Origin of the sequence: Bacillus mycoides, from assembly GCF_018742245.1 — a bacterium.
Taxonomy (GTDB): Bacteria; Bacillota; Bacilli; order Bacillales; family Bacillaceae_G; genus Bacillus_A; species Bacillus_A cereus_U.
On the sequence record NZ_CP036132.1, the window covers coordinates 1,112,400 to 1,170,070 of the forward strand.

Consider the following 57,671-nt stretch of genomic DNA (forward strand, 5'->3'; position numbering starts at 1 on the left):
CTTGTTTTTTATATTCAGAATAAATGAGAGGGTTTTAATATATATGAAAGATATTGTATGTAAAGAGTTAATAAGTTTTAAGTCTATTGTTGAAGCCTATCAATTTAAACAAATGAGTTTGGATTATAAACAAAATGTAATGTTACTCGTACAAGACAAGCAGAATCGACCTTGTATGATTTATTTGGATAAAAATAGTGAAAATATAAGTACATTCAATTTAAACGTAAATATTAATGTTGAATCTGTGCGATGTATACAACGAATCGGAGAGAAATGGTTACTTATATTTAATTACGAAGATGATAATGCAGTCATTTATAATCCGGACGGAAGTGAACATTGTAAGTTTTATGCTGGAGAAGGGATTCAAGATTGTCAGGTTGATGTGAATGAAGAGATATGGGTTAGCTATTGTGATGAAGGAGTTTTTGGAGAGTCCTCGATTGGAGCAAACGGGATAGTTGCTTTTGACTCTACAGGTCACTTGATTTTTAATAATTATGATCAATATGTAGAAAGGTTTAATGTACCTCCTATAGATGATTGTTATGCAATGAACGTTATAGATGGAGACGTTTGGCTCTATTATTATTCAGAATTTCCTTTAGTTCAAATGAAAGATAAAAATTTTCATATGTTGTGGAATGAAATAAATGTAACAATGGAAATATGGTCAGAAAGCTTTGCGGTTGTTCAAGGTAAAGTAGTATTCATTACTCGAGATAAAAAGTTGGTTGTTTATGATTTAAATAATAATCATGTGTATGATATGAATCTTCGTAATGAACTAGGAGAACCGATTCAATTTGTTACTTATTATAGCCGCGGATCTGTTATGTATTTTCAGACGGATGATACGCTGTATTATGTTGAGTTACTTAATACATGAGGGGATAAATGTGAGCGAACGTTTAAAGAGAATTGCAATGTTAAGAGAAAGGGTTCTCTTTATACGCAGGGTTTTATCTTTGGTATTCTACAGGTAAACATAATTATAAACAGCAAAATAGGCCAGGCTATAACAAGGAATATGTGAATAAAGCTGCTAGAAAAGCAGGTTAAAATTAGGCCTCAAAGCATTTGTGGGCGTTAGATTAATAGAAAATGCTTATGGCAGTATACAAAGGACATAAACAAACATATAAAAACTAGCGTTAAAATAATAAAAAATCCAGAAAGTGATCTTGGTGAATTTGATGATGAATTTTAATAGTGTAGATAATTTATTTTCGATACTTTTAAAGTATCCAGTACGTATAATTTTAATATGTATTGGAATCGGCTGGATTTTTAAATGTATCAAACAAGGTTTCTTATTTTCAGCCGCACTTATGTTAACGATACTTACACTACTTTTTATTGTTACATTTACAGACATATTAGCGTCTGTTTTAAATGGTATTCCCCTTGCTATACAATATAGTGGTTTAGTATTTTTGGTAATACTATCATGTATTATATTTGACTATGAATCTTCTTGTCAGTAAACTACTCACCACTTACCGTTCTTGCAGACTGTTTTTCTATGTAGGTGTGTTGGTATAGCTAGTGGGATTTTATAAAAGAAAAGTAGCTCTTATAATTAAGTGAAAATATAGCGACATCAGCGGTCAAAGGAGCGCTATTCACTGGTAGTAAAGCTGTTGGAGGGATAGGACTGATTCCGGACGTGGCGGTTTTTGTAGATGGATATTATAAGGTGTATAAAAAAGGATATACGGATTATAGACCGAAAAAAACTTATTCTAAGAAAAGGTGGTTTTAATATATCAGTTACAAAAAAATGTTCGATTTAATGCAAGAGGATCACAAATAGCAGGTTACTATAAAGAAAACCTGTAAAAATAACTTTGTGCTGTAACAGATAAAGCAGCTTATTACGGTCCGTTTGGAATGCTTACTATTTACGTTCTAGGCACAGAACAAGTTATAATAGAAGAAATCAATAAGGAGGCTAGCAGTGAAAAATTTTCGTTATCTCAATATATTCACTATTTTAATTGTATACACACTACTCATGTTTTACATCGGCTGGAACGGATGGGTTTGGCTCAGTACGGTGTTCGGCTGGGAATCTTGGGGATATTACGCTTTCGTAGTTGGTTTCATTTCATATGCGTATATTCTCGTACAAGTGTTTAAATTCCTTCCTTTCCTGCGAACGGTCGGTTCAATTTGGTTTGCGGTTATACAATATGCGCTCATGTTATTGCCATTAGCCGATATTGCAGTCTTCTTTTTACAGTTTTCTATAGAGAAAGACACGGCAATTATTTGGACAGGGGCAGTCACTTTACTCGTATTTTTCTTTATCTTCGCATACGGGGTATTTAATGCGTATAGCCCGGTTGTAAGAAAGTATGATGTACATATACCGAAAAAGGTAGAAGGACGTAAAAGTTTACGTATTGCGATGGCTTCTGATATGCATTTCGGTAAACTGTCTGGAGTTGCTCATTTAAAGAGACTAGTCCACCATGTAAATGAAATGAAACCAGATATTATTTTACTGCCTGGTGATATTATTGATGATCATCCAGGTGTGTTCATTCAGAAAAATATGGGACCAATCATGAAACAGATGAAAGCTCCATTAGGTGTATATGGTGTGTTAGGAAACCATGAATATTACGGCCGAGCTGTTCCTGAGTTTTTACAAGAGATGGATAAGATTGATATTCGTATTCTTTTAGATGAAGTCATTACAATTGAAGATGATTTTTATCTCGTTGGAAGAAGAGATAAAACAGAGCGTGATCGTCAAAGTTTTGAAAATCTAATGAGTACGGTAGATAAATCGCTTCCTGTTATCGCAATGGATCACCAACCATTTGAATTAAAACAAGCAGCGGATACCGGCGTCGATTTACTATTATCCGGTCACACGCACCGCGGACAAATGGCGCCGAATCATATTGTGACGAGAAGAATGTACGAACTAGACTGGGGATACGCACAAAAAGGTGCATTCCACGCGATTGTTTCTTCTGGATTCGGATTTTGGGGACCACCGCTTAGACTTGGAAGTAGATCTGAGATTGTGCAGGTGGAAGTTACGTTTGAATAGGTATGTGAAATAGAGAGCTGAGTGCTCTCTATTTTTTAATTTAAAGGTACAAAATATTCGAGTGAAGTTCTTTATTTACTCTCTGAAAAAAGAGATACTATAAGAAGACTCTGCTTGAAAAGGGGGATTATAAGTGATCATATCAGATGTAATATACGGTGAGTTTAAAGTAGATAAAGTGCTAGAAGAATTAATTTTAAGTAAACCTGTGCAAAGGCTGAAAGGGGTTCATCAGGCCGGAGCAAGTTACTTAATGAATGAGAAATGGAATGTAACACGTTTTGATCATTCAGTTGGTGCTATGTTGTTAATTAAAAAACTTGGTGGTTCAGTAGAAGAACAGATTGCTGGTTTACTGCATGATGTATCGCACACTGCTTTTTCTCATGTGATTGATTACGTTTTTGATAACGAAAATGAAAGTTATCATGAAGAAATATTTAGCTCTGTTGTGAAAAACTCGGAAATCCCGGCGATTCTTTCAAAACATGGTTATAACTATGAAGATATTTTATTAGATGATTCGAAGTGGACATTACTTGAAAGATCCGCACCGGAATTATGCGCAGACCGAGTGGATTACACATTGAGAGATATGTATACATATGGATATATTTCTTTAGAAGAAGTTCACAGTTTTTTAGAGGATGTAATCGAAGTAGATGGGAAAATGGTCCTTCAAAGTATCGAAATTGCTGAATGGTTTACAGAAACGTATTACAAAGAAGTAATCGATTTCTTTATGAAACCAATTAATATTTACGGAAATGATATGTTAGCTAAAACGTTAAAGTTAGCTCTTCATAAAAAGGTTATTCATGCAGATGATTTTCTTCTTGAAGATCATGAGCTGATATCGAAATTGCAACTATGTAAAGATCAAGAAGTAGATGCTTTATTAAGAAAAGTTCATCCAAGTATAGAAGTAAAAGAAGATAGAAATGAGTATGATCTACATCAGAAAAATAAAGTGCGTCTCATTGACCCGCCATTACTTCGTGAAGGAAAAATCGTTCAGTCGTCTGTCGTATCAGAAAAAATAGGGCAGATGAGTGATGTCGCTTATGAAAAGGCGGTAAGAGGGATGTATGTGAAAGTGATTTCCAATTAGTTTATTTGTAATAGGAAAAGGTGTCATCAATTATGATGACACCTTTTCGCTTTAAAGGGTTGTTCGTATGGAAATGTGTTACATTTTTACGAGACTATTTTATTTTACTAGAAAAATACCTTTTATGGTAAGGAAATAACTGCTAAAAAGTTTTTCGTTGAAAATAATTTGTGAAAAAAGTACTAATTTTTAATGTGACAAAAATAATATATTTTAAAATAATCGCTTTAGGATCTTTCGTTCTTTATATATGGATTCTCATATTTTTCAAGGGAATTCAAAGGGTTTTGTCGTTTTTTTTTGTAATCTTCATATTATGATAAACCTAATGTTCGGAATCAACCGTTATAACGGAAAAAAATTAAAAAAACAGAATTGAATCGCATTGCTTATTTTAATATAATTTATTTGTTAATTAATAACATATTTGGGGTATGATTCTTTATTGCGGCGAGAATTCTTTTTAACATAGGGGGATTTACAGAATGTTTAAAACGGCGGAACCTGAAATGATGAATTATTTAAAAGAAACAGTTTACAAATTCTTTCCAAAAAATATTGCGAAAGAAGAAGAATTGTACGAGGAATCTAAAGAGCATAAACGATTTATAGAGCTAAAAGAAACATTTATAGAAAACGAAAGCTTTCAAAAGGAAGTTTTGTCCTTAATCGAGTCAACATTTTGCGATTATCATGTGTCAGACTATACAGATTTAAACCTATACAATTGTCTAGAGTATAACGTGTTATTAAATGGAAAAGAACTGATGTTAAATGATGATATTGATTGGATACGAACATCACGAGGTGAGCTCCTTGATCTAGGGGTTTTTGTTAGCTTACTTAATAAATATTATTATTACTACGTATTAAAAACAACATATGATGAAGATGTAAGAGAGTGGACTTTTGAAACAACCGATGTAGAAATGGATAACATTTGTAAGTTTGAAAAACTAATGAATACAAAAGGATTTGTAAGAGTAGAACGAGAAGTTGCGAGAACTGCAATTCCTGATATAGAAACGGAATGTTTACGTATGGGGGAAGTTAACGTATTTCATGCTTTATTCACGGATTCGGTTAGTGAAATATAAAATTGCTATATTTTTTTAGGTTATTATTAAAAAGGTTGCGTAGGAAATAGTAGCTATTTTCTTCTAATCTTTTATCATCATTAAGATTTTGAAAGTTAACGTTTTCAGTTAGTAGCAAATAAAAAAAGAAGTAGCACATTAAAAAAGGATGTGCTACTTCTTTTTCAGTATCAATCAAACCAATTCCAAACCTCAATATCTCCAAGAGTCGCATAACGTACGTGAGGCGAGTTTTGTAATTTTAATAACTCTTTTGACGGGCCAGTAATGACAATGCCGTATACTTTTACGCCGTTATCTTTTACATATTTATAACGTTTATCTAAGTTTAGTTCGTTTTCTGGAAGTGAAGCAACTGTACTTACAGTTTTTTTATGTGTAGAAAGGATGCGCATCATTTCGATTACTTTGTCTTCTTGCGTTTTCTGCTTGTCAGTTTCATTATCAAGGAATCTTATATGCTCTGGAAATCCGATAGATTCCCCGCTGTGTAGGATGAAATTTTCTACATCTTTTTTCTCTTCTCCTGTTTCTAAAGCGTACCATGTAGGAGTTGGAGGGAGTTCTTGTGCTTCAAATATGCTATATAAAAGTGGTTCTAATTCTTTCAAGGTGTAAGATTTATCAAAAGAAATCGCTATTTCTGCAACGGTTCCATCATGTACTTTTACAAGTGTATCCCATACTTTTTTGGAGGATTCCTTTAAATAATCACCCTGCTCTGTTTTTGGATGAACAAAGAAAAGTTTTGGCTGATAGAATGGATTCATCCAAGTTTGGTTTGTGACATCTACAGATGATAAGAAGCTTTTTGTTTCTACTGTACCGAGTGGCATTTCTTTTTTACCAACCGTTTTCACTAAATCAAAGTGGCTATTTGTACGAAAGAAAGCTTCTACACTTGTTCCGCCCCCCATAACGCGGCTATTTGGGATAGTTGCTTCAAGTGCGAGGGAGGGAACCTCTCTTATTTCTTCTAGCCTTTTATCATTATTAGCTTGAAAATAAAAGGCAGATAATACTCCGCCGATCATATATATAATGATGCAAATTGATAGTATAAAACCAAACATCTGCAAACGATGTTTCCATTTAATCCTCCAAAAAGGAACTTTAAGATCTTTTGGCGGTAACTTTTTCTTAACGGGTTCTGTTTTTGTTAATAATTCATCCAAATGCACTTCACACTCTTTGCATGTCTCAATATGACTTTCTAATTTTTCTTGTTCGTCATGTGTGAGTGTTCCGTCTTCATATTTCTCCCACAGTTTTTTAAACTCTGCACAGCCCATCTGCATCACTCCTTTATGATTTTTGCTTCTTTTCGTCCTCGGTGTAATTCAATTTTTACTTTCGCTAACGAGAGGTTAGTCATTTCTGCTATTTCCTTATAGGAGAATCCGTAGTAATCTCGTAGTAGCAACACATTTCGTCTTTCTAGCGGAAGAGAGGATATACTTTGTAACCAACTAGTAATCTCATGTTTTATGAAATAAGAGTGCTCTGTACTTGGCACGTTTGGTAAATGGAATTCTTCAATTTGCGTTGTTTTATACTTCTTTTCTTTTCGGTACCAATCGATAAAGGCGTTGTAGGCAATTGTAAATAACCAAGGCCTAATTTCTGCTCCTTTATAATAGTCAATATGGACGAGCATTCGGTAAAAAGTTTCTTGCATGAGATCTTCAGCACAGTGGGGATCTCCGGTTAGGGAGAGAAGATAGCGAAATAAATCATGCATGTGCTCTGAGTAAATGTCTTCTAATGATTGACTTTGTTTCACTACATTTCCCTCCCTTCATACATAACAACGAAATACATATAAAAAAGTTACATTTTTTTATGGAATTATAGTAAAAAACGTCAAGAATTGGTTTGCGTTCTCTTTTATCATAATACATATAAGGCGGGTGAACAGAGATGGAAAGCTATGAAACACAAGTTCAAAGGTCAATTGATTATATTGAGGAAGATGTAATGGAAAAACAAACGCTGCGTAATTTAGCGCGGATTGCAGGTTTTTCTGAGTCGCATTTTCATCGTGTATTCCAGGCGTTAGTAGGTGATACGGTAATGGAGTATGTTCGAAAGAGGAGGTTAGCCCGGGCAGCTTATCAACTTTCTCATACGGATGAAAAAGTTATTGATATCGCATTTGAGCATGGCTTTCAATCTCACGAAACGTTCACGAGAGCCTTTAAAAAATTATTTCAAATGACACCGAGTGAATATCGAAAACAAGAAATTGAAACACCGATGTATTATAGAGTGAATGTAAAACAAAGAAAATTAAATCCGTATTTAGGGGGCATACAAATGGAATATCGTATTGTAAATAAACCAGAATTTTTAATGGCGGGTTATGAACTGAAGACGACGAGTAAAGAAGGAAAAAATCATCAAGACATTCCAGCATTTTGGCAAGAATATTTACAAAAAGATCTTGGAACGACAATTCCGAATCGTAAAGATACGAGCCAATGGGTAGAACTTGGATTATGTACTGATTTTAATTTAGAAACAGGGGACTTCACTTATATTATTGGAATGGAAGTTACAGACTTTGAAAATGTACCGAGTGCAATTGCAAAGCGTACATTCCCATCCGCAACGTATGCAGTATTTACAACACCAAAAGTTCCTCATGAAGAAATGGTAGCGTCTATTCATCAAACGTGGAATGCAGTATTCTCAGAATGGTTCCCGCATTCAGGATACGAACATTGCGGAGTTACAGAGTTTGAACAATACGATGAGCGTTGCCATGCAGATAAGAGTGAGTTCGCTCAAGTTGAGCTTTGGATACCGGTGAAGAAGAAATAATAGATTAAGAGCGAGTCATTGAGAGATGGTTCGCTTTTTTATAAGGGGGAAATGGAAAGATGTTCAAAAAACTAGAATGTGTATCTATACATACGAAGGATATAGAAAAGTCGGTTTCTTTTTATGAAGAAATGGGAATGAAGCAAAACTGGATTATAGAAAGAGAACTAGAAGAAAGGGGTATTTGGACGTTAATAGGATTAAAGTTTCCAGATGAAAAAAGTTCCGAGCTAGTAATAAGTAATCATCCGGATATTAATTTTATGGAAGTCGAAGTATTAGTAGAAGATGTACAACAAACGTATGAAAGTTTAAAAGATAATAAAGATGTAAAATGGATTCGCGAACCATTTCCAACAGAATCAGGACATGTTGCGGTAATGGAAGCACCTGATGAGAATGTGTTTGTGTTAGTGGGAAAATAGGAGAGAGGACATAGTGAGAATTAACGTAGAACTTCGTCAAAAGCTTGAATATTTAAAAGAAGAATTAGAAATACCATACCCGTCAGAAGATATAGAAAGAATTGAAGAGGAATATAAGACAGAGTCTTTTGCGGATGATTTTTACAGCTATACGTCATTAATAGATGGAAGTTTGAGTTATGTTTTTGCCTTGAAAAAAGTTCCAAAGTCTCAAAGAGAGATGTTGTATAAAAGTTTTTTACAAGCGTATCCGGAATATGTATTTTTAGGTAATCTGGGACAATATGTGGAACTGAATCAACAACTAAGCATATATGAACAAATCCGGAAGTTATTAATGGTAGTCATAGAAGAGTATTAAAGAAAAGGTGCTTTTGTAAAGCACCTTTTCCTACGAACTAAACGGAAACACAAGTATAATCGTCGTTCCTTTTCCAAGTTCACTATCAATGGAAATCGTTCCGTTATGAGCAAGAACGAGCTGTTTTGTAATGGCGAGGCCAAGGCCAGTTCCAATGTTGCTTTCTTCTGTATTCGTTCCTCTGTAATATCGCTCGAATAGAAGCCCCTTCGTTTTATCGTCCATACCTTTTCCATCATCTGAAATAGATAGTGTAAATGAATTTGTATTTTGCGAAAGTTTTACGATTACGTTTGTTGTTTCATTATTATGTTTTACAGCGTTTGCTAATAAGTTTTCGATAATACGTTGGAACCACTTTTCTTCAATAAAATATTGGATTTTGCTTGAACTTGGCACGAATTCAATGTTTTGATTTTTTAGTGTCGGGTTATTAATAAATTGTAATAATACTTTTTGGACGAACTGATTAATTTCAACATTTACGTGTTGTGCAGGAAGAGTATCATTTTTTAATTGATATGTTAAGCTTAAGTCGTCAATTAATGTAGTCATATATTGAGATTTTTCTTTCATTACATGGCCAAATTGTTGAATGTCTTGATCAGTCCAATTATATTGCTTCGATTCTAGTAATAATGCATAGCCGTATATAGAGCTAAGCGGTGTTTTTAAATCGTGTGTGAGACCAGTAATCCATTCTTCACGTGTTTGCTGCAGTACTTGCCTCATCGCATCATTTTTTTTGAGTGTTATAGAAAGGTGCTCTAGTGAACTAGTAACATCTCTAAATAAGCGAAATGACCATTTTTCTTTACCGGATCGCCTGAATCGAACTGGTTTTCCTTTTTTACTAACAGGTTCTTCATATTTTCCACCAGCGATATTTTTAAGCCAACGCATCGCGTGTAGTAACGGTTTCCCAAACTTATTTCCGTACCAAATAGATAGAATGACTAAATAAACAAAGACGATAAGAAGGATTAATCCGCATCCGATTAGAAACTTCTTAGTAAATACATCCTCAATTTCGTCATCTGGGTAGTAGCGTTCATTTTTTGCTGTAATGACGAGAAGCTGACCACTATTTGCATCGTAAAAGCTAGACGTGTTTTCTTTATGATTCCACGGTTCTTTTTCGTTAAGAGCAGTCTGTATTGTTGAAAGTGTTTTTTTCTTTCCAGTTGGATAGGAAAAAACCTCTTCGCCATTATGATTAAATATTTGCAGTGTTGCTTTTTCTTTAGAGAGTAACTGTTTTTCTTGTTCCGTTAATGTGAATGAATCTGTAGATACAGAAGGGTGTTCTTTCTGAATTGTTTTTAATAATGCATTACTTTTTAACATACCGCCGTAAATAACAAGTACGTTCTTTTCTTCTACTTCAATTTCCCAATATGTAAATGTATAAGGGCTTTCTATATGATTCTGTATATGTGCGAGTAAAGATGTTTTTGTATAAGAAGTTGGGACATCACTTGGTGTATTAAATTGATAGAGGACTTTTCCGTTTTCTTCTACAATCTGAATCCAATCATTTTTCTCTTTAATTAAATCTTTTACTTCCGTTTTTAACGTAATATCGCCATCCTCTGAAGAGATATATCTTGAAATTGTAAAACTATCAGAATCCGGAATATTAGGTTCGTATGAAATGCTAGTGACAAGAAAAATTAAATAAGTGAAAGCAGCGACTACAGCAATAAGTAATGTAACTAAAACAAAAACGTGTTGCAGTATAAATTGGATGATAAGCCGTTTATTAAGATTCATATCGTCACCCTACTTTGTAACGAACTTATAGCCAAGTCCACGAACCGTTTTGATGTACAATGGATTACTTGGATTTTGTTCAATTTTTTCACGTAGTTTTCGAATGTGAACCATAACAGTATTGTCATCGCTATTATAGGCTGGTGCTCCCCAAACTTTTTCGTATATTTCTTCTTTCGAAAATACGTAGTTCGGATTCTCGCAAAAGAAGAGTAGTAGTTGAAAGAGTTGAGCGGAACATTCGACAACGTTCCCATCTACTGTTAGTTCCGCAGAATGTTGATCAATTTCAAATCTCCCAAATGAAATGGAGTGTGCGTTTTGTTCGTGTGGTACTGTTTGTTTCATATGTCTTCGAAGTTGTGCTTTCATACGAGCTACGACTTCTAATGGATTAAATGGCTTCGTAATATAATCATCTGCACCGTATGAAAATCCAGATATTTTATCTAAATCAGATGCCTTCGCTGATAGGAAGAAAATCGGACAATCTGTTTGTTGGCGAATAATCGGACAAATATCAAAACCAGATTGTCCAGGAAGCATGACATCTAAAATAATTAAATCGTAATTGTTTTTTTCGGTGAGAGATAAAGCTAATTCAGCTGATGTTGCAGTTGTAATATGAGAAAAACCTTCTTTTTCAAGAATGGTAGTTAGTAGTTGTAAAATTGCTGTTTCATCATCGATGAGTAATATATTTGCTTGATACATAAGAATCCCCCTTAATTTCCTCGAATATCATATCATCTTTTTGTAACATATGGAATTTTTAAGGAAAATTTAAGGTTTTCTTTCACAAAAAATTAAGAATCAAATGATATGATAAAAGTAACATAGGGGAGGAGATGAGTGTGAATCCGTTTCAAATGATGCGAGCTAGATATTTTTTAATTGTATTTGCACTATTAATTTTAGTAGCGAGAAGTAGTGGGGAATTGTTAGAAAGTACATTTCATATACAAAATTCTTCTTTTATAAATATACTTATATTTTATATCCTTCCGATTGCATGGATTTTTTATGAGTATAGAAAGCACCGTGTTTCATTTTCATTATTTGTTAATAAAAATGAAACATTTAACTTGGTGCAAGTTTTGTACATCGCGATTATGCTTTGTATGTTTAGTTACGGCTATCTTATTTTGTACATGTACAGCTTTGCATGGATTACACCAGATTTTATTATGAATGCCTTGCATGAACCGATTATAGATAGTACCGGGGGATATGTATATCAATTTATTATGGTTGTATTTATCGCGCCTATTATTGGGGAATTTGTTTTTCGTGGATTTTTACTTCAGCGCTTTGCTGCAAAATGGGGTACTAGTATAGCAATGGTCGTTGTAGCACTTTTATTTGCGTGCTTACATGTTGATTTCCTTGGCGCATTCGTGTTTAGCATCGTACTATCCATTGTATATATTCGTACGAAAAGCTTACTCATGCCAATTGCTATTCATATGTTAAACAATGCGTTTGTACTTACTTCTTCTTTTCTAGTAAGCAGAGAAAAGATAATGAGTTTTGCCGATTTTTCGAACTATACGACATTCTTTCCAGGATTAATTATTTTTATGGCAGGGTTAAACTTAGTACTCATCTTTTTATTTGTTAACCGCAAATACTGGAGTAAAGAAGTGCCTGTTATATATGCAGAGCAGGTAAAGAGTTTTGCAGATGTAGTGGGAGATAAATGAGATGAAGAAGACGTTTTAGAAAATATTGAAAGATATTATAGATGCTACGTCTATTACTGATATGTGTGATAAAAGCTTTTGTAATTGGATTCAACCTGTAGTAGATACGATTGTGTTTCCAGAGTATTACTTATTTTCTAGTACTCATTTAAAAGAAAATATTATTTCTCTTCTTATTGTATTAGGGGTTTTACTAATATTTGGTCTAATTGTAGAAGAAATGATGAAGCGCATCTTCAGAAAAAATGAAGAGAAGTATATGTGGGTTCATAAAATATTCGTGAAAGTAATAGTGGCTTTCCTTTTGTTTTATAGTATGAAAACAATCATTTACTTTATAGCTTTGAAACATCATTAATTCGAAATTTGAAAGGGATGTATAAAATTATATGAATGAAACGATATCATCAAATAAGTTTTTTTATTTGATTTTACTTAGCATAGTGCTAATAACGACAGTAAATGTTATTCTCCGCTGGGAGGAAGCCTACTTTTTCATGTATTTAGCGCTCCATTTATTAGGGGTTTTATGTATAAGTGGTGGCATGGTTACTGAAAAAAAGAGTGACGAAAGTGTTAACTATATGTGTGTGATCGGTCTTGTTTTACTTTTAGCTGTACAAGGTATTATGAAATATAGTTCTTTTTCTGTACAAGATTTCAGTTTGTTAATAGATGTACTGCCTTAAGGGGGGAGTATCTATGTTATCGAAGAAACAAATAGGATATATACTTGTTTTAGTAGGTTTTTTTACGATTATTATAACGACGCTATTTTTTCAAGACTATGAATATATAAAATATGTAAAAGGCGCCGGTTTAATGTGTTGGTTTGTAAGTGCTTTTCTTATTCCGGATTATGAACCGAGGAAAGTGTCTAAAAATAGGTGAAACTCTTCTTGTAATAGAAGAGTTTTTTTATGTAAATTGAACGGGCTAGAACAATTCTCACGATTAGCTTGTTCTAATTTTGAAAGTATGAACTTACAATAATAATAGACAGGCAGCATAGAGGAGGGAATAACGTGAGGAAAGTTATTGGGTGGTCGCTTTTTTTGTACGTTGGGTTTGCGTTATTTATATATTGGTATTTATTTGGATGGAATCATGAACTCATTCCGGAGATGTATAAAGGAACGAGTGCAGATCCAGAAACTTTTATGAATGCGAAAGAGCTTACGCTAAGCCAAGATTATTCGCGCGTGAAAAATTTACTGTATTTTTTAGCGACGCCTCTTGAATGGATTATTTTATTATTTGTACTCGTGCTCGGTATTTCAAAAAAGTTTGAGAAATGGTCAAAGGAAACGACTAAAATAAGTGTCTTACAAGTTGCGATTTATTTCTTTTATTTATCACTACTGACAACAATTCTTGCATTACCGATGCAATGGATCGGGCGTAAAGTGTCCGTTGATTACGGCATTTCCACGCAAAGTACACAAAGCTGGATAAAAGATCACGTTATCGATTTTTGGGTGAATTATGCGACTATGTTACTCATTGTTACAGTTCTTTTATGGCTTATCCGTAAATTCCCGAAGAGATGGTGGTTAGCAGGATGGGCGCTCTCTGTACCATTTACAATCTTTTTAACGTTCGTGCAACCTGTTATTATTGATCCACTTTATAACGATTTCTCGACGCTGAAAAATAAAGAGTTAGAAACGAAAATTTTAGCGATGGCAGACAAAGCTGACATTCCTGCTAAACATGTATATGAAGTAAATATGTCGAAAAAAACGAATTCGTTAAATGCATATGTAACAGGAATTGGTCTTAACTCGCGTATTGTAATGTGGGATACAACGCTTAAGCAATTAAAAGATAAAGAGATTTTATTTATAATGGCCCATGAAATGGGACATTATGTTATGAAACATATATATTGGGGCGTTGCTAGTTATGTCTTGTTATCGTTTGTAGGTATGTATTTAATTAGTCGTATTTTAAATATGTGTATTCGAAAATGGGGAGATACGCTGCAAATTTCAAAAGTGGCATGTTTCTCAATTTTACCTTTGTTTTTCTTAATTTCCTCGTTATTATCTTTTGCATCACAGCCAGCAACAAACTATGTTTCACGTATAGAAGAACGCGCGGCAGATCAATATGCTTTAGATATGACGAAAGATGGGAAATCAGGTGTGAAAACATTTCAATACTTATCAAAAACAAGTTTAAGCCAAGTAAATCCGCCTGCGTTAGTGAAATTTTTCTTATACACACATCCACCAATTTTCGAAAGAATTCATACGTTTGAACAATATGAAAAACAGAAGAAGCAGTAGGATACTGCTTCTTTTTATTGTGGAGTATTCGAATTTTGGGAAATTATAGTGTATAATATATGGAATATTCAGTTAAATATTTAGGAGGTTAATAGTTTGTTTCATTCAAAATCAATGCCAGCTATAAAAATGATTCTTTCGATGTCTATTTTCGGATCGATTGGATTTTTTTCTGTACAAACTGGTTTACCGTCTTTTGAATTAGTATTTGTTCGTTGTATTTGTGCGACTTTATTTTTAGCATTATGTTGGTTCGTAACAGGGCAATACAAAAGTGAGAAATGGAACAAAAAAGAAACCATACAAATATTAGCTTGTGGTGTATTTCTCGTTTTTAACTGGGTCTTTTTATTTAAAGCATTTGAAGTAATGTCGATTACAATTGCGATTTCTGTCTATCATCTTGCTCCAATCATCGTATTAATGATTGGCAGTATCGTATTTAAAGAGAGGCTAACAGTATTTGCGGTTATATCGATCGTTATTTGTTTTATCGGTACAGTTTTAGTAGCTGGTGTAGATGGAAGTGTGTCGTTAGAAAAGCTAATGTCATCTGGCATGGTGTGGGCACTTCTTGCAGCTTTATTTTATGCTTTTACAACGTTGCTAGGAAAAGGAATTAAGCATACGAGTGCATATGCGATGACATTTGTACAAACATTTTTAGGTATATTTTTATTATTACCATTTATAGATTTCGGGAAATTTCAAGGATTAACAGAGATGAACTGGATGATGATCACAGCGACAGGTCTTATACATACTGGGTTTGTATATTATTTATTTTTTGACAGTCTAAGAGATTTATCGACGAGATTAATTTCGGTATTAGTGTTTTTAGATCCTGCGGTTGCAATACTATTAGATACAGTCTTTACCGGATTTAGACCGACTAGTATGCAAGTAGTGGGGATTATCCTTATATTTGTAGGAATGGCACTTACTTTCTGGAAGCCGAGGGATGAAAGAGTGAAAGTGTACTCAGAAGCATAATATTTACCGGGATTAAAAGTAGCTACGTCATTAACGTTAATAGGTGGAATGTTTTTTAGTGCAAATGGACAATATTTGCACTTTTTTTGTCTGAAAAATGAAGTTTTTATAAGCAAAGGATTTAATGAAAATCTTATAGAATATTGTTAGTGTACAACATTGTAAATCCTTTGAAACTGAAGAAGGATTTACAGAGTGTACGTCATAATAATTTGTCTATGATTCGGTATACCAATTGAAATGAGAACGAATTTGCTTTCCTTTAGTAGTAATCTTCAAAATAATAGATGTTAAAAATGAATGTATTACATGAGATTTGCAAATACAGCATATGTAATATGGAAAAAGAATGTAGTCTATTATTTTCCATTTTAATGAAATGGAAATGAAGGAGAGAGGGCAATGAAGAAAAGAATGTTGCGTATAATGACGGCAGCGACTATTATGGGTGGTTTATTATTAAATGCAAATGTTCCTAATATAAAAGCAGAAGAGTATCCAGAAATGATTGTATTTGATGATGTTCCAGTAGACTATTGGGCATATGAATATATTATAGACGTTGCATATAATAAAGTTATGCTAGGTTATGGAAATGGGAAATTTGGTGTTGGCGATAATGTAACGCGAGAACAAGTGGCGGCAGTACTGTATCGCGCACTTAATATAAAACATGAAGGACCGTTACATAATCCGTATAAAGATATTTCTGAAAGATCAACAATGTTTCCAAAGGAAATTTTAGCATTAACAGAACATGGTATTTTTAAAGGCGATGAGAAGGGGAATTTCAGACCGAGGGAAACGATAACACGTGCAGAAGTAGCACAAGTCCTTACACGAGCATTTTCATTTGAAGTGAAGAAGAAACATACATTTATAGATGTACCAAATAATTATTGGGCAAAAAATGCAATTAGTGCATTGCAATCTAATAATGTCATAATAGGAACAGGGAATGGAAAATTTGAACCAAATAAATTTGTAACACGTGAGCAATATGCAGCATTTTTATATAAGGCTATTATTAATTTTCATTTGAAAGATGAGAAGTATTAAGCGGAAATTCAAAAGTTGTTAATAGTAAGGTGAAAATATTTTAATTATAGTAATATGTTATTTTGAAAAAAGCGCAAAAGTTTTGCGCTTTTTTTTATGTGATTTATGTATGTTTATTCATCTTAATACGAAATAGGAATTTACTGAAAATGGAAAAATTAGGTGTGTTAAAGTGACAATTCATAAGAAAAAGACATTATTTAGTAACTTTATTATTAACGAAGTGTAAAGGGAAGTATGTGAAAAATTGTTCGCAAATTAGACAAAACTTATATAAATAAGTATATTGATACTTTTTTATTAATTCTTTATATTAGAAAAAAAGTATGTTTTTAGGGGGAAATGCGGTGAAGAAAAAGTTTTTAAAAATAGCAACGGCTTTAACAATTATGGGTGGAGTTGTATTGAGTGCAGAAGGTACTAAAGTAAATGCTGAAGTAGTTGTGAAGCAACAACAACAAGCAAATTCTGTTGTATTTAAAGATGTACCGAAAGGTCATTGGTCTTCTGAAGCTATTCATACTCTAGCAGGCTGGGGAATCATTAATGGTTATGGAAATGGGAATTTTGGTTTTGGTGATAATGTAACACGTGAGCAAGTAGCGGCTTTAATTTATCGTACGTTTGATTTTAGCGAAGTGTTTGAGGAAGGCGACGTACTTGAGAATCCATACAAAGATATTAATGAAAACTCAACAATGTTCATAGAAGAAATTTTAGTATTAACAGAAGTAGGTATCTTAAAAGGTGATGGAACTGGGAACTTTAGACCGAAGGATACGCTAACACGTGCGGAAATGGCACAGGTTCTTACGAATGCTTTTGAATTAGAAGCAAAGGGACCTCATACTTTTAATGATGTTCCAGTAGATTCATGGGCAAAAAATGCAATTAGCGCAATACAAACAAATAATATTACAAATGGAATAGGAGAAAATAAATTTGGTCCGTCTATGAGTGTAACGCGTGAACAATATGCAACATTCTTATATAGAGCAATTTTAAATGATGAGCAACAATAATTTATAAAAAGAGCTGGTGTTATACAACACCAGCTCTTTTTTTGCTTGAAATAAATATATCTTTGGAAAAAATCTGTTAAATTTTCAAAAAAAACTTCCTTTTCTGAAGATTTGTTATATAATATAAAACATAAAATCAAATCTGTTATAAAACAGTTTAAGAAGGGGATGCTAATATGTCGACGCAAACTTCACGGGTTACACTCGTTGGAGAAGTGTTACCAGCGTACAACGAAATATTGACACCTGAGGCGCTTAGTTTTTTAAAAGAACTACATGAAAATTTCAATGAACGCCGCACGGAACTTTTACAACAGCGTGTGGAGAAACAAAAAAGAATTGATGCAGGGGAGTTACCTAAGTTTTTAGAAGAAACAAAGCATATACGTGAAGGTGATTGGACAATTGCCCAGCTTCCGAAAGATTTAGAGGACCGCCGCGTGGAGATTACTGGACCGGTGGATAGAAAGATGGTCATTAACGCTTTAAATTCAGGAGCACATCTTTTTATGGCGGACTTTGAAGATTCGAATGCACCAACTTGGAGAAATGCTGTCGAAGGTCAAATTAACTTACGAGATGCGAATAAGGGAACGATCTCACATAAAAATGAAAACGGAAAAGGATATCGTTTAAATAGTAAAACAGCTGTATTAATTGTGCGTCCGAGAGGGTGGCATTTAGAAGAAAAACATATGCAAGTTGACGGCAAGAACATGTCTGGCAGTTTAGTAGATTTTGGCTTGTACTTTTTCCATAATGCGAAGGTGCTTTTAGCAAAAGGAAGTGGCCCGTATTTTTACTTACCGAAAATGGAAAGTTACTTAGAGGCAAGATTATGGAATGATGTTTTCGTATTTGCTCAAAAATATATCGGCATTCCGAACGGAACGATTAAAGCGACTGTGTTAATAGAAACGATTCACGCTTCATTTGAAATGGATGAAATTCTGTATGAACTAAGAGATCATTCTGCTGGTTTAAACTGCGGGCGATGGGATTATATATTTAGTTTCTTAAAGAGCTTTCGTAATCATAATGGATTTTTACTTCCGGATAGAGCGCAAGTCACGATGACAACGCCGTTTATGCGCGCGTATTCTTTGAAAGTTATTCAAACGTGTCATCGTCGTAATGCGCCGGCAATCGGAGGAATGGCAGCGCAAATCCCGATTAAAAATGATCCAGAAGCAAATGAGGCGGCTTTCGAGAAAGTGCGTGCTGATAAGGAGCGCGAAGCTTTAGACGGTCATGACGGGACTTGGGTTGCCCACCCGGGACTTGTACCGGTTGCAATGGAAGTATTTAATCACATAATGAAAACGCCAAATCAAATTTTTAGAAAGCGTGAAGAAATACGTGTAACAGAAAAGGATTTATTAGAAGTACCGATGGGAACGATTACAGAAGGTGGTCTTCGCACAAATATTAATGTAGGTATTCAATATATTGCATCTTGGTTAAGCGGGAGAGGAGCAGCTCCAATTTATAACTTAATGGAAGATGCGGCAACAGCGGAAATATCAAGAGCACAAGTATGGCAGTGGATTCGTCATGAGGGCGGGAAGCTAAGTGATGGCCGTAATATCACTTTTAAATTGATGGAAGAATTGAAAGAAGAAGAACTAGCAAAAATAGAAAGTGAGATTGGTAAGGAAGCGTTTAAGAAAGGGAGATTTGAAGAAGCTACAAAACTGTTTACAAACCTTGTTCGTAATAACGAGTTCATGCCGTTTTTAACATTACCTGGTTATGAAATTTTATAAGAAACAAGAAAAGGGGATGGAACATATGAAAAACGAAAGAATTGATAAATTGCAGGAAAGCTGGGAATTAGATACGCGCTGGAAAGGAATCACACGTCCATATACAGCTGAAGATGTAATTCGTCTGCGTGGATCGATTGATATTGAACATACGTTAGCGCGCTGCGGTGCAGAGAAGCTTTGGAAATCACTTCATACAGAAGATTATATTAATGCACTTGGGGCATTAACAGGAAACCAAGCGATGCAACAAGTGAAGGCTGGATTAAAAGCAATTTATTTAAGCGGTTGGCAAGTAGCGGCAGATGCGAATCTTTCTGGACATATGTATCCTGATCAAAGCTTATACCCAGCGAACAGTGTGCCGGCTGTTGTAAAACGAATTAACCAAACACTTCAACGTGCTGATCAAATTCAGCATATGGAAGGAAGCGGTGATACAGATTATTTCGTACCGATTGTGGCTGATGCTGAAGCTGGGTTCGGTGGACAATTAAATGTATTTGAACTAATGAAAGGAATGATTGAAGCAGGTGCATCTGGCGTGCACTTTGAAGACCAATTATCTTCAGAGAAAAAATGCGGGCATTTAGGCGGAAAAGTATTATTACCGACGCAAACAGCGGTGCGTAATTTAATTTCGGCACGTCTTGCTGCGGATGTAATGGGTGTACCAACAATTATCGTCGCAAGAACAGATGCAGATGCGGCAGATTTAATTACGAGTGATATCGATCCAGTTGATCAAGAGTTTATTACAGGTGAAAGAACGCCAGAAGGGTTTTATCGTACGAAAGCAGGTCTTGATCAAGCAATTGCACGTGGTTTAGCGTATGCGCCGTATGCAGATCTCGTTTGGTGTGAAACGTCGGAGCCAAATTTAGAAGATGCAAAACGCTTTGCGGACGCAATTCATAAGAAATATCCAGGTAAGCTACTCGCTTACAACTGTTCTCCTTCATTTAACTGGAAACAAAAACTAGATGAAAAAACGATTGCAAGCTTCCAACAAGAAATTGCATCGTACGGTTATAAATTCCAGTTCGTAACGCTTGCTGGATTCCATTCATTAAATTACGGCATGTTTGAATTAGCGCGTGGTTATAAAGAACGCGGCATGGCAGCGTACTCTGAATTACAACAAGCAGAGTTCGCAGCAGAAAAAGATGGTTACTCTGCAACGCGCCATCAACGCGAAGTAGGAACAGGATACTTTGATGAAGTAGCACAAGTAATTACGGGCGGTACTTCATCAACGACTGCTTTAAAAGGATCTACGGAAGAAGAACAGTTTACGAAATAATGATAGAAGTAGGTGCCTGTTATAGGCATCTACTTCTATTTAAAATATCCAATCTAATATAGTGAATATACCAACGATAGCAGTAAAAAGAAGGAATGCGAATAATGCTAGACAGCCCCATGTAAATAGTTTGTCTTTCCATGTTTCTTCATAATCATCAATTAGTTCTTCTACCACTTTTTTCTGCAATGGCTGTAAAGGATGTTCGGTGTATAGTCCTGTAATAATGTTATGATCTCCTTTGAATTTTAAAGCACGTACAATATGATAAGAGTCGTTTCCCATCGAGTGTTCAAATTGTAGACATGCCGCGTGCATAACATCTGTTTTCTCTTTTTCAAGATACCAATACCGTCCAGCCATTTCTGGGTATTGTAATGTAAAGTAAATATCACCGAGCTTTTTTCTAAGTGCTAATTCATTCGGATAAGTAGCGATTAATCCGTGTAATCTATCTCTTGCTTTTCCAAGATTGTTATTTTCAATATCTTTTTCAATTCTCTTTAATGTTTTTTTAGGGATTATTTCTGTCATATACGCCTCCTTATTAGAATGGGTGTGGTTATATTGTATAAGAAATACTAAAATTTAGAAATTTTATTTTCAAAAAGGATTGTACATTCTATTTTAAGTATGCTATGATAATACCAGTTGAATAATTAAATTAAGCAATCCATATATTATCAAGTGCCGAAAACAAACGGGAAAAAGTATGTGAGAACTAGTTTATGTTTCGAATTTGATAATGTGTGGATTCTTTTTTTATACATGAAGACTAAATAAAATGTATTTTCGTAGGAGGAAATAATTATGACAGTTACAGGACAAGTAAAATGGTTTAACAACGAAAAAGGCTTCGGTTTCATCGAAGTTCCAGGCGAAAACGATGTATTCGTACATTTCTCTGCAATCGAAACTGAAGGTTTCAAATCTTTAGAAGAAGGTCAAAAAGTTAGCTTCGAAATCGAAGAAGGCAACCGTGGACCTCAAGCTAAAAACGTAATCAAACTATAATTTTATAGTTTATTATAGAAAAAAGGATGGCTTATGCCATCCTTTTTTTTGTTGAATATGAAGAATAATGAACTGGATAATCAGTATGTAAAAAGGCTTTCCGTAAAGGAAGGCCTTTTAGTGTTCTTTCACAGCTTTTTTCTTTTCACGTTTCTTACATTCAGGACATTTAGATTTACGAAAAGGCTTCGCGAAGAACAGTAAAATAAAAAATAAACCGAATATAATACTCGCTGAATTTTTTACGATAACAATGCTACTATTTTTCATTTGAATTGTTGGATGATCTTGCTTTTCTTCCATGAGAGACCTCCGTATATTTGATTTATATTTTAATTATAGCAAAATTAATTGCTGTAATTATATGAAAAGCAGAATGTGTTAAACATAGTACAAATGATATAAATTCTTTTTTCGTATATAGAATCCTCTTTTTATACAGGTTATTTATTTGTTATTCATATATAATTATTAATAGATTTATATTATATTTGATTTATTATAAGTATTTGTAAAGAATCGTAGAATGTAAACCATTTCCTTTTCGTAGGTGCTACTATAAAAGGGAAATTAAACAGTAATCGAAAATTTAAAAAAGAGAGGTGAAAAATCTGTTACTAACAAAAGTGCGAATATAGATAAAAATATTCTTAGCGTGCAAAACTACATACTCTAAGGATATACATTTGTCTATATTTTTAGTAGCAGACAGTAGACTATGGAAAGTAAAGTAGAACGTTATGTCGAAAACTATGTTGTAAGCAAAAACACAATGGCCTTACTTCCGGTTGTTCTAGGGGAAAAGAAAGTTGTTACGCGAATTATTGAAATGGAAGATTCTTTTTTCGTATTTCAAAAGCCTCTCGATATTATAGAGAGAAGTTGCCGGAAACATGGTTCTAGTTTCTTTGGAAGAAAAGAAGGAACGAAGGAGTTAACTCGTATTACACATAAAGCTCCTATCGCAATTAGCCCGACAGATCAACTTTATTTTTTCCCTACGTATTCTTATTCTCGAAAAGAGTGTGCGTGGTTGTCTCATTTTCATATTGAAGGTAATAAAGAATTAAAAGATGGAAATCTTATTATTAGATTTATAAATGGTTTCGCTGTGAAACTAGAAATGTCAAAAAGTAGCTTTGAAAATCAGCAAAATCGTACAGCGAAATTGCGGACAGAATATGAAGACCGTAAGAAAAAACAAGGGAATCCTTGCTTTAAAGAGATTGATAAACATGAAGAATCTAAATTAACACCAGCATATGAGAAAGTGTATTTTGTGAAGGAAGGCGAAGTGTGAGAGGATGGGGAGACCCCCATCCTTTTTATTTGTCCGTTTTTGTCGGAAAGTCGATAAATTCGAAAAATCGCTGATAAAAATTGAGTTGTGGTCGATGTATTCAGAAAATCATCGATATAATTTCATTTACCGAAAAAATCATCAAAAAATATTGTTCCTCAAACAACCAAACGTATAACAAAACCTGTCGAATATTGAAAGATTATAATAGCATAATAATGAAGGAATTCTAACGAAAGGTATGGAAACTTTAATAAATGCATCTCCATATGTCGTATCTACCATTTCCTCTTTCATTTAAGCAATGATACAGTAGAGGTAGTAATTAGAGTAAAGGGGTAAAGTGTAGAATGGATTTTCAAACGATCAAAGAGTATTTTTCACCAGAAAATATGGATCATATTGTTGAAAGTTATAAGGCGTTTGGACCGCTTCTCGGTATTGGTTTACCGATGATAGAGGCGCTCATTCCAGCATTACCACTCATTGTGTTTGTGTTGGCAAATGCTGTTGCATTTGGCTTTTGGTATGGATTTCTTTATTCGTGGCTTGGGTCAGTAATTGGTGCAATGCTTGTATTTTTCATTATTCGCAGCTTTGGACGAAGTCGTTTCTTTTCTTTTGTAAATAAGCATGAGAGAGTGCGAAAAGCGATGGGATGGATTGAAAGAAAAGGGTTCGCGCCAATCTTTGTTATATTTTGTTTTCCGTTTACACCATCTGCGCTTATAAACGTTGTAGCTGGTTTGTCTCGCATTAGCGTAAAACAGTTTGGACTAGCATTAGCATTCGGAAAACTTGTTATGATTTTTATTTTAACGTATATCGGTCATGATTTAGTGTCATTTATTCATAATCCGGTGAAATCGGTTATTGTGGGTATTGTTATTTTTATTTTATGGTATGTCGGTAAAAAAATTGAAGTAAAGTTAGAACTACATTAGGAAAAGTCTTCTTTGTAAAGGAAGCTTCATTATTAAAGGGCGAGGGGAGAAGCGAATGAAGAAAACTTTGAAAAAAGAAGGGCTAGAGTGGATAAGAACAATTTTAATTGGTGTACTATTAGCTGTATTTTTTCGAACGTTTTTCTTTTCAACGTACGTTGTAGAGGGGAAGTCAATGATGCCGACATTGCAAGATGGAAATATGCTCGTTGTGAATAAGGTGAGTTATCAAGTAGGGGACTTGAATCGATTTGATGTCGTCGTTTTTCATGCGAATAAAAAAGAGGACTATGTAAAGCGAATTATCGGCTTACCTGGGGATCATATCGAATATAAGCATGATAAACTATATATAAACGGACAATTCGTGGAGGAACCTTATTTAGAGGCGTATAAGAAAGAGATAAATGGACGGCAATTAACAGGTGATTTTAAATTAGAAGAATTAACGAAAGAAAAGTTTGTACCACCTGGTTCTATTTTTGTAGTTGGTGACAACCGCCTTGGTAGCTGGGATAGTAGGCACTTCGGTTTTGTAAAAGCTGATACAGTTGTCGGTAAAGTTGATTTACGATATTGGCCGATTCGAGAGGTACAAACGAATTTTTCAAAAGGCTGATATAATAAAATGAAGTATAAGGAAAAGACAAACGAGTATGTTTGTCTTTTTTATTGTCCTATAATACAATTATGATAGCAAACTAACGTTCGTTATGTAAGTGAAAGGTGGGGTTACATGTCACTTCGATTTGTGATTGGTAGAGCTGGAAGTGGAAAAAGTACACTTTGTTTACACGAAGTGCAAGAAGAGTTGAAACAACGCCCAAGAGGGAAAACAATATTATATCTTGTGCCAGAACAGATGACATTCCAAACACAGCAGGCGTTAATTGGGAGCGAAGATGTAAGAGGTTCTATTCGGGCGCAAGTTTTTAGTTTTTCGCGATTAGCGTGGAAGGTGCTGCAAGAAGTTGGGGGAGCGAGTCGTCTTCATATTGATGAAGCTGGTGTCCATATGTTGCTTCGTAAAATTGTAGAATCTCGTAAAGATGGACTATCTGTGTTTCAAAAAGCAGCGGAGCAAAATGGCTTCTTTGAACATCTTGGTAGTATGATTGCAGAATTTAAACGTTACAATGTGACGCCGTCTAACGTATATGAAATGTGGCAACAATTAGATACGCATAGCAGTAGTGCAGAGCAAAAGCTACTAGCGAATAAAGTGTATGATTTACAGTTATTATATGATGATTTTGAACGTGCTTTAATCGGAAAATATTTAGATTCAGAAGACTACTTACAATTATTAATTGAGAAGCTTTCAGACTCTGAGTATGTAAAAGGCGCGGAAATTTATATAGATGGGTTCCATTCATTTTCTCCTCAAGAGCTAGAAATTGTTAGAGGGCTAATGAGATTAGGAACTAGAGTAACAATAACATTAACGATAGATGAAAAAACGTTAGCGCAGCCAGTGAATGAACTAGATTTGTTTTATGAAACGACGTTAACGTATGAAAGAATAAAACAAGTAGCGCGTGAAGAGAAAATAGAAGTTGAAAAAACAATTCCACTTATGGAACAGCCGCGTTTTCATTCGCAAGCATTAGCGCATTTAGAAATGCATTACGAAGCGCGTCCAAATGAAAAGTTTCACGGTGAAGCGAGTGTGACAATTAGTACAGCAGCTAATTTACGAGCTGAAGTAGAAGGTGTTGCTCGTGAAATTCGAAGACTTGTGGCGGCTGAAGACTATCGTTACCGAGATATAGCAGTACTTCTTCGTAACGGAGAAAGTTATTACGACGTAATGCGAACGTTATTTACGGATTATAATATCCCGCATTTCATCGATGAAAAACGCCCAATGTCACATCATCCGCTAGTAGAATGTATTCGTTCGGCTTTAGAGATTATTAGCGGAAATTGGCGTTATGATGCAGTGTTCCGCTGTGTGAAAACAGAACTTTTATATCCACTAGACGTAAGAAAAGAAGCGATGCGCGAAGAGATGGATGAGTTCGAAAACTACTGTTTAGCGTACGGTGTACAAGGGAAGAGATGGACTTCTGAAGATCCGTGGATGTATCGTCGATATCGTTCTCTTGATGATGCGAGCGAAATGATAACAGACAGTGAGCGTGAAATGGAAGAGAAAATAAATCGACTTCGCGACGTTGTAAGAACGCCAGTTATTCGTATGCAAAAAAGACTGAAGCGTGCTGGAACAGTTATGCAAATGTGCGAAGCGGTATATTTATTTTTAGAGGAGCTTGACGTTCCGAAAAAACTAGAGGCATTACGTATTCGTGCAGAAGAAAGCGGAGATTTCTTATTTGCGACAGACCATGAGCAAGTATGGGAAGAAGTGATGAGTCTTCTTGATACGTTCGTTGAGATGCTTGGCGAAGAGAAGATGTCCCTGTCTATGTTTACTGATGTAATGACGACAGGTCTTGAGGCACTTCAATTTGCGAACATTCCGCCGTCACTAGATCAAGTGTTAGTTGCTAATATTGATCATTCTAGATTATCAGATATTAAAGCGACGTTCATTATTGGCGTAAATGAAGGCGTGATTCCAGCAGCACCTATGGATGAAGGTATGCTTTCTGATGAGGAAAGAAATGTTCTCACCGCTGCAGGTATCGAATTAGCACCAACGACGAGACAAACTTTATTAGAAGAACAGTTCGTTATGTATCAAATGGTGACGAGGGCATCTGAGAAGTTATACATTTCCTGTCCGCTTGCAGATGAAGAAGGAAAGACGTTACTTGCTTCTAGTTTTATTAAGAAAATAAAAAGAATGTTCCCTGATGTGAAAGAAACGTTTATTACGAATGATGTAAATGACTTATCGCGTTCGGAACAAATCTCATATGTAACAACGCCAGAAGTAACTTTGTCTTACGTCATGCAGCAACTGCAAACGTGGAAGCGTTACGGATTTGAAGGCAATTTAGACTTTTGGTGGGACGTATATAACTTCTACGTTACTTCAGATGAATGGAAGCAAAAAAGTAGCCGCGTGTTATCGAGTTTATTCTACCGAAATCGTGCACAGAAACTAAGTACAGATGTAAGTAGGGATTTATATGGAGATACAATTAAGGGAAGCGTTTCTCGTATGGAACTATTTAATCGCTGTGCGTACGCTCATTTCGCTCAGCACGGTTTATCGCTAAGAGAGCGCGATATTTTCAAACTTGATGCGCCAGATATCGGTGAACTATTCCATGCAGCGCTGAAGAGAATTGCAGACAAGCTATTACGTGAAAATCGTACTTGGGCAGATTTATCAATAAAAGAGTGTGAGCACCTTTCTGCTTTAGTAATAGAAGAAATTGCACCATTATTACAAAGACAAATTTTATTAAGTTCAAACCGTCATTTCTATTTAAAGCAAAAACTACAACAAATCATTTTCCGTACATCACTTATTCTTCGTGAACATGCGAAGTCGAGTGGCTTTGTACCAGTTGATTTAGAAGTACCGTTCGGTATGGGCGGGACTGGATCGCTTCCGCCAATGGAATTTGCGTTGCCAAATGGTGTGAAGATGGAAGTAGTTGGCCGTATTGACCGTGTTGATAAGGCGGAGGATGAGAGTGGTACGTTCCTTCGTATTATTGACTATAAATCAAGTTCGAAAGCGTTAGATTTAACAGAAGTGTATTACGGACTCGCACTTCAAATGTTAACGTATTTAGATGTTGTTACTTCAAATGCACATACGTGGATGAAAAAGGGTAGTACTGCATCACCGGCGGGTGTATTGTATTTCCATATTCATAACCCGATTGTTGAGATGAAAGGCGACGCATCTGAAGAAGAAATTGAGAAAGAAATTTTAAAGAAATTTAAAATGAAAGGGCTCGTACTAGGAGATGCTGACGTTGTACGTTTAATGGATAATAAACTTTCAACAGGAAGCTCTGATATTATTTCTGCTGGTCTGAAAAAAGATGGTAGTTTTAGTGCGCGTTCTAGCATTGCAAGTGAACAAGAGTTTAACGTACTTCAAAAATATGTACACCACTCGTTTGAAAATATCGGAAAAGACATTACAGAAGGTGTTATCGATATTGCTCCTTACAAAAAGGGGAATAAAGCGGCATGTACGTTCTGTAACTTCAAATCTGTTTGTCAATTTGATGAATCACTTGAAGATAACCAATTCCGTATGTTAAAAGATATGAAAGATAGCGAAGCAATGGAGAAAATTAGAGAGGAGGTTGGCGGAGAATGATAGAAAATTGGCCTGAGAAACCAGAAGGTAGTCAATGGACAGATGATCAGTGGAAAGCGGTTGTAGCGAACGGACGTGATATTTTAGTCGCAGCAGCAGCTGGATCAGGGAAAACAGCAGTATTAGTTGAACGTATTATTAAAAAGATTATAAGTGAGGAAAATCCAGTCGATGTCGACCGCCTGCTCGTTGTAACATTTACGAATGCAGCGGCGCAAGAAATGAAAAATCGAATTGGAGAAGCGTTAGAAAAAGTATTAATTGATGGGCCAGGTTCACAGCATATAAGAAAACAGCTTAGCTTATTAAATAAAGCTTCCATTTCTACCATTCATTCATTTTGTTTACAAGTTATTAGAGGATATTATTACATGCTTGATGTCGATCCTCGTTTTCGTATTGCGAACCAAACAGAAAATGAGTTATTAAAAGAAGAAGTGCTAGATGACATATTAGAAGAAGAATATGGAATCGAAGATAATAGTATTTTCTTTGAATTAGTTGATCGTTATACGAGTGACCGTAGTGACGATGACTTACAACGAATGATTTTAGCGCTTCATACAGAATCAAGAGCGCATCCAAATCCGGAGAAGTGGCTTGATAAATTAGTAGAAGCATACGATGTTGAAGGAAAGACGATTGAAGATTTGGTTTACGCTTCTTACCTATTAGAAGATGTAAAGTTTCAGCTTGAAACAGCGGAAGAGCATATTCGTAAGGCGACTGAACTCGCAATGCTTCCTGATGGTCCAGCGCCTCGTGCCGAAACTTTACAAGCGGATTTAGCTTTACTTGGAACGTTATCATCAGCAGCTCGTGGATCGTGGACAAGCGTTTATGAAGCGATGCAAAATGTATCGTGGCAAACGTTAAAGCGTATTAAGAAAAGTGATTACAATGAAGATGTTGTAAAACAAGTAGATTCTCTTCGTAATAAAGCGAAAGATGAAGTAAAGAAATTACAAGAAGAGCTATTTAGCCGCAGACCTGAAAGTTTCTTACGAGATTTTCAAGATATGCATCCTGTATTAGAAAAACTCGTGAAGCTTGTAAAAGTATTTACAGAGCGTTTCCAAGCGATTAAACGAGATAAAGGAATGGTCGATTTCACAGATTTAGAGCATTTCTGTTTGCAAATTTTAAGCGAGCAAAGTGAAGATGGTGAAATGAAGCCGTCAGCAGTAGCACTTCAATATCGTAATAAATTTGCTGAAGTACTAGTCGATGAATATCAAGATACGAACTTCGTACAGGAATCAATTATTAAATTCGTAACGAAAGATTCTGAGAGTGAAGGAAACTTATTCATGGTTGGTGACGTAAAACAGTCAATCTATCGTTTCCGACTAGCAGAGCCTGGTTTATTCTTAGGAAAATATAAACGTTTCACACAAGAAGGATTGGGCGGCGGAATGAAGATTGACTTAGCGAAAAACTTCCGTAGCCGTCATGAAGTGCTAGCTGGTACGAACTTTATCTTCAAACAAATTATGGGCGAAGAAGTCGGAGAAATCGATTATGATGCTGACGCTGAATTAAAGCTAGGTGCTAGCTATCCAGAAGGTGAAGATGTAGCGGCAGAACTACTATGCATTCAGCAAACTGAGGAAGAAGTGCAAGAAGGTGAAGAAGGTACAGAAGTAGAAAAAGCGCAGCTTGAAGCTCGTCTTATGGCGCAGCGTATTAAAGCGATGGTTGATTCAGGCTATGAAGTGTATGATCGTAAAACTGATAGTATGCGCCCGGTACAATACCGCGACTTCGTTATTTTACTTCGCTCCATGCCGTGGGCGCCGCAAATTATGGAAGAGTTAAAATTACAAGGAATTCCAGTATATGCTGACCTTGCGACTGGTTACTTTGAAGCGACAGAAGTAAATATTATGATGAACGTATTCCGCGTTATTGATAATCCGATGCAAGATATTCCGCTTGCAGCTGTACTTCGTTCACCGATCGTTGGACTAAATGACGAAGAACTTGCGACGCTTCGTGCTCACGGAAAGAAAGGCTCGTTTTATGAAGTAATGAGCTCATTCTTAAAAGGAGCGCCGCTTGAAGAAGAACAAGAACTGCATGATAAATTAGAGTGGTTTTATAAATTACTGCAAGGATGGCGTGAATTTGCGCGTCAACAATCTCTTTCCGATTTAATTTGGAAAGTGTACGGTGAGACAGGCTATTACGACTTTGTCGGCGGTTTACCAGCCGGAAAGCAAAGACAGGCAAACTTACGCGTATTATATGACCGCGCAAGACAATATGAAGCAACATCGTTTAGAGGATTATTCCGATTCTTACGCTTTATTGAGCGTATTTTAGAACGCGGTGATGACATGGGAACGGCGAGAGCTCTTGGAGAACAAGAAGACGTCGTTCGCATTATGACGATTCATAAAAGTAAAGGGCTAGAGTTCCCAGTCGTATTTGTAGCTGGACTTGGTCGCCGTTTTAATACACAAGATTTAATGAAGCGTTTCTTACTTCATAAAGATTTCGGTTTCGGTTCACAATTTATCGATCCGCGTAAACGAATTAAATATACGACATTATCGCAACTAGCGATTAAGCGTAAAATGAAGATGGAATTAATTGCGGAGGAAATGCGCGTATTATACGTAGCGTTAACGCGTGCGAAAGAGAAGTTAATTTTAATCGGAACAGTTAAGGATGCAAATAAAGAAATGGAAAAATGGCTCGATGCAAGGGAGCATAGTGAATGGTTATTACCAGATCATATACGTGCCGGAGCGTCATGTTATTTAGATTGGATTGCACCTTCATTATATAGACATCGTGATAGTGAAATGCTTCTTGAATTAGGACAAGGGAATATTCCAGGCGAAATTTATGGGTATAGTGCGAGCTGGAAAGTAGAAGTTGTTGACGGCAAAACGTTACTTGCACCAGAACCAGTTCAAGAAGAGAAACAAGAGTTATTAGAAGCGCTTCGCGATAAAAAAGCTGTTCCGTTAGAAAGTGAACGGAAAGAAGAAGTGTACGACAGATTAATGTGGGAATATGGGTATGAGGACGCGACATCTCACCGTGCGAAACAGTCTGTTACAGAAATAAAGAGAAATTATCAATCTGAAGAAGGTAGCGATAACGCCTTTATTAAAAAACTTCGTGCACCAATTAAAACACGTCCGCGCTTTATGGAGAAAAAAGGGCTAACATACGCAGAGCGAGGGACAGCAGTTCATGCCGTTATGCAGCATGTAGATTTGAAGAAACCAATTACGATTGAAGTTCTTCAAGAACAAATTGCAAGAATGGTAAATAAAGAACTATTAACATTTGAACAAGCTGAAGAAATAGCGATTGAAAAAGTAATTTCATTCTTTGACAGTGACTTAGGTAAAAGGGTATTAGCAGCAAAAAGTGTTGAACGTGAAGTACCATTTACGATGATGCTTTCAGCAGAAGAAGCATATCAAGATTGGCAAGGTAAGAGTGACGAATCGATACTTGTCCAAGGGGTTATCGACTGCATGATTGAAGAGGAAGACGGAATTACTTTAATCGACTTTAAGACAGATACGATTGAAGGGAAGTTCCCAGGTGGATTTGATCAAGCGAAACCAACTTTAGAAGACCGATACAAAGTACAGCTTTCACTATATGCAAAAGCACTCGAGAAAAGCTTAAAACATCCTGTGAAAGAGAAATGTTTATACTTCTTTGATGGGAATCATGTTGTAAATATTGAGGAATAGAGCTTAGAGAGGGGTTATGGAGTATGGCGACGTTAAGAACTTGTGATCAAGGACACGAGTACTACAAAAGTAGCGATTGTCCAACTTGCCCAACCTGTGAGAAAGAGAGAAAGCCAAAAGAAGGCTTTCTTTCTCTTCTTTCAGCACCAGCAAGAAGGGCGTTAGAACATTATGGAATTCATACTTTAGAAGAACTTTCAAAGTATAGTGAAAAAGAAATTTTGAAACTGCACGGTATGGGACGGGCATCTTTACCTAAATTGAGAACGGCTTTAGAAAATAAGGGATTATCATTTAAATAAAGAAAAACTAATCATTAGTGGGGAGTAGTATCTTCACTAATGATTAGTTTATATAATCGGTATTAATAAGCTCGATAAAGGCGTATAACGAAATCTCATTTTGAAAATCGTAAATCGATGGACGAAACGATTTAAAGATGGATTTGTGAAGTGTAGAGAACTTGATAAAGAAGATAGGTGAATTGATTATAATATTAAGGAAGGAAGTGCAACACTATGGATTTTGAAACAGTAATGCAAGAGCTTGAAACTCTCGGTAAGGAACGAACTAAAAAAATATACATATCTAATGGTGCAAAGGAGCCACTTTTTGGCGTAGCTACAGGTGCTATGAAACCAATCGCAAAGAAAATAAAAATAAATCAAAGTTTAGCTGAAGAGCTGTATGCCACAGGTAACTACGATGCGATGTACTTTGCAGGCATTATTGCAGACCCAAAAACTATGAATGAATCGGATTTTGATCGTTGGATGGATGGGGCGTACTTTTATATGCTGTCCGATTATGTGGTGGCAGTAACTTTATCAGAATCAGATTTTGCACAAGACGTTGCTGATAAATGGATTGCAAGTGGTGACGAACTAAGAATGTCAGCGGGCTGGAGTTGCTACTGCTGGCTTTTGGGGAATCGAAAAGACAATGAATTTTCCGAAGGTAAGATTGCCAATATGCTAGAAGTTGTGAAAAATACAATTCACGATGCGCCAGAACGAACGAAATCTGCTATGAATAATTTTCTAAACACTGTGGGGATTTCATATGTGCCGCTACATGAAAAGGCAGTTGAAACCGCAAAGGAAGTAGGCATAGTAGAACTAAAACGGGGCAACAAGAAAAGCAGTTTTCTAAATGCTTACGAAAGTATTCATAAAGAACTTGATAGAGGAAGACTGGGGTTCAAACGTAAATATGTAAGGTGCTAAAAATTAGGATTCTGAAATTCTGTAAAATATTCAACTTTTGTATAAATACATCTATTCCTTTATTCTAGAAAAGGACGCTATTTTTTGAATAAAACTTAGATTTTTAAATGACTTTATTGCTATAAATTTAACCCTGTCCTAAATTTAGAACGGGGTTGTGCTTGTTTGAGCTTTTAAAATATAATAAATTTATTTTCATTTTATAAAGAGAGTAAATATCATAAGAGGTATATATCTGTGTGGAAATAAACAATTGAAGGGGAATGTGCATGGATCCCATTAAAGAGAAATTAGATTTATTACGTAATGAAATAAAAGATATGGGTGGTATAATCGATTTAGATTGGTGCGATAGATTGTTATACCCTTATTATAAACACTTTAATGATAGTGAATTGAGATATCGATCAGGTTCATTGTTAGCATTTTGGGGAATTCTCCTAGAGTGGGAAGATGAAAGTGGGTTTCCATTTTATACAGGCACTCAGGAGTATGATTGTCATCATTTTGATATGTATTTAAAGGGATTTCTAAAGTACGCTCCTAAGATTGAGAGGCAATTTCCGAATATTTATCTTGTTATTGTTGGATCACTGATGGAGTTGGATGAAAGAGAAAGATGGGAAAGTGAATTTCCTAACATATGTAAGGAGTTATTCGATGCTGTTAGGGAGGAACTGTTCCATACTGATGTTACACAGATAAATGATGAGACATATCAAAATGCATATAAAGAAGGAAGAATGCTATATTAAAAGAATATAAGCTTGAATTAAAATTATCTTTAATAGAAGAAACAGCCCTAGCTCTACACAATATAGAGCTAAGGCTGTTTCTTTTTTACGCTGTTCCAATCTGATCTTGGTCTGCTACATCCGAATCGAATGTATTTGTTGCACTAACGCCACTAAAAGTGTTGACGACAAATCCGACATTGGAAGCCCCAGATCCGTTATAAGCTTTCGTATTTTCTTTCGGAGACACGTTATAAAAATCTCCTAAGTTGAAAGAGCCGTTACTGTTTTGAACGACAAGATTCCCTACAACCGAAGGCATACCATTCACCTACTTTACTAAGCTTTTTAATTACTATATGAATTATTTAGAGGAAGGTTCATCAGTAATAAATTGGCGGATTTGTAGCGTACGAGAATTATTAAAAACATAGTCAACATTGCCGATTTGGAAGCACGCGGAATTTAAAATTGTTCGCAAGTGAACATCATTTACTTCAATAAAAGGGCACTCATTTACAATATTCATTTTTACATCTGTTGTTCGCTTTGGAATTGTAATGTATTCATCTGTAAAGATTTCAAACGCATCAAAACGACCTTCACCTTTTATATAACAAGGGATTTCTCGGTGAACGATAAGTGCTCTATTTTTTAATTCTATTTGATTAGCATCCCCGACCTGGAAGACGGCTGCAACCCCCATAGAAACGATAGAAACATTTTGTACAATTGAAGTATGACGGAGCATAATTTTTCCTCTCCTCAACCTGGAGTCGGAGGGACATCTGTTACTAATGGTACAAATGGTCCCTCTGTAACGGATTCGAATGGCGTATCAAGAATTGAAGAAAGGATGAGAAGGTTAGCATCTCCAATTAAAAATAATGCGGAAGAAGAAACCCCGTTCATTTTAATCTGCCCTACTTTTAACTCACGGTTCACAACATTTAAATTCATACATACTTACTCCTTTCGGAAATTGCCCGGTATGTGTTGAATAAAGGAAAGGAAGGCTTTGTCAATATCTTGTTTCATCGCTTGAATAATGACGTCTCGTAAATAATCGGGATCTGTAGAAATACCCTCATACGATTGAACTTGTGACAAATAATACGGAAGTCTATGTTCCATCTGTTTTTTTATGTCATCCACCATCATTTGTCGATACATCTCATCAAGCGGCGTTCTCTCTTCTTGTTCAAAATGGAGAATTCGACTATATGCTTCTTCATCTAAATAGCGATGCATTTCTTGAAGGATACCTTGATAAAAGTCTGGATTTATTTCTGTTTCAGGATTTACTTTTAACGTTTCTGTATCTACTTGAAAATCTTCAATTTGTTGCTCTTTTGTTGAAAATGGATTCAAGCCAATATTTAAAGTGCCATTTAAATTTTCTACTTTTAATTGATCGAATTTATATTCCACTTTTCCTATAGAAGAGGAGGGGCGACTTTTTAACTCATTAAGCTCTTCTTGTAGTAGGCGAACTTGCTCTTCAAGGTTTAGAATAGTTTGCTGCTGTATTTGGAGAGCTTGCTGAAGTTGGTGTAGGTAAGTGTATATATCTTGATTCATTTTGTGAAACCTCCTTTTCAATAGGGAGGGTATATTAATGCTATATATTTATGATAAGGATGGTCTAAGAAGAACTAGTTGAAGGTTTAATAGAAATAATTTGTCCTTTCGCACTTAAAGGGCGAAGAGGTTCTGTAAATCCGCCAGAATTTGAGAATTTAGAAAGAGCCTTAATACTACCTGCAGTTCCAATTTGAAAAACGGAAGAGGTCGTAATGCTATCGATTCTAATGCTGTTAATGATGATACTTTGGTTCACATAAAAATTCAATGCAATCGCCTCCTTTAGCTCGAACCGATTATTGCTTGATCAATTACATCTGAATCATTGACAGTCGTTGAGCTTTGATAATTGTAGACAGAGATGTTATCCCCAACGTTAAATGAACCGGCTCCGGCAAAAGCGCGTGAATAACTAATAGGCCTAATCGCAAATACATCTCCAATATGAAAAATACCACTTGATCCAATATTAACGATACGAATATGTCCGACCATAGCTGGCATACAAAACACCTTTCATTTTTAAAATTTTCTTTTCTACTATTGTATGGGCGTTTTCAATAAAATGTGTCCTTTTTTGAAATAAAAGAAACACATACGTTATTGCGTATGTGTTTCGAACATTTGAGTGTGTGTGCAATCTGTATGTATAGGCCAAACAACATTTAAGAGCCTGTCCAGTTCTTGGCTACAATCCACTGTTTTTTGAGAAGTCATTCCGTAGCGTTCAGCAAAATAGATCATTTTTTCGCGTTTTTTTTCGATAGCTTGCTCAAACATTGAAATCGGCTCCATCTCTCAATAAATTTTATGTATATATGTAGTACATATTATACAAAAATTCCATAAAAAAGAAACACCTTCGCCAAAAAAAGTATAATTTCTACATTTTATGTCAAATGAAGGGTGAGGAACGAATGTAAGAAGGGAGGAATATTGTAAAAATTAGCGTGCGTGAGAAGGTTTTTTTCTTAAGGATGCGAATACAATTATAAGGTATGAGTTTTAGGATGGAGAGTGGGAATGTTGCGTTTTGTAACGGCGAAGAAAGAAGAAAAGGTATTTGTAGGTATTGTGGATGAAGAGGAAGAAAAGGTATTACATTTAAGAGAAGCGCAAAGACAAAAAGAGGAAAAGGTTACTATCCCAATTACCATGTTAGAGTGTATTGAAAGAGGAAGCGAATGTCTTGAGAAGGTGTGCGACATTGTAAATTGGGCGAAGGAAAATGCGGGATCGGCGTATTATCCGTTAGCAGAGGTGAAAATATTAGCACCGATTCCAAGGCCGAGAAAAAATATTCTTTGCGTTGGAAAGAACTATCGTGAGCATGCGGTAGAAATGGGCGGAGTAGAGTCTATCCCTGAAAATATAATGATTTTTACAAAGGCGCCAACAACAGTGATCGGAATTGATGAGCAAATTAATGGTCACCCTCACGCAACGAATGAACTTGATTACGAAGGTGAACTAGCAATCGTTATCGGTAAGCGAGGGAAACAAATAAAAATAGAAAAAGCTCTTGATCATGTTTTTGGATATACAGTTATAAATGATGTAACTGCTCGGGATATTCAAAGAAAACATAAACAATTTTTCCTAGGGAAAAGTTTCGATACATTTTGTCCAATGGGACCGTATTTAATTCATAAATCGATGGTTAGAACGCCGAATGCATTACACATTGAAACAGTGGTAAATGGAGAAGTAAGGCAAACTTCAAATACGAGAGAAATGATTTTTTCAGTAGAAGAAATTATTTCAACTATAAGTAAAGGTATGACATTAGAGCCAGGAGATATCATTGCAACAGGGACACCAGCTGGTGTTGGTAAAGGTTTTACACCACCAAAGTTTTTGCATGCTGGTGATGAAGTTGTTGTTACAGTAGAGGGAATTGGTACGCTAAGAAATATAGTGAAATGAAAAAAAGAGCTATCTTGTGAAAAGATAGCTCTTTTCTATGGGCGTGGATTAACGGAGTAATCTATAATGGCGAAAATATACAATCCGATTAATGCTAAAGTGCAAATTCCAATTAGCATAACTGCAAGTGCGCTTCTCTCACGGCCAAAACCGATAATTGTAAGGAAAACAGCAGTCCAAAATGATGTTTTAAGTAGTGTGAATGTATTAGGAGTTGAATAGTGATTGAGTAACGTTGTAGATAATATGAAGCCGATGAATGTCATAGAAATAAAAATTGTAGCTAAATAGTTAATGTGTTTACCGTATTTCAAAAGCATGCAGTTACCCCCTTTTTAACGAAAAACAGAATATTCAATTTTATTTTACGGTAAATTACTAAAAAAAGAAAGAGGTTGTCCTATATTTAGGACAACCTCACTATGATTAAGATAGTACAGCTTTAATTTTTTGGAATGCCCACTCTAAATCTTCTTCAGAGATTACTAGAGGTGGTGCAATACGAATTACGTTTTCGTGTGTTTCTTTACATAATAGCCCAGCTGCTTTTAGTTGTTCACAGTAAGGACGAGCTGGCTCGTTTAATTCGATACCGATGAATAAACCTTTACCGCGAATGTCAGTAATCATTGGGTTATCAATTTCTTTTAATTGCCCAACTAGTTTTTCTCCTAATTGAAGAGAACGCTCTGTTAATTTTTCTTCTTCTAATACTTCAAGAGCTGCGATAGAAACAGCACATGCAAGTGGGTTACCACCGAATGTAGAACCGTGAGAACCTGGCTCGAATACGCCTAAAATGTCGCTGTTTGCTGCAACACAAGAGATTGGGAATACGCCGCCGCCAAGTGCTTTACCAAGTATGTACATGTCAGGAGTTACATTGTCCCAGTCGCAAGCAAATACTTTACCAGTACGCCCTAAGCCTGTTTGGATTTCATCTGCTACGAATAAAACGTTTTCTTTTTTACATATTTCAAAAGCTTCTTGTAAGAAACCAGCTGGTGGAATGTTAATTCCTGCTTCACCTTGGATTGGCTCTAAAATGAATGCAGCTGTATTTGGTGTAATCGCAGCTTTTAACGCTTCTAAATCACCGTAAGGAATTACAATAATGCCAGGAAGCATTGGACCGAAGCCGCGCTTGTACTCTTCGTTTGATGACATAGAAACAGCACCCATTGTACGTCCGTGGAAGTTATCTTCACAAACGATGATTTCTGCACGGTTTGCCTCTACCTTTTTCACATCGTAAGCCCAGCGACGAGCTGTTTTAATTGCAGTTTCAACAGCCTCTGCGCCTGTATTCATAGGAAGTACCATATTTTTATTTGTTAGTTTCGCAACTTTTTCGTACCAAGGACCTAATTGATCGCTATGGAAAGCACGAGAAGTTAACGTCACTCGATTAGCTTGGTCAATTAAAGCGTTAATGATTTTTGGGTGACGATGACCTTGGTTTACTGCAGAATATGCACTTAGTAAGTCCATATAGCGGTTTCCTTCAGGATCTTCTACCCAAACACCTTCTGCTTTAGAAATAACGATTGGAAGTGGATGGTAGTTATTTGCCCCGTATGTGTCTGTAAGTTCGATAATATCCTTAGTTTGAATCATGATTGTTCCCCCTTTTGTTATTACAAGAAGTTTGTAAATACTCTAAATATTATAGCATTTAAATGTAAAAAAGCGAAACATTTCCTGAAAATAAATGAACATGTTATCATATAGAGTGAAAAAGTGTGAAAAGAGGAGGCAGGGATACGATGGTACATATGCATATTACAGCATGGGCGTTAGGATTAATTTTATTCTTCGTTGCGTATTCACTTTATTCAGCAGGAAGAAAAGGTAAAGGTGTACATATGGGGCTTCGCCTTATGTACATTATCATTATTGTGACAGGTTTCATGTTGTACATGAGTATTGTGAAGACGGCAACAGGTAGCATGCACATGTGGTACGGCATGAAAATGTTAGCTGGTATTTTAGTTATCGGTGGTATGGAAATGGTTCTTGTAAAAATGAGCAAGAACAAGGCAACAGGGGCAGTTTGGGGATTATTTATTGTCGCGCTAGTAGCGGTATTTTATCTTGGATTGAAATTACCAATTGGCTGGAAAGTATTTTAATTAAAAATAAAACCACCTTATGATCTCAAATGTTTGGGAGATAAGGTGGTTTTTTTATTTTATGTCGCATCGAGATGCAACTCTTCTCCGTTTACTTTCGTAAATCGTAAAATATTTTTATTAGAGGAAGAGTGGCGTACGAAATGATGCTGCAATGTACAAATCATTTCGTCGTTATCGAACAAAAGAATATTTACTCCTTCGCATGCTTCATCTTTCGGCAAGAATGATAAATAATTATGACAATACATGCAATCATATAAAGAGTAATTAAGTGATTGCAATGATTCGGTTAATAATGTAAAGACAGAGTCAGGTAATTCCTCAAGCCATTCATTATAGCTAAGAAGTAATTTTTTTCGAATTCGTATCATTTCCCCGTTTTGGAGAGAATGTTGTTCATTTGCAATTTGTAATATGTCTTGTTCATAAAAACGAGCTGGTAGCCAATTGTTGTTATATAAAATTTCAAAACCATCTTCAGCAATATCTTCTAATAGAAAAGCTTCATCATTTTCATCATCAAAGAATACCCATTCATTGTTTATATATTCGACATTACCGACTGTATGAGCGCGCGGTTGGTTATACAAAATATGTTTGCGTTGTACCATAGTTCATTTCTCCTTTTATAGAAATAGTTATTCTTGTTATGGACAGTTCGTACGTTCTTTATAACTAGACACACCTAAAGAGAGGTGGGCATACAATAAAACACGCTTTACACTGTGAAACTGCTATTCCATATATGGATAGTTAGTTATCGTCAAGTTTGTTGTTTTTATGTATCCGCACTCATAGGGTGGGGATTACTGCACGTTCAGAAACAGATATTAGATTAGGAAGGATGATTTTATGTGCGGGATTACAGGATGGGTGGATTATAAACGCTCATTAGAAGGGGAAAGGGACATCGTGACGAAGATGGCGGAAACGCTAGCGAAACGCGGTCCGGATGATAATAAAGTTTGGATTAAAGGGAACGTCGCATTTGGGCATAAACGGTTAATCGTTGTAGATCCTGAAGGTGGTAAACAACCCATGACTTGTTTGAAAGATGAAACTAGTTATGCGATTTGCTATAACGGAGAGCTCTACAATACAGAAGATATTCGCAAAGAGTTATTAAGAAGAGGTTATACATTTAAAGGGCATTCCGATACAGAAGTACTATTGGCCTCTTATATTGAATGGAAAGAAGAATGTGTTGATCATTTAAACGGCATATATGCGTTTGCAGTATGGGATGAGAAAAATGAACGAGTCTTTATTGCGAGAGATAGATTAGGTGTAAAACCGCTTTTTTATAAATATGATAGCGGACGATTATTATTTGGTTCAGAATTAAAAGCGATACTAGCGCATCCAGATGTGAAGGCGGAAGTAACGTTAGAGGGATTATCGGAAATATTCGGCCTTGGCCCATCTAGAACACCTGGTCACGGTATATATGCTGGTATTCAAGAACTGCGTCCGGGTCATGCGATGACGTTCTCAAAAGACGGTTTATGCATATGGAGATATTGGAATGTGGAAAGTAAAAAACATGAAGATTCATTTGAAGAAACAGTAGAGAAAACTCGTTTTTTATTACAAGATGCGATTACGAGACAATTAGTTTCTGACGTACCACTATGCGCTTTTTTATCAGGCGGTGTAGATTCAAGTGCTATAACAGCAATAGCTGCAAAAGAGTATGAAAGATCAGGAAAAGGGCAATTACACACGTATTCTGTTGACTATGAAGATAACGAAAAATACTTTAAAGCGAATGCGTTTCAGCCGAATTCAGATGCTCCATTTATTAATTTAATGACAGAGACATTTCAAACAATCCATCATCGCTGCGTTATTTCAAATGAACAACTAGCACAGTATTTAACAGAAGCAGTACTCGTTCGTGATTTGCCTGGTATGGCAGATATTGATTCGTCATTATTATGGTTTTGCCGTGAAATAAAACAAGATTTCGTCGTCGGTTTATCTGGAGAATGTGCAGATGAAATATTCGGTGGTTATCCGTGGTTTTATAGAGAAGATGATTTACAATCAAGTGCATTTCCGTGGATGCGTTCTACAGAAGCGCGTGAACAACTTCTAAAGAAAGAATGGAGAAATAAATTAAATTTACAACAATATGTGCAACAACGCTATGAAGAATCCATTCAAGAAGTTCCTATTTTAGAGGGAGAAAGCCCATTAGAAGCGAAGAGACGACAATTATTTTATTTAAACATGGTATGGTTTATGACAACATTATTAGACAGAAAAGACCGTATGAGTATGGGGGCAAGCTTAGAAGTACGCGTTCCATTTGCGGACCACCGACTTGTCGAATATGCGTGGAATATTCCTTGGGAAATGAAAATGTATAAAAACCGCGAAAAAGGTCTATTGCGTAAGGCGTTAGAAGGATTACTTCCAAATGATATATTGTATCGAAAGAAAAGCCCGTATCCGAAAACACATAATCCGCACTATACGAAAGCAGTCACAGTATGGCTCCAAGATTTATTAACGGATAAAGGCTCAATTTTGCATGAATTGTTCGATAAGGAGCAATTGAGCGGGTTGATTGAGTCGGGCGGAAGTGCATTCCGAACGCCATGGTTTGGTCAATTAATGACAGGGCCTCAACTTTTAGCTCATTTAGCACAAATTCATGTTTGGTTTAAAGAGTATGGGGTGAATATAAAAGAATAGGGAAAAGGGCGGCTTGCAAATTGTTGTGAGCTGCTTTTTTATTAAATTAATTATCATATAAAATTCAAAATTATATTAGAAATAATACTTATTTATAATTATTATTTTGACGTATTTATTATTGCTTGTTATACTTGAAAACAAATGTTCTTGAAAAAGATTCTCATTTCAAAAATTGAGTTGTCATATAGATGACGAATAAGAAAATAGGTTTGCTTGTGATGGTGTATGGAACGCCAGAGTCATTAGGTGATGTAGAGGTGTATTATACTCACCTTCGTCACGGGCATAAGCCGTCTGAAGAAGCACCCCAAGAGTTAATCGAACGGTATAAAGCAATTGGTGGAATTTCACCGCTTGCGAAAATAACGAAAGAGTAGGCGCATAAATTAACAGATTCAATGAATAAAATGTTTACAGAGTATGAATTTGTTTGTTACCTAGGTTTAAAGTGCATTGCCCTATTTAGAAGTTTTATCCCGCTATTTGTGGGCAATAAAACTCCCACCTCAAAATTCAGCTGGAGAAAAGAAGTTAGGTGGGAGTAGGCTGTCCGTAACTCCCCACTGATTAAAGTTTCACTTTATATGACAACCATTATGAATGTAAAGTTGTAACTGATGAATTAAATGCCGCATATTTTAGACCGAATATGCTCAATGCACAATCTGTATTTATCGATTGTTTAACTGGAGTTGTTTCCAAAAAAAATGAAGGAAATAGTTGACAAGGATTTAGTTTATAATAATTTTAAATAAATAATAATTACTGTGAAAGAAAGAGGAGGATCCCCCTTGATGAATCCAAATAATCGCTTAACAACAAACCAAGGTGCTCCAGTTGGAGACAACCAAAATTCTCGTACAGCTGGTCGCCGTGGACCGGTATTGTTAGAAGACTATCATTTAGTAGAAAAACTTGCACACTTTGATCGTGAACGTATTCCAGAGCGTGTTGTGCATGCACGTGGTGCAGGTGCTCACGGTGTATTCGTAACGAAAAACAGCATGAAGCAATATACGAAAGCGGCTTTTTTACAAAATGAAGGAACTGAAACGCCTGTATTCGTTCGTTTTTCAACGGTTATTCATGGTCAAGGTTCTCCTGAGACAGCTCGTGATCCGCGCGGGTTCGCTGTTAAATTTTATACAGAAGAAGGAAACTACGATATCGTAGGTAACCATTTACCAGTGTTCTTCATTCGTGACGCAATTAAATTCCCTGACATGGTGCATTCTTTAAAACCAGCACCTGATACAAATGTTCAAACGCCAGATCGTTACTGGGATTTCATGACGTTAACTCCAGAATCTACACATATGATGACATGGGTATTTTCTGATTATGGTACACCGGCAAACTATCGCGAAATGGAAGGTTTCGGTGTCCATTCATTTAAATGGATTAATGCAGAAGGTAAAATTGTTTACATTAAATATCACTGGAAGCCACAGCAAGGTGTACGTAATTTAAGTGCAAAAGAAGTGCAAGAAGTACAAGGAAAAGACTTCAATCATGCAACTCGTGACTTATTCGACGCGATTGAAAAAGGAAATTATCCGAAGTGGGATCTACACGTACAAGTGATGCAATTAGATGAAACGGATTCTTTAGATTTCGATCCACTAGATCCAACGAAAGTATGGCCAGAAGATCGCTTCCCGTTAATTGAAGTAGGGACAATGACGTTAAATCGTAATCCGAAAAACTTCTTCGCGGAAGTAGAGCAAGTAGCGTTCTCTCCAAGTGCAACTGTAACTGGTATTGAACCATCTGAAGATAAATTATTACAAGGTCGTTTATTCTCTTACCCAGATACGCAGCGTTATCGCCTTGGTGCAAACTATTTACAAATTCCTGTAAACTGCCCGTACGCAGCTGTTCGTAACCAACAACGTGATGGTGCGATGCAAGTGGATCAAAACCCATCTACAATCAACTATGAACCGAGTCGCCATACTGAAAATCCGGTTGAAGATCCAGCTTACCGCGATTCAACTATGAAAGTAGAAGGCTACGTATCTCGTGAAAAAATTGAGAAACCAAATGACTTCAAACAAGCGGGTGAGCGTTACCGTTCATTCTCTAAAGAAGAGCAAGATAACTTAATTGCAAACTTAACAAATGACTTAAAAGACGTAAATGAACGCACGAAATTACTAGCTGTTTGTAACTTCTTCCGTGCAGATCAAGAGTACGGTATGCGTTTAGCGCAGGCATTAAATGTTGATATTACGCAATATGTAGGGAATACTCCGAAATAAATAGGAAAAGACGACTGGAAGAATTTTCGGTCGTCTTTTTATTTTACTTGTAGCGTTAGGGGGTATTCTTCGCTTTTGTCATGTCGACATTTGTTGGTAAATCGATATATTAAAAAAACGTTGATATATTCACGAAATACAGGGTGGGGTATGCCGTCCAGTGCGATAAAAAAGAGATGGAATCTACTATTAATAGATTCCATTTCTTTTTATTTAATTTACTCGTTCAGTATACTCATAAGCTTTCTCGCCGTGCATCGAAATATCAAGCCCCATTTGTTCTTCATGCTCATCGACGCGAACAGGGAGGAAAAAGTTAATGGCTTTAATAATGGCGTACGTCATTATGATCGTGAATGCATATGTTGCCCCGATCGCTACAAGTTGTTTGAAAAGAAGTGCAGCATTCCCGTAAAATAATCCGTTAGCGCCATCACCGTTTACAGTAGTAGTTGCAAATAGTCCAGTTGCAATACCGCCCCAAGTTCCTCCGATGCCGTGGCATCCAAATGCATCGAGTGTATCGTCGTATCCGAATTTGTTTTTTAAGAAGAAGACAGCGCCGAAGCATAATATACCGCCAATTGCTCCGATAAGAAGAGCGGAGAAAGGTGTAACGAATCCGCAAGCTGGCGTAATTGCGACTAAACCAGAAACAACCCCGCAAGCAGCTCCCATCGCAGTCGGCTTTGATTGGAAGAACCATTCAGAAAGCATCCAAGTTAGAGCTGAGGCAGCGGCGGCTATATTTGTATTAATAAATGCAGTTAAAGCTACGTCATTTAAAGATAATGCACTACCGACGTTAAAACCGAACCAGCCGAACCAGAGTAAGCCTGCGCCTAACATTGTAAATGGTAAATGATGAGGAGAGGTACCGCTTATGTTTTTTCGTTTTCCTAGGAAGATAGCTAATACGAGACCGGCAACGCCAGATGTGATATGAACGACATTACCGCCAGCGAAGTCTAATGCGCCGAGTTCTCTCAGCCATCCGCCAACGCCCCATACCCAATGAGCGACAGGATTGTAAACGATTGTTGTCCAAAGAAGGATAAAAATAAGAAAGGCAGAAAATCGCATTCTTTCGGCGAATGCCCCTGAAATTAAAGCGGGAGTTAAAATAGCGAACATGAGTTGGAACATCATAAATAAATTGTGAGGAATAGTAGATGAGTAGTCTGGGTTTGGTGCGTAGGTAACTCCGTTTAGACCGAACCAATCGAGATTGCCGATAAGTCCGTGCCAATCTGGTCCGAATGATAAAGAATAACCGATAACAATCCATTGAATCGAAACGATAGCCATTGCGCTATAACTGTGCATGGTCGTGCTGAGTACGTTTTTACTGCGAACCATACCCCCGTAAAAAAGTGCTAATCCTGGTGTCATCAACATGACCATTACTGTGGTTACAAAAATAAAAACTGTATCTCCCGTATTCATTCTCTCTCCTCCTATGATGTTAGAAAAAATAACATCGACTTGTTATGTTTCATATCATATTCGAAATAAAAAGAAAAATCAACTAAAAATTCAGAAAACTTTTCAAGTTATGTTAGAAAACCTAACATTAGGTATTTTGGAGGAATAAAATCAACGTATGCGATTTGTTCTGAAAATTGGTATAATATTCTTACAATTGGAAGTTTGGGGGATGCGTGTGAAAAAAATATGGACTAAGGAACTATTCATTTGTTTTTGTTTAGCTGTTATTTTGTTTGTACCAGTACATACTTTTGCGGAAGAAAAAAGGGAATGGCGAGATGAAGTTATATATTCCATTATGACTGATCGCTTTAATAACGGAGAACCGAAAAATGACAAACAGTTAGACGTTGGTAATTTAGAAGGGTATCAGGGCGGAGATATAAGAGGGATTATAAAAAGATTGGACTACATAAAAGAAATGGGATTTACTACTATTATGCTTTCTCCGCTTTTTGAAAGTGAAAAGTATGATGGATTAGGCGTTCAAAACTTTCAAAAAGTAAATGAACATTTCGGAACAGAAAATGATGTGAAAGAACTTGTAAATGAGGCTCATCAAAAAGGAATGAAAGTTGTCTTTCAATTTCCGTATGAAGAAAATGAACAAAGATTAATAGACTCGATGAAATGGTGGATAAAGGAAGTCGATTTAGACGGAAGTTATGTGATACATAGTGAAAAAAAGCCGCGTACTTTTTGGGATGAAGTGCAAAAGGATTTGCAGAAGGTAAAGAAAGATTTTCGCATTATGACAAAGGAAGATAATGAGTACTATAAAAAAATAGTAGAGTCATTTTCAAAAGCAGATATGTCTGTGAAACCTTTATATGATGTGAGCGGAAGAGAAGAGGAATTCGCTACGTTTTTAGATAATCAAGAAACAAAGCGATTTGCGCGTATTGCAAAAGAAAATATGTATTACCCGCCGTCTCGTTTAAAACTAGCGCTCACTTACTTATATACATCCCCAGGGATACCGAATTTTTATTACGGAACTGAAATCGCATTAGATGGAGGGGATGCTCCAGATAATAGACGATTAATGGATTTCAAATCGGATGAAAAGTTTATGCAGCATATAACGAAGCTAGGTGAACTTAGACAAGCGAGACCATCTTTACGACGCGGTACGTTTGAACTTCTATATGATAAAGATGGAATGAGTATACTAAAAAGAAAGTATAAAGACGAAGTAACATTAGTAGCGATTAATAATACGAAAGAAACGCAAAAAGTTTCCTTACCTGTAAGTGCAATTGGTGATAAACAAGAGTTAAGAGGATTGTTAGAAGACGAAATTATAAGAGAAGAAAACGGAAAATTTTACCTTGTTTTAAAGCGCGAAGAGTCGAATGTGTATAAAGTTAGCGAAGAAACTGGTGTGAATTGGTTATTTATCTCCTTAATAGTCGGTGTGAATGTATTGTTTATTGCATTTTTAATTGTGGTTAAAAAGAGGAGGAAATGAGGGGGCTCTCTTTTGTGCTAAATTGATAGTTTATGATGAGGTGAGATGTTTGAGAAAAAGAAGTGGTTCGCTCTATGTTTATCCCGCTATTTGTGGGCAGTAAAACTCCCACCTCAAAATGCGGCTGGAGCAAAGAAGTTAGGTGGGAGATCAACTGCCCGTAAACGCCCGATTGGTGCGGGCTAATAATCAGTGGGGATGAACAAAACCCCCACTGATTAAAGTTTCACTGTATGTCTTCTTATCGTATTCGTAAGTTTGCATTTTTGGGACAACGGTGACGATGGGGAATTTGTTCGGTGGGGCGATAGTGTTCATTCTGTTGATACAGCGGTTCTTAAGCGAAGTAATATTAAATACAAAGTTGAAAATGATAAAGTTTATATTCCAGAAAAATCATTTGATAAAGCGATAATGTGTTGCTCTTAAAAATGTGTACAACTTAAAATGTTATAACCCTTAATAAGTAAAAAACTCCTCTAATGAGAGGAGTTTTCTTTTTAGCGATAGTTAATGAACTGTACGTCGATTGGTAAGTCAACGCTGCGAACGGCTGCGATTACTGCTTGTAAGTCATCACGGCTTTTCGCTGTTACGCGTACTTGGTCATCTTGCACTTGTGTTTTCACTTTTAATTTCATTTCTTTAATGATGTTGTTGATTTTTTTCGCGTTATCTTTATCGATACCTTGTTGCAGAGTTGCACGTTGGCGAACAGTGTTACCAGATGCAGCCTCAACTTTTCCGTAGTCCAAGTTTTTAATTGGAACGTTACGTTTTACAAGTTTAGAAATTAGAACGTCTTTTACTTGGTCTAATTTGAACTCGTCATCAGAAGTTAAAACAAGTACTTCTTTTTCTAATTTAATATCACTTTTACTACCTTTAAAGTCATATCGGTTTTGGATTTCCTTTAATGCGATGTTAATTGCGTTTGTTACTTCAGGTAATTCTACTTTCGAAACGATGTCAAAAGAACTGTCTTTTGCCATAGTTAGCACCTCCAAATAAATTTCTATCTTTTAATGCACCTAAATAGGCTATGTAATATACATATTAAAGTATAGCGGAAAATACATCGATTAGATAGAGTGTTGCAACTTAAGTGTTTTGACGGATCATCCGTAGGGTAATATAGTCCTATAGATAAAGTCTTTATTTAATTATAGTGAATTTTGGGCAGTTGGACAAATAAAGGAAAAATCGTGTTATAATTAACTTTTGTTTGGAATGATAAAAAAGATAACTTTATATATATAGAAGGGAATTAAAAAATATGTATTTGCAATTAGGATCGATTGAACAGGTAACTGTTTTACGCGAAACGGAAATCGGATATATGGTTGGAAACGAAGAGGAAGAAATCTTCCTACATAAAAACGAATTAGCTGGAGAAATTGCAGAAGGCGATACGATTGATGTATTCTTATACCTTGATCACCAAAATCGTATTTCAGCAACAATGAAGGAACCAATTATTACAACACATGATTGGAATTGGGTAAAGGTTGTAGAAGTTATTCCTAGTTTAGGTGTGTTTGTTGATATTGGTGTATCAAAAGATATACTAATTCCACTTGATGAGTTTCCAATTTATATGCCAGTATGGCCTCAGGAAGGCGACGAATTATATTGTACGTTAAAATTAACGAATCGTGATCGTTTAATTGCTCTTCCGGCAAGAGACAGTGATATGCAAGAAATTATCGTAGATGCAACGCCATCTATGCGTAATAAAAATGTAAATGGACGTGTGTATCGCTCACTTCAAGTTGGTTCATTCATACTAACTGACGAGCATTTCCGTGCTTTCTTACACCATACAGAAAGAAAAGAACAAGTCCGCATCGGTGAGCGCGTAACAGGCCGTATCATTGACGTGAAAGATGACGGTACAATCAACATTTCACTTCTTCCTCGTAAAGAAGAAGGAATGGAAGATGATGCAGCAGTACTTTATGCATATATGGAAGAACGAGGCGGAGCGATGCCGTTTTGGGATAAGAGCAACCCAGAAGACATTAAAGAACGTTTCAATATGAGTAAAGCTGCCTTTAAGCGTGCACTTGGTAAACTGATGAAAGAAGAAAAGATTTACCAAGAAGAAGGCTGGACTTACTTTAAAAAATAAAGTGAATGAAAAAGATCTATTTTTCTCTAGTTTGTTAGGAGGAAAATAGGTCTTTTTTTATTTCATTTTTTTGTAAAAAAAGACAAATTAATTGAAAATTAGATATTTTCTTGATATTATTCGAATTGTTGGGGATTATTTTAAAAAAGGAGAAGTTTCTTCTAGTTTCAATCCTATTACAAATAGTAGTGTAGAGAATGTAACGGAACAAGGATGTATTCCTGGATGGATTCGAGGAGACGGGACAAGTTGTGATCCAAAAGATGTTTCTCATCAGGAAAGTTTTACAGGAGGTTCATCTATTTTATTAGAGCGTAGCCAATACGGTGGTTCAAATATAGGATATGGTCAGCATATAGACTTAAATCAGAAAAAGGCAGAAACATTAACGCTAACAGGAATGTCTAAATCTGAAAATGTAGAAAATGATGCTACAGATAAATTATCTAGAGACTACTCTGTTTGGGCAGATGTACATTATCAAGATGGCAGCGGTGAAAATTATCAAGCGAAATTCCCAAGTGGGACAAATGATTGGAACCGTAGTGCGGTTGTCATTCCAGCTAAGAAACCAATTAAGCGGATTCAAGTGTACCTATTATTTAGAAACAATAATAAAGGAAAAGTATGGTTTGATGATGTTCGTTTATTAGAAGGAAATGCTCTTATTAAAAATGAGTACGACAACGACGGAAATGTTGTTGCTGCATATGATGAAGAGGGGCAAAAAAATACATTCACGTACGATGCATCAGGAAATAAAAAGAGCGAGACAGATGAAAAAAGAAATACAAAATTATATGATTACAATAAAGATAATCTATTAACAAAGGTTACCCTGAAAAATGGTACTTCTGTAAATTATCTTTATGATCATAATGGAAATACAACAGAGAAATCTGTCATGTTTGGTGGGAAAACACAAACACACAAATATGAATATGATGTAGATAATAAAAATACAGTGTATATCGATGCATTAAACCGTCGTATTGAAAATACGTACGATGAAAATGCAAACAAGATTAAAACAACAATGCCAAACGGCTCTATTTTAGAATCTGTATATGACTCAGCAGATCGCGTCATTGGTGAAAAGCGAAATGGAAAAGATTCATTTACATTTGAACGTGATCAGAATGGACAAGTTACGAAAGTAAAAGACCATGTCAACGGTGTAGAACGTACAAAAACATACGATAAGGCTGACCGCGCGACAAGTGCAACGGATAGCCGGGGCGGAAAGATTGACTGGACGTATCATGACAAAGCAAACAGTAAGACAGAAAAGCTAAAAGAACAAACAGTAACGCAAGGTGGATACACAAATAAAGTATCGTATGACTACAACACGTTAGATCAAAATATTCGTGTGACAGACGGTTCTCAAACGTATCGATTTGATTACGACGATCAAGGAAATGTTCGTACGTATACAGCCGGAAATGGTTCAGGTTCTACATTCAACTATGACCATGCGAACAAAATTAAAGATTTAGTAGTAGGTACGTCAAACAGTATTCTACTTTCTGAACGATATGAATATGACCAAGCGGGTAACCGTACGAAGATTAAACATGAAGGTGCGGGCGGAAAAGTAACAGAAACAAACTTTGTATATGACCCGATCAACCAACTATTAAACGAGACATTACAAAACGGAACAAGTAAATCGTACACATATGATGGATTTGGCAACCGTACAAGTGTGAAAGTTGTAGAGAATGGAAAAGAAACAAAGTCTATAGCGGCAACATTCAATGAAGGAAATCAGCTTGTAAAATTCGGAAACGAATCGTTAACGTATGATGCGAATGGAAATCGTACATCTGACGGGAAGTACAAGTATACATGGAATGAAGATGACCAGATTGTTGCGATTACGAAACAGGATGAGAGTAATCCATTTGCAACTTATAAATATGACGATGGTAATCGCCGTATTGAAAAGAATGTAGGTGGAACCGTAACACGCTACTTCTATGATGGAGATAGTATCAATCCATTGTATGAAACAGATGGAAGTGGAAAAGTCCTCCGTCAATATGTATATAACAAAGACGGCGTCCGCCTAGCAATGAAAATACAAGATCAATCGGTATACTACCACTACAATCCGCGCGGTGACGTAGTAGCGATGACCGACAAAAACGGACAAATAGTCGCAAGCTATGAATATGATGCGTGGGGTAACGTATTAAAGAGTGATACGAAAGGTATCGCGGCAGATAATCCATTTGGATATGCGGGATACATGTATGATAAAGAAATTGGCATGTATTATTTGATGGCACGTTATTATAATCCAGATCATGGTGTGTTCTTATCGGTGGATCCTGATCCGGGTGATGAGGATGATCCGGTTACAATGAATGGGTATACGTATGCAGACAATAATCCGGTAATGAAGATCGATCCTGATGGGCATGCTCCATGGTGGGTTGCAAGTGCAGCAATGGGTGCTGGTTTTGGATTAGCTTCTTATTTATACAAAAACAGGAAGAGTGGATATAGTTGGAAAGGTGCTTTAAAAGCCACAGGGACAGGTGCTTTACGTGGTTTGGCTTTCGGAGGAGTAGGGAGAGTTTTAGGTTTTATAGCTCCTATGAAAGGTGGGCAAGACTTCTGGGGAAAACTATCCAAGGAAGAGTGACTGTCCCGTTTAAACAGGTCGGTCGTAATGTATCCCGATTGGCTAAAAATCCGAAAAAACATTTTGGAAGGCTTCCAGGAGCGAGGTTAGAGAGTATAGCTAAAGCGAGGAAGAATTCTACAAAAGCAAAGTTAATGCGTATTTCTAATGCGATAGGAAAGCGTAAATAAATTTAAAGAAGGAGAATTGATAGCGGTTTTGGAATTTATTGTGATTCTTGTTTTAAATATTTTAATAGCGTCTGTTATTCTTTTGCAAGATTACTATGCGGGTAGTATAAAACCATTTTATTATCAAAAAATCGCTGCTGCGGTTATAGTTATACGTTCATTTTTGAGTATATGGATTACCTATTCTATGATAGCTACACTATTGGGGACATTAAAAATTTTAGTAGTTCAATCAGTTATATTACTTTGCCTTTGGGGGCTTATGCAGTATGTAAAGAAGTGCGGGGGAAAGTGGTATATTACAATGATGGCACTTATTATTTATGGTCTTAGCTGTTATTTTCATATTATGTATGCTATGACAGTGTAGAAGAAGTTTATAAAATGTAGGAAATATTGGTGTATATAATGTTGGTTTAATTGTAGTTGTATTAGCGATGGTGTTAAAAAAGAGACACTATAAGGTGGTAACGGTGTTAGTGGTGAGTCTAATATATATATTCATAGCAACCTATACTCCATATAGGTCGTTCTTTAGTAATACAATTAATATATTAATACTAATCGCTTTGATGATTAGTGGAATATTAGCTAGTATTTTTGAAAAAGAAAAGTAAAGCCGATTCGGTGTATCTCAAAATCTAAACAAATAGTTTGATTTTGGGATACACTTTTTTATTTTAAATAAACAGCAAACCTTATATGTGCTTCTGATGCTATGGGAAAATAACTTGTAAAATTTAGGGATGGATTGTTAACGTATGATGCAAATGGAAATCGTACATCAGATGGAAAGTACAAGTATACGTGGAACGAAGATGACCAGATTGTAGCGATTACGAAACAGGATGAGAGCGATGCATTTGCAACTTATAAATATGACGATGATAATCGCCGTATTGAAAAGAATGTAGGTGGAACCGTAACACGCTACTTCTATGATGGAGATAGTATCAATCCATTGTATGAAACAGATGGAAGTGGAAAAGTCCTTCGTCAATATGTATATTCTACAAGTGGTACACGTCTAGCAATGAAATCGCAAGGACAAACGTTATACTACCACTATAACCCTCGTGGTGATGTAGTTGCGATGACAGATCAAAATAGAGAAGTTGTTGCAACGTATGAATATGATGCATGAGGTAATGTGTTAAAGGGTGATACGAAAGGTATCGCAGCAGACAATCCATTTGGATATGCGGGATACATGTATGATAAAGAAATTGGCATGTATTATTTGATGGCACGTTATTATAATCCTGAGCATGGTGTGTTCTTATCGGTAGATCCTGATCCGGGTGATGAGGATGATCCGGTTACAATGAATGGATATACGTATGGTGATAATAATCCGGTGATGATGGTGGATCCGGATGGGCATTGGGCATATCGTCCTTGGGGGACGACACAATTGTGGGTTTATGATAAAAGAACAGCTTATGCCAACTCTAGGGGAGTAAGAGCGGGAATAAAAAGTTGGGCTGAGAGCTATGGTTTTAATTTTTCTGGAGCTGGTAAGGTCATGCCTTTTGGAATAGCTGGATATGCAGGTTGGTCCGGATCTATAAAACAATCAAAACAAAAAGCAGGTAGCGTAAAAGTTGGAAATAGAGTCGGAAAATATGCAGTTGTGAATAATGCGAAAAAAACAGCGACTAAAGCACTAATTATGAGGGGAAGTAAGGCTTTGGGGATATATGGATTTCTTCCAGATACAGGAGTGTTTTTAGATGGATATTATAAAGGTTATAAAACAGCATATAAAAATTATAATCCTAAAAGAAACTCTAGGAAAAGTAAGAGATAGGAGCGGTATATGTCTAGTAGTGAAATTATTTATGGTGTTTTTGCTTTTGGTTGGATTATATACGCTGTAATTATTACTTGGAGGGCAAAAGAATATAAGAGATTGAGTGTAGCGTTAATATTATTCGTTTATATGATTTTGATAGCTTTTACTTCTTATTTTGATTTTTTTAGTTGGAAGGTTAAATGTTTAGTTGTATTTTCTTTATGTGTGCTTTTTATCATAGCTGGCTTTTTTGAAAAAGAGAAGTAAAGAAAAGCTGATTCAGTGTATCTCAAAAATTAAACAGGTAGTTTGATTTTGGGATACACTTTTTTATTTTAAATAATACATTCCTGCTACTATGGCAACAGTAGGAAAGTCTATGTAAGATCAATTAGCAGAATGCTAGATGTCTATAGGTTTCGGAAAGCGATTTAAGAGGAGTGATAGGATGAATGAATTCGATGAGCGATTAATATGGATGTACGGAATCATAGTAATGGCCTTTTTCGGAGTAAGGTGTATTCATTAGCTATGTTTTTCATTCCGTTTGCTGTTCTCTATGCATTGTATTTTACGCCACTATCATCAATTTCTATATTGATCCGTCTATTGATATTTGGATTATCTTTTGTAATGGTGTCCGTTATATTTTATTTCATTGAGGTAAGGTGATGGGTATTAATAGAGTCGAGGTTAAATGAAAGGCACCCAGGTGCTAGACTTGATGGAATGAAAAGGGCAAAAAAGCATTTAAAAATTCAACGACAGCGAAACTTATGAAGATTTCGAATGCAGTGGGAAGACGTTAATGAAGGGAGACTAAAAGTGTTTATAGAAATTTTAGAATTTGCTTCTATCTTGGCTTTAGTAGCTGTATTAACATTAACTGTTATGTTGCAAGATATATTTTTTATAAATATAAATAAACAATATACTGAAACACGTATTGGGACGATTATTTTTGGTATCCGTATGTTGTTCGGGGCATGGGTAATATTTGTTACGGAAACTACTATAATTGCTATATCAAAAGTGACGGCAATCCAATTGCTTATTTTGCTTATTATTTGGGCATTCTCGAAGTATGTACAAAAAAATAGTGAAAATTGGCTAATTACTATAGTTGCTTTTGTTATTTATGGTGTTGGTACTTACTTGTATATTCAGTTTGCTCTTAGAGGCTATTAATATATCACCAGAAAAATTAGTGGTTAGAAAGATTCATTTGTTAAATGTGTGTAAATGAAAAGTTACCATATGATGTAGAAGAGGATGAAGAATAAATATAGAAATGATTTGTGGAAGGAAGAGCGAACATAGGCTCTTCTTTCTTTATATATGTCACAGTGATGTAGTCGCGATGACAGATCAAAATAGAGAAGTTGTCGCAACGTATGAATATGGTGCGTGGGGTAACGTATTAAAGAGTGATACGAAAGGTATCGCAGCAGACAATCCATTTGGATATACGGGATACATGTATGATAAAGAGATTGGCATGTATTACTTAATTGCGAGATACTATAATCCAGATCATGGTGTGTTCTTATCTGTGGATCCTGATCCGGGTGATAGTGATGATCCTGTGACGCAGAATGGGTATACGTATGCAGATAATAACCCTGTAATGAAAATCGATCCTGATGGACACAAAGCGTGGAAGAAAAAAGGGAAACAGATTTGGTATGCAACGAAGGCTGGCGCGAAAGCTTGGGCTGATAGTTATCTGAGTATTGGAAAAGGGTTGGCTTTGGGCGCAGGGTATTATTATGGGTATGCTACAGGTAAACAGAATTATATAAATAAAAATAAGCCGGTCTATAACAAAGCATATGTGAATAAAGCTGCTAGAAAAGCAGGTTTAAAAGTAGGTCTCAAAGCATTTGGGGGCTTTGGATTAATAGAAGATGCTTATGTTTTTGGTTCGGCAGCATACAAAGGGTATAAAAAGGCATATAAAAACTATCGCTAAAATAATAAAAAATCCAGAAAGTGATCTTGGTGAATATGATGATGAATTTTAATAGTGTAGAGAATTTATTTTGGATACTTTTAAAGTATCCAGTACGTATAATTTTAATATGTATTGGAATAGGCTGGATTTTTAAATGTATCAAACAAGGTTACTTATTTTCAGCCGTACTTATGTTAACGATACTTACACTACTTTTTATTGTTACATTTACAGACATATTAGGGTCTGTTTTAAATGGTATTCCTCTTGCTATACAATATGGTGGTGTAGTATTTTTGGTAATACTATCATGTGTTATATTTGATTATGAATCTTCTCGTCAGTGAACTACTCACAACTTATCGTTCTTGCAGACTGTTTTCTATGTATGTGTGTTGGGATAGTCAGTGGGATTTTATAAAAGAAAAGGGGGAAGATAATTAGTAAAACGGAGATGAAAAATACATTTATTGGTATTTGTACTGAAAAAGAGACGATATAGAGTGGTAACGATTTTAGTAGTAAGTCTAATATATATAATCATAACAGCCTTTACTCCATATAGGGCGTTCTTGAGTAATAAAATTAATTTATTGATCATAATCTCTTTGATGATTATTGGCTGTTGTTTTTGAAAAAGAAAAGTAAATTCAGTGTATCTCAAAATCTAAACAAATAGTTTGATTTTGAGATACACTTTTTTATTTTAAATAAACAGCAAACCTTATGTGTGCTTCTGATGCTATGGGAAAATAACTTGTAAAATTTAGGGATGGATTGTTAACGTATGATGCCAATGGAAATCGTACATCGGATGGAAAGTACAAGTATACATGGAATGAAGATGACCAGCTTGTAGCAATTACAAAGCAAGGTGAAAGTAATGCGTTTGCAAACATTAGGTAAAAACATATTGTTGTATCAAAAACTAAAACAATAACATTATTACTCTAGGGCATCGCTCGCAGAAGGATAAACATTGGAAGAAGGTGGCATGGTGGAAATAGGAAAAGAACTTGAGATGGTATTTTTAGGGGGAGAAAAAAAGATAACCATTGCATCATTTGGATCTTTGTATCCAAATGATGATGAGTTGTATTTACGTGATTTACAACTGAATTTCTTAGCTGTATCCTCAAATAATGTCCATTATGAGTATAAAGGGCCAATGTTTTTGATGAGTGAAATAATTGGATTTGGTAAAAAACTAGAAGCATTACTACGAAAAGAAATTAAGGAAGCTGTATTGAGTGCCGATGAAGAAGAAATAGAATTTGAAGTGAAACTTAAAAGGGATCGGTTTCTAGTATGTTTTACTTTTGTTAAAAATGACTTAATTAATGAAAAGTGGGAGTATGAAACATCATTTTGGGTGGAAGCTAAAATTGTAGAAGAGGTATGTTATACAATC

At 35.8% G+C, this 57,671-nt stretch carries 55 protein-coding genes and 6 pseudogenes (1 of these 61 only partly in view); 43 read left to right on the forward strand and 18 right to left on the reverse strand.

What is annotated here, in order from left to right; all coding sequences use genetic code 11:
* Positions 1-43 precede the first annotated feature (43 nt).
* The 4 genes from EXW56_RS05600 to EXW56_RS05615 all read left to right on the forward strand — a co-directional run bounded on the left by EXW56_RS05600 (position 44) and on the right by EXW56_RS05615 (position 5,278).
* Positions 44-892, forward strand: a complete 849-nt coding sequence (locus EXW56_RS05600) for a hypothetical protein (protein WP_078204869.1) — start codon at positions 44-46, stop codon at positions 890-892.
* A 1,071-nt stretch (positions 893-1,963) separates the two neighbouring features.
* A complete protein-coding gene (locus tag EXW56_RS05605; protein ID WP_215597293.1) occupies positions 1,964-3,070 on the forward strand; it encodes a metallophosphoesterase in 1,107 nt (368 codons plus the stop codon).
* 133 nt (positions 3,071-3,203) lie between these two features.
* Positions 3,204-4,181, forward strand: a complete 978-nt coding sequence (locus EXW56_RS05610; RefSeq protein WP_098988168.1) for an HD domain-containing protein — start codon at positions 3,204-3,206, stop codon at positions 4,179-4,181.
* Between the two features lie 485 nt (positions 4,182-4,666).
* Positions 4,667-5,278, forward strand: coding sequence for a hypothetical protein (locus EXW56_RS05615; protein WP_098988169.1), 612 nt, complete (start codon positions 4,667-4,669; stop codon positions 5,276-5,278).
* Between the two features lie 170 nt (positions 5,279-5,448).
* Here the strand turns inward: EXW56_RS05615 and EXW56_RS05620 are convergent, their stop codons facing one another.
* On the reverse strand, positions 5,449-6,570 hold the full coding sequence (locus tag EXW56_RS05620; protein WP_215597294.1) for an anti-sigma factor: 1,122 nt from the start codon (positions 6,568-6,570) through the stop codon (positions 5,449-5,451).
* Positions 6,571-6,575: 5 nt separating this feature from the next.
* Positions 6,576-7,061, reverse strand: coding sequence for an RNA polymerase sigma factor (locus EXW56_RS05625; protein ID WP_002201433.1), 486 nt, complete (start codon positions 7,059-7,061; stop codon positions 6,576-6,578).
* Between the two features lie 137 nt (positions 7,062-7,198).
* On the opposite strand from EXW56_RS05625, the gene EXW56_RS05630 reads away from it, so the two are divergent.
* Genes EXW56_RS05630 through EXW56_RS05640 form a run of 3 tightly spaced genes read left to right on the forward strand, consistent with a single transcriptional unit; the run spans position 7,199 to position 8,887 of the window.
* A complete protein-coding gene (locus EXW56_RS05630; protein ID WP_002201432.1) occupies positions 7,199-8,101 on the forward strand; it encodes an AraC family transcriptional regulator in 903 nt (300 codons plus the stop codon).
* A gap of 59 nt (positions 8,102-8,160) precedes the next feature.
* Positions 8,161-8,526 (forward strand): VOC family protein, encoded by a 366-nt coding sequence (locus tag EXW56_RS05635; RefSeq protein ID WP_002201431.1) that lies wholly within the window; start codon positions 8,161-8,163, stop codon positions 8,524-8,526.
* 13 nt (positions 8,527-8,539) lie between these two features.
* A complete protein-coding gene (locus EXW56_RS05640; protein ID WP_002201430.1) occupies positions 8,540-8,887 on the forward strand; it encodes a YxiJ family protein in 348 nt (115 codons plus the stop codon).
* Positions 8,888-8,917: 30 nt separating this feature from the next.
* Here the strand turns inward: EXW56_RS05640 and EXW56_RS05645 are convergent, their stop codons facing one another.
* A complete protein-coding gene (locus EXW56_RS05645) occupies positions 8,918-10,660 on the reverse strand; it encodes an ATP-binding response regulator (protein ID WP_002201429.1) in 1,743 nt (580 codons plus the stop codon).
* A gap of 9 nt (positions 10,661-10,669) precedes the next feature.
* The gene (locus EXW56_RS05650) at positions 10,670-11,374 is read right to left on the reverse strand and encodes a response regulator transcription factor (RefSeq protein ID WP_002201428.1); all 705 of its coding nucleotides are present in this window, start codon (positions 11,372-11,374) and stop codon (positions 10,670-10,672) included.
* A gap of 140 nt (positions 11,375-11,514) precedes the next feature.
* Here EXW56_RS05650 and EXW56_RS05655 point away from each other — a divergent pair, with 140 nt between their 5' ends.
* From EXW56_RS05655 to aceA, 10 genes are all read left to right on the forward strand, one after another.
* A complete protein-coding gene (locus tag EXW56_RS05655; RefSeq protein ID WP_002201427.1) occupies positions 11,515-12,363 on the forward strand; it encodes a CPBP family intramembrane glutamic endopeptidase in 849 nt (282 codons plus the stop codon).
* 61 nt (positions 12,364-12,424) lie between these two features.
* Positions 12,425-12,721: a hypothetical protein gene (locus EXW56_RS05660; protein ID WP_080013776.1), complete on the forward strand. Its 297-nt coding sequence runs from the start codon at positions 12,425-12,427 to the stop codon at positions 12,719-12,721.
* A 31-nt stretch (positions 12,722-12,752) separates the two neighbouring features.
* Positions 12,753-13,052 carry a DUF2101 family protein gene (locus EXW56_RS05665; RefSeq protein ID WP_002201425.1) on the forward strand — a complete coding sequence of 100 codons (300 nt, stop codon included), beginning with the start codon at positions 12,753-12,755 and terminating at the stop codon, positions 13,050-13,052.
* 13 nt (positions 13,053-13,065) lie between these two features.
* The gene (locus EXW56_RS05670) at positions 13,066-13,254 is read left to right on the forward strand and encodes a hypothetical protein (RefSeq protein ID WP_002201424.1); all 189 of its coding nucleotides are present in this window, start codon (positions 13,066-13,068) and stop codon (positions 13,252-13,254) included.
* Between the two features lie 134 nt (positions 13,255-13,388).
* Positions 13,389-14,654, forward strand: a complete 1,266-nt coding sequence (locus tag EXW56_RS05675; RefSeq protein ID WP_002201423.1) for a M48 family metallopeptidase — start codon at positions 13,389-13,391, stop codon at positions 14,652-14,654.
* Between the two features lie 96 nt (positions 14,655-14,750).
* Positions 14,751-15,647, forward strand: a complete 897-nt coding sequence (locus EXW56_RS05680; RefSeq protein ID WP_002201422.1) for a DMT family transporter — start codon at positions 14,751-14,753, stop codon at positions 15,645-15,647.
* Between the two features lie 402 nt (positions 15,648-16,049).
* Positions 16,050-16,706, forward strand: a complete 657-nt coding sequence (locus EXW56_RS05685) for an S-layer homology domain-containing protein (RefSeq protein WP_002201421.1) — start codon at positions 16,050-16,052, stop codon at positions 16,704-16,706.
* 347 nt (positions 16,707-17,053) lie between these two features.
* Positions 17,054-17,728: an S-layer homology domain-containing protein gene (locus EXW56_RS05690; RefSeq protein ID WP_002201420.1), complete on the forward strand. Its 675-nt coding sequence runs from the start codon at positions 17,054-17,056 to the stop codon at positions 17,726-17,728.
* A gap of 176 nt (positions 17,729-17,904) precedes the next feature.
* Entirely contained in the window at positions 17,905-19,494 is a 1,590-nt protein-coding gene (aceB, locus tag EXW56_RS05695) for a malate synthase A (protein ID WP_002201419.1), read from the forward strand.
* Between the two features lie 25 nt (positions 19,495-19,519).
* Positions 19,520-20,797 (forward strand): isocitrate lyase, encoded by a 1,278-nt coding sequence (gene aceA, locus EXW56_RS05700; protein ID WP_002201418.1) that lies wholly within the window; start codon positions 19,520-19,522, stop codon positions 20,795-20,797.
* 39 nt (positions 20,798-20,836) lie between these two features.
* Here aceA and EXW56_RS05705 read toward each other — a convergent pair whose 3' ends face one another.
* Complete coding sequence (locus tag EXW56_RS05705; protein WP_002201417.1) at positions 20,837-21,331, reverse strand: DUF6584 family protein; 495 nt, start codon at positions 21,329-21,331, stop codon at positions 20,837-20,839.
* A gap of 276 nt (positions 21,332-21,607) precedes the next feature.
* On the opposite strand from EXW56_RS05705, the gene cspA reads away from it, so the two are divergent.
* Positions 21,608-21,811, forward strand: a complete 204-nt coding sequence (cspA, locus tag EXW56_RS05710; protein ID WP_000218989.1) for an RNA chaperone/antiterminator CspA — start codon at positions 21,608-21,610, stop codon at positions 21,809-21,811.
* A gap of 117 nt (positions 21,812-21,928) precedes the next feature.
* Here the strand turns inward: cspA and EXW56_RS05715 are convergent, their stop codons facing one another.
* Positions 21,929-22,114, reverse strand: coding sequence for a hypothetical protein (locus EXW56_RS05715; protein WP_002011281.1), 186 nt, complete (start codon positions 22,112-22,114; stop codon positions 21,929-21,931).
* Between the two features lie 415 nt (positions 22,115-22,529).
* On the opposite strand from EXW56_RS05715, the gene EXW56_RS05720 reads away from it, so the two are divergent.
* The 8 genes from EXW56_RS05720 to EXW56_RS05755 all read left to right on the forward strand — a co-directional run bounded on the left by EXW56_RS05720 (position 22,530) and on the right by EXW56_RS05755 (position 34,010).
* Positions 22,530-23,111 carry a competence protein ComK gene (locus EXW56_RS05720; protein ID WP_215597295.1) on the forward strand — a complete coding sequence of 194 codons (582 nt, stop codon included), beginning with the start codon at positions 22,530-22,532 and terminating at the stop codon, positions 23,109-23,111.
* A gap of 350 nt (positions 23,112-23,461) precedes the next feature.
* The gene (locus tag EXW56_RS05725) at positions 23,462-24,055 is read left to right on the forward strand and encodes a TVP38/TMEM64 family protein (protein WP_002201415.1); all 594 of its coding nucleotides are present in this window, start codon (positions 23,462-23,464) and stop codon (positions 24,053-24,055) included.
* Positions 24,056-24,110: 55 nt separating this feature from the next.
* Positions 24,111-24,674, forward strand: coding sequence for a signal peptidase I (gene lepB, locus EXW56_RS05730; RefSeq protein ID WP_002158924.1), 564 nt, complete (start codon positions 24,111-24,113; stop codon positions 24,672-24,674).
* Positions 24,675-24,791: 117 nt separating this feature from the next.
* On the forward strand, positions 24,792-28,307 hold the full coding sequence (addB, locus tag EXW56_RS05735; RefSeq protein WP_215597296.1) for a helicase-exonuclease AddAB subunit AddB: 3,516 nt from the start codon (positions 24,792-24,794) through the stop codon (positions 28,305-28,307).
* Positions 28,304-32,029 carry a helicase-exonuclease AddAB subunit AddA gene (gene addA, locus EXW56_RS05740; RefSeq protein WP_215597297.1) on the forward strand — a complete coding sequence of 1,242 codons (3,726 nt, stop codon included), beginning with the start codon at positions 28,304-28,306 and terminating at the stop codon, positions 32,027-32,029. Before addB ends, addA begins: the two co-directional genes overlap by 4 nt.
* 23 nt (positions 32,030-32,052) lie before the next feature.
* The gene (locus EXW56_RS05745) at positions 32,053-32,331 is read left to right on the forward strand and encodes an RNA polymerase alpha subunit C-terminal domain-containing protein (protein ID WP_002201412.1); all 279 of its coding nucleotides are present in this window, start codon (positions 32,053-32,055) and stop codon (positions 32,329-32,331) included.
* Between the two features lie 216 nt (positions 32,332-32,547).
* Positions 32,548-33,255, forward strand: coding sequence for a DNA alkylation repair protein (locus EXW56_RS05750; RefSeq protein ID WP_002201411.1), 708 nt, complete (start codon positions 32,548-32,550; stop codon positions 33,253-33,255).
* A gap of 269 nt (positions 33,256-33,524) precedes the next feature.
* On the forward strand, positions 33,525-34,010 hold the full coding sequence (locus tag EXW56_RS05755) for a hypothetical protein (RefSeq protein WP_002201410.1): 486 nt from the start codon (positions 33,525-33,527) through the stop codon (positions 34,008-34,010).
* Positions 34,011-34,095: 85 nt separating this feature from the next.
* On the opposite strand, the gene gerPF is transcribed toward EXW56_RS05755, so the two are convergent.
* The 7 genes from gerPF to EXW56_RS05790 all read right to left on the reverse strand — a co-directional run bounded on the left by gerPF (position 34,096) and on the right by EXW56_RS05790 (position 36,353).
* Positions 34,096-34,311 carry a spore germination protein GerPF gene (gene gerPF / locus EXW56_RS05760; protein ID WP_001141570.1) on the reverse strand — a complete coding sequence of 72 codons (216 nt, stop codon included), beginning with the start codon at positions 34,309-34,311 and terminating at the stop codon, positions 34,096-34,098.
* Between the two features lie 42 nt (positions 34,312-34,353).
* Complete coding sequence (locus tag EXW56_RS05765) at positions 34,354-34,740, reverse strand: spore germination protein GerPE (RefSeq protein WP_002140807.1); 387 nt, start codon at positions 34,738-34,740, stop codon at positions 34,354-34,356.
* Positions 34,741-34,754: 14 nt separating this feature from the next.
* On the reverse strand, positions 34,755-34,949 hold the full coding sequence (gerPD, locus tag EXW56_RS05770; RefSeq protein WP_001052805.1) for a spore germination protein GerPD: 195 nt from the start codon (positions 34,947-34,949) through the stop codon (positions 34,755-34,757).
* A gap of 6 nt (positions 34,950-34,955) precedes the next feature.
* On the reverse strand, positions 34,956-35,570 hold the full coding sequence (locus EXW56_RS05775) for a spore germination protein GerPC (protein WP_002158914.1): 615 nt from the start codon (positions 35,568-35,570) through the stop codon (positions 34,956-34,958).
* A gap of 64 nt (positions 35,571-35,634) precedes the next feature.
* Complete coding sequence (gene gerPB / locus EXW56_RS05780; protein WP_002201409.1) at positions 35,635-35,841, reverse strand: spore germination protein GerPB; 207 nt, start codon at positions 35,839-35,841, stop codon at positions 35,635-35,637.
* 14 nt (positions 35,842-35,855) lie between these two features.
* Positions 35,856-36,077, reverse strand: a complete 222-nt coding sequence (gene gerPA, locus EXW56_RS05785) for a spore germination protein GerPA (protein ID WP_002201408.1) — start codon at positions 36,075-36,077, stop codon at positions 35,856-35,858.
* A 96-nt stretch (positions 36,078-36,173) separates the two neighbouring features.
* Positions 36,174-36,353 (reverse strand): aspartyl-phosphate phosphatase Spo0E family protein, encoded by a 180-nt coding sequence (locus tag EXW56_RS05790; RefSeq protein ID WP_002087032.1) that lies wholly within the window; start codon positions 36,351-36,353, stop codon positions 36,174-36,176.
* 243 nt (positions 36,354-36,596) lie between these two features.
* Between EXW56_RS05790 and EXW56_RS05795 the strand changes: the two genes are divergently transcribed.
* A complete protein-coding gene (locus EXW56_RS05795) occupies positions 36,597-37,499 on the forward strand; it encodes a fumarylacetoacetate hydrolase family protein (RefSeq protein WP_002201407.1) in 903 nt (300 codons plus the stop codon).
* Between the two features lie 35 nt (positions 37,500-37,534).
* Here EXW56_RS05795 and EXW56_RS05800 read toward each other — a convergent pair whose 3' ends face one another.
* Together EXW56_RS05800 and rocD are read right to left on the reverse strand one after the other, a co-directional pair.
* Positions 37,535-37,819: a hypothetical protein gene (locus tag EXW56_RS05800; protein WP_002201406.1), complete on the reverse strand. Its 285-nt coding sequence runs from the start codon at positions 37,817-37,819 to the stop codon at positions 37,535-37,537.
* Positions 37,820-37,925: 106 nt separating this feature from the next.
* Complete coding sequence (gene rocD / locus EXW56_RS05805; RefSeq protein ID WP_002201405.1) at positions 37,926-39,116, reverse strand: ornithine aminotransferase; 1,191 nt, start codon at positions 39,114-39,116, stop codon at positions 37,926-37,928.
* Between the two features lie 149 nt (positions 39,117-39,265).
* On the opposite strand from rocD, the gene EXW56_RS05810 reads away from it, so the two are divergent.
* Positions 39,266-39,631 carry a YisL family protein gene (locus tag EXW56_RS05810; protein ID WP_002201404.1) on the forward strand — a complete coding sequence of 122 codons (366 nt, stop codon included), beginning with the start codon at positions 39,266-39,268 and terminating at the stop codon, positions 39,629-39,631.
* 59 nt (positions 39,632-39,690) lie between these two features.
* Here EXW56_RS05810 and EXW56_RS05815 read toward each other — a convergent pair whose 3' ends face one another.
* Positions 39,691-40,245 (reverse strand): DUF2777 domain-containing protein, encoded by a 555-nt coding sequence (locus EXW56_RS05815; RefSeq protein ID WP_002201403.1) that lies wholly within the window; start codon positions 40,243-40,245, stop codon positions 39,691-39,693.
* A gap of 241 nt (positions 40,246-40,486) precedes the next feature.
* Here EXW56_RS05815 and asnB point away from each other — a divergent pair, with 241 nt between their 5' ends.
* The 4 genes and pseudogenes from asnB (at position 40,487) to katB (ending at position 44,598) form a co-directional block, all read left to right on the forward strand.
* Complete coding sequence (asnB, locus tag EXW56_RS05820) at positions 40,487-42,334, forward strand: asparagine synthase (glutamine-hydrolyzing) (RefSeq protein WP_002201402.1); 1,848 nt, start codon at positions 40,487-40,489, stop codon at positions 42,332-42,334.
* Between the two features lie 191 nt (positions 42,335-42,525).
* A pseudogene (locus EXW56_RS05825) lies at positions 42,526-42,801 on the forward strand (ferrochelatase); the annotation flags it as partial.
* 113 nt (positions 42,802-42,914) lie between these two features.
* Positions 42,915-43,092: pseudogene (locus EXW56_RS05830) on the forward strand (ferrochelatase); the annotation flags it as partial.
* Between the two features lie 39 nt (positions 43,093-43,131).
* The gene (katB, locus tag EXW56_RS05835) at positions 43,132-44,598 is read left to right on the forward strand and encodes a catalase KatB (protein WP_215597566.1); all 1,467 of its coding nucleotides are present in this window, start codon (positions 43,132-43,134) and stop codon (positions 44,596-44,598) included.
* Positions 44,599-44,811: 213 nt separating this feature from the next.
* Here the strand turns inward: katB and EXW56_RS05840 are convergent, their stop codons facing one another.
* Positions 44,812-46,044 carry an ammonium transporter gene (locus EXW56_RS05840; RefSeq protein WP_002158903.1) on the reverse strand — a complete coding sequence of 411 codons (1,233 nt, stop codon included), beginning with the start codon at positions 46,042-46,044 and terminating at the stop codon, positions 44,812-44,814.
* Positions 46,045-46,201: 157 nt separating this feature from the next.
* Here EXW56_RS05840 and EXW56_RS05845 point away from each other — a divergent pair, with 157 nt between their 5' ends.
* Positions 46,202-47,557 (forward strand): alpha-amylase family glycosyl hydrolase, encoded by a 1,356-nt coding sequence (locus EXW56_RS05845; protein WP_002201399.1) that lies wholly within the window; start codon positions 46,202-46,204, stop codon positions 47,555-47,557.
* Between the two features lie 243 nt (positions 47,558-47,800).
* Positions 47,801-47,986, forward strand: a complete 186-nt coding sequence (locus EXW56_RS27530) for a hypothetical protein (RefSeq protein ID WP_232302909.1) — start codon at positions 47,801-47,803, stop codon at positions 47,984-47,986.
* Between the two features lie 71 nt (positions 47,987-48,057).
* On the opposite strand, the gene EXW56_RS05850 is transcribed toward EXW56_RS27530, so the two are convergent.
* A complete protein-coding gene (locus EXW56_RS05850; protein WP_002116984.1) occupies positions 48,058-48,549 on the reverse strand; it encodes a YajQ family cyclic di-GMP-binding protein in 492 nt (163 codons plus the stop codon).
* A gap of 284 nt (positions 48,550-48,833) precedes the next feature.
* Here EXW56_RS05850 and EXW56_RS05855 point away from each other — a divergent pair, with 284 nt between their 5' ends.
* The 9 genes and pseudogenes from EXW56_RS05855 to EXW56_RS05890 form a co-directional block, all read left to right on the forward strand.
* Positions 48,834-49,688 (forward strand): CvfB family protein, encoded by an 855-nt coding sequence (locus EXW56_RS05855; RefSeq protein WP_002011240.1) that lies wholly within the window; start codon positions 48,834-48,836, stop codon positions 49,686-49,688.
* A 904-nt stretch (positions 49,689-50,592) separates the two neighbouring features.
* Positions 50,593-52,206: pseudogene (locus tag EXW56_RS05860) on the forward strand (RHS repeat domain-containing protein); the annotation flags it as partial.
* Positions 52,207-52,527: 321 nt separating this feature from the next.
* Positions 52,528-52,881, forward strand: coding sequence for a hypothetical protein (locus tag EXW56_RS05865; protein ID WP_002201395.1), 354 nt, complete (start codon positions 52,528-52,530; stop codon positions 52,879-52,881).
* Positions 52,882-53,241: 360 nt separating this feature from the next.
* A pseudogene (locus EXW56_RS05870) lies at positions 53,242-54,321 on the forward strand (RHS repeat-associated core domain-containing protein); the annotation flags it as partial.
* A 9-nt stretch (positions 54,322-54,330) separates the two neighbouring features.
* On the forward strand, positions 54,331-54,573 hold the full coding sequence (locus tag EXW56_RS05875; RefSeq protein ID WP_002201393.1) for a hypothetical protein: 243 nt from the start codon (positions 54,331-54,333) through the stop codon (positions 54,571-54,573).
* Between the two features lie 558 nt (positions 54,574-55,131).
* A complete protein-coding gene (locus EXW56_RS05880) occupies positions 55,132-55,494 on the forward strand; it encodes a hypothetical protein (protein ID WP_002201392.1) in 363 nt (120 codons plus the stop codon).
* A 154-nt stretch (positions 55,495-55,648) separates the two neighbouring features.
* Positions 55,649-56,278, forward strand: a pseudogene (locus tag EXW56_RS05885) (RHS repeat-associated core domain-containing protein); the annotation flags it as partial.
* Positions 56,279-57,016: 738 nt separating this feature from the next.
* Positions 57,017-57,163, forward strand: a pseudogene (locus EXW56_RS27835) (RHS repeat-associated core domain-containing protein); the annotation flags it as partial.
* 76 nt (positions 57,164-57,239) lie between these two features.
* Positions 57,240-57,671 carry the 5' portion of a hypothetical protein gene (locus EXW56_RS05890; RefSeq protein WP_215597300.1) on the forward strand. The gene runs 18 nt beyond the window's last position, so 432 of the gene's 450 nt are visible here — the first part of the coding sequence; the start codon lies at positions 57,240-57,242; its stop codon lies off the right edge, out of view.

Excerpts from the sequence above, each read along its gene's own strand:
- addB (WP_215597296.1), top strand. The coding sequence starts at position 24,792 with ATGTCACTTCGATTTGTGATTGGTAGAGCTGGAAGTGGAAAAAGTACA.
- EXW56_RS05875 (WP_002201393.1), top strand. The coding sequence starts at position 54,331 with ATGTCTAGTAGTGAAATTATTTATGGTGTTTTTGCTTTTGGTTGGATT.
- EXW56_RS05665 (WP_002201425.1), top strand. The coding sequence starts at position 12,753 with ATGAATGAAACGATATCATCAAATAAGTTTTTTTATTTGATTTTACTT.
- asnB (WP_002201402.1), top strand. The coding sequence starts at position 40,487 with ATGTGCGGGATTACAGGATGGGTGGATTATAAACGCTCATTAGAAGGG.
- katB (WP_215597566.1), top strand. The coding sequence starts at position 43,132 with ATGAATCCAAATAATCGCTTAACAACAAACCAAGGTGCTCCAGTTGGA.
- gerPD (WP_001052805.1), bottom strand. The coding sequence starts at position 34,949 with ATGAATTTAAATGTTGTGAACCGTGAGTTAAAAGTAGGGCAGATTAAA.
- EXW56_RS05600 (WP_078204869.1), top strand. The coding sequence starts at position 44 with ATGAAAGATATTGTATGTAAAGAGTTAATAAGTTTTAAGTCTATTGTT.
- addA (WP_215597297.1), top strand. The coding sequence starts at position 28,304 with ATGATAGAAAATTGGCCTGAGAAACCAGAAGGTAGTCAATGGACAGAT.
- EXW56_RS05850 (WP_002116984.1), bottom strand. The coding sequence starts at position 48,549 with ATGGCAAAAGACAGTTCTTTTGACATCGTTTCGAAAGTAGAATTACCT.
- aceA (WP_002201418.1), top strand. The coding sequence starts at position 19,520 with ATGAAAAACGAAAGAATTGATAAATTGCAGGAAAGCTGGGAATTAGAT.
- EXW56_RS05720 (WP_215597295.1), top strand. The coding sequence starts at position 22,530 with ATGGAAAGTAAAGTAGAACGTTATGTCGAAAACTATGTTGTAAGCAAA.
- lepB (WP_002158924.1), top strand. The coding sequence starts at position 24,111 with ATGAAGAAAACTTTGAAAAAAGAAGGGCTAGAGTGGATAAGAACAATT.
- EXW56_RS05815 (WP_002201403.1), bottom strand. The coding sequence starts at position 40,245 with ATGGTACAACGCAAACATATTTTGTATAACCAACCGCGCGCTCATACA.
- rocD (WP_002201405.1), bottom strand. The coding sequence starts at position 39,116 with ATGATTCAAACTAAGGATATTATCGAACTTACAGACACATACGGGGCA.
- EXW56_RS05745 (WP_002201412.1), top strand. The coding sequence starts at position 32,053 with ATGGCGACGTTAAGAACTTGTGATCAAGGACACGAGTACTACAAAAGT.
- EXW56_RS05845 (WP_002201399.1), top strand. The coding sequence starts at position 46,202 with ATGCGATTTGTTCTGAAAATTGGTATAATATTCTTACAATTGGAAGTT.
- EXW56_RS05705 (WP_002201417.1), bottom strand. The coding sequence starts at position 21,331 with ATGACAGAAATAATCCCTAAAAAAACATTAAAGAGAATTGAAAAAGAT.
- EXW56_RS05635 (WP_002201431.1), top strand. The coding sequence starts at position 8,161 with ATGTTCAAAAAACTAGAATGTGTATCTATACATACGAAGGATATAGAA.
- aceB (WP_002201419.1), top strand. The coding sequence starts at position 17,905 with ATGTCGACGCAAACTTCACGGGTTACACTCGTTGGAGAAGTGTTACCA.
- EXW56_RS05615 (WP_098988169.1), top strand. The coding sequence starts at position 4,667 with ATGTTTAAAACGGCGGAACCTGAAATGATGAATTATTTAAAAGAAACA.
- EXW56_RS05855 (WP_002011240.1), top strand. The coding sequence starts at position 48,834 with ATGTATTTGCAATTAGGATCGATTGAACAGGTAACTGTTTTACGCGAA.
- EXW56_RS05660 (WP_080013776.1), top strand. The coding sequence starts at position 12,425 with ATGTGTGATAAAAGCTTTTGTAATTGGATTCAACCTGTAGTAGATACG.
- EXW56_RS05765 (WP_002140807.1), bottom strand. The coding sequence starts at position 34,740 with ATGCTCCGTCATACTTCAATTGTACAAAATGTTTCTATCGTTTCTATG.
- EXW56_RS05630 (WP_002201432.1), top strand. The coding sequence starts at position 7,199 with ATGGAAAGCTATGAAACACAAGTTCAAAGGTCAATTGATTATATTGAG.
- EXW56_RS05645 (WP_002201429.1), bottom strand. The coding sequence starts at position 10,660 with ATGAATCTTAATAAACGGCTTATCATCCAATTTATACTGCAACACGTT.
- EXW56_RS05755 (WP_002201410.1), top strand. The coding sequence starts at position 33,525 with ATGGATCCCATTAAAGAGAAATTAGATTTATTACGTAATGAAATAAAA.
- EXW56_RS05725 (WP_002201415.1), top strand. The coding sequence starts at position 23,462 with ATGGATTTTCAAACGATCAAAGAGTATTTTTCACCAGAAAATATGGAT.
- EXW56_RS05750 (WP_002201411.1), top strand. The coding sequence starts at position 32,548 with ATGGATTTTGAAACAGTAATGCAAGAGCTTGAAACTCTCGGTAAGGAA.
- EXW56_RS05790 (WP_002087032.1), bottom strand. The coding sequence starts at position 36,353 with ATGTTTGAGCAAGCTATCGAAAAAAAACGCGAAAAAATGATCTATTTT.
- EXW56_RS05670 (WP_002201424.1), top strand. The coding sequence starts at position 13,066 with ATGTTATCGAAGAAACAAATAGGATATATACTTGTTTTAGTAGGTTTT.
- gerPA (WP_002201408.1), bottom strand. The coding sequence starts at position 36,077 with ATGCCAGCTATGGTCGGACATATTCGTATCGTTAATATTGGATCAAGT.
- EXW56_RS05650 (WP_002201428.1), bottom strand. The coding sequence starts at position 11,374 with ATGTATCAAGCAAATATATTACTCATCGATGATGAAACAGCAATTTTA.
- EXW56_RS05620 (WP_215597294.1), bottom strand. The coding sequence starts at position 6,570 with ATGGGCTGTGCAGAGTTTAAAAAACTGTGGGAGAAATATGAAGACGGA.
- EXW56_RS05795 (WP_002201407.1), top strand. The coding sequence starts at position 36,597 with ATGTTGCGTTTTGTAACGGCGAAGAAAGAAGAAAAGGTATTTGTAGGT.
- EXW56_RS05840 (WP_002158903.1), bottom strand. The coding sequence starts at position 46,044 with ATGAATACGGGAGATACAGTTTTTATTTTTGTAACCACAGTAATGGTC.
- gerPF (WP_001141570.1), bottom strand. The coding sequence starts at position 34,311 with ATGCCTTCGGTTGTAGGGAATCTTGTCGTTCAAAACAGTAACGGCTCT.
- EXW56_RS05810 (WP_002201404.1), top strand. The coding sequence starts at position 39,266 with ATGGTACATATGCATATTACAGCATGGGCGTTAGGATTAATTTTATTC.
- EXW56_RS05685 (WP_002201421.1), top strand. The coding sequence starts at position 16,050 with ATGAAGAAAAGAATGTTGCGTATAATGACGGCAGCGACTATTATGGGT.
- EXW56_RS05715 (WP_002011281.1), bottom strand. The coding sequence starts at position 22,114 with ATGGAAGAAAAGCAAGATCATCCAACAATTCAAATGAAAAATAGTAGC.
- EXW56_RS05800 (WP_002201406.1), bottom strand. The coding sequence starts at position 37,819 with ATGCTTTTGAAATACGGTAAACACATTAACTATTTAGCTACAATTTTT.
- EXW56_RS05775 (WP_002158914.1), bottom strand. The coding sequence starts at position 35,570 with ATGAATCAAGATATATACACTTACCTACACCAACTTCAGCAAGCTCTC.
- cspA (WP_000218989.1), top strand. The coding sequence starts at position 21,608 with ATGACAGTTACAGGACAAGTAAAATGGTTTAACAACGAAAAAGGCTTC.